The sequence below is a fragment of the Flavobacterium sp. HTF genome, assembly GCF_003105115.1.
In the GTDB taxonomy this organism is placed as follows: Bacteria; Bacteroidota; Bacteroidia; order Flavobacteriales; family Flavobacteriaceae; genus Flavobacterium.
This window is the reverse complement of sequence record NZ_QETH01000005.1, coordinates 57,672-115,342: the sequence shown is the minus strand read 5'-3', so window position 1 is coordinate 115,342 and position 57,671 is coordinate 57,672. Positions and strand designations below refer to the sequence as shown.

Genomic DNA, 57,671 nt, shown 5'->3' with positions numbered 1-57,671 from the left:
TCTGGTTACGGTGGCTCCCGGAACGTATCTGGAAAGATTTAAAATCACTTTTACAAATACGTCACTGGGCACATCTGATAATGTTAAGAAGCAATTTGTCATTTATGAGGATAATCTCAATAGTGTCCTAAAAGCTTCGAACCCGAATAACCTGTCCATACAATCGTTTAAATTATATGATATGCTCGGAAAAGTAGTCTTATCGAAAAAAGCTTTGGGTAATGATTCCGATTATGCTTTTTCTACAAGCGGACTTACCTATGGTATCTATATAGCTGAATTCCTTACTACTGATAACGAGAAACTTACTCAAAAAGTTTTTATATCTAATTCAGGTAAATAAAATCAAAAAAGAATAATATCAACAATTAATATTAGAAATCATGATGACTATCTCTACTCCGCAAAATCAAAAGAAATTATTGTTATTGTTTTTTGTTCTCTTCACTTTCATAACAAATGCTCAAATCGGAATTGGAACGGTTACGCCAAATGCCAGTTCGATACTTGATATAACTTCAACTACTCAGGGAATGCTGCCTCCGAGGATGACGACAGCACAGAGAATTGCAATTGCATCTCCGGCAGAAGGCTTAATGGTTTATGATCTAACCCTAAAATCAGTATTTTATTATGCAACAGGAAACGGCTGGCTGCCACTGGTGAATGGATCAAGTTCAAGATTAAATTATAAACTTATAAAATCTACAGATGTACTGGCAACCGTTCTGGCTACAGAAAAAACTGCCGGAGGCGGAACAAAATATCTGATGGATGCCAATACATTATACGAAATAAATGGAACGATAGCATTGGATTTACCAATAGAAATTAATAATTCATATATTGTTGGTCAGGATGCTAATGGAGATGTTCTAAGCCGTTCTGGAGGAATTTTTGTCGGTGCAACCGGGGGAAGCATTAAGACATTAACACTAAGTTCTTCTGCCGGAAGCGTTTTTAGCCTTAGTGGTGCGGCAACTCAGAGTTTATTAATGAGAGATTGTATAATCGCATCCAGTCAGTCAGTTGGTTCTATTTCCGGTTTTGGATTAACTTTTTTTAGTGTTATTCAGTTTCTTTCCAATGCAAATGGAATAACTTTCGACAATATCAATTATGCATTACTTAGTAATCTCGCATGGTTTTCCAGTAATGCCGGGACTTTTGAAAAATATACCGGAACTTTTACTCTTATAGAAAAACAAGGAGGGTTTAGTCAGGTCACAGGTACAGCAGTAGGTATTGATGTATCTAATAATCCTGTCATTAACGGAGATGCCGTTTTAGAATCAGTAGTCTTTACCGGTACTACAACGGGGGCAGGAGCCTATGTAAAAGGATATACAGCAGGAAGTTACACCGGATATAGTTTTAATAATAACTGGAATGTAAGATCTGCGGGAATCCCTACCGAATCGGACACAAACGCTACGGGCGATTTTTCTGTTGATTATGCTGTTGGTAGTGGTATTAACGTAACTTTTAATAGTTCGAACCCAAGTAATATTGTAAAGATTGGTGGAGTAGGAACTACTTATACTACATCTAATTTATTCAGATTTTCAGCACCATCTTCAGATCCGGCGAGATTACTTTATCAGGGTAAAAAGAAAAGAGTCTTTCAGATTGCAGGTTCCGTTTCTTTTCAGGTTCCGTTTGCCGGGACTTATATCATATACATTGCCAAAAATGGAACGGTGCTAACCCAATACAAAATCTATGGACGTGGAACAGCAACCAGTGATATAGTGGTACTGCCAGTAAATGGTACAGCCGAATTGGCAAATGGCGATTATATTGAAATATATGCGCAACGTTATAGCGGTTTGACGGGTCCTATCGTTGTACCAAATATGACAATCACACTCAAGTAATTCACATCAGCATAACAGATTTAATTCTGTTATGCTGACATTTCAACCGGAGTTCTAATCGTAGTTAATGAAAGTGTAAGCGGATCTAAATCACCTGCAAAAAATCTATTCAATAATTCTGTAAAAATAGGATCTGCATTTTCAACCTGGCTAAAAAGCGTTAAGGAAGATCGCAATTTTCGGGCATCCAAATCACCTAAAATTGTTTCGGCAGATTTATTTTTGGCACTTACTAATAGTTGTTTACATATTTCAACAAGATGTCTTGATAAAATAGGATGCTGAAGATAAGCAGTGGCTTCATTGATATCAGCAATAGAATAATAATCAGCAATACTGCTTTTGCCCAAACCTTTTATCTGCGGAAAAATGAACCACATCCAGTGGCTTTCTTTTTTTCCTTTTTTTATTTCCGAAAAAGCAGTTAAGTAAAGTTTGTTCTGAGCATCTAAAAAACGAGTTAAATCAGTATTTCCGTAAGTCATCGCAGTATATTTTAAAAGGTTGTATTAGTGTTTGTTTTGGTCATTCAAAAATACATGCGAGTCTAAAGTATTTGTTATATAATTATTTCTGTTTGTTATATAATTACAGGCTGATTCATTTTTGACTATCAATTTCTATCCAGACAGGAGCATGGTCGCTGGTCTTTTCCCATCCGCGGACATGTCGGTCAACGCTGGCGGAAAGAAGGTATTTGGCTATCTGGGGACTAAGTAAAAAGTGGTCAATTCGAAGCCCGGCATCACGCTGGTACGCATTTCTGAAATAATCCCAAAAGGTATAAATCTTTTCATCCGGATGTAATTTCCGAATAGCATCTGTCCATCCTTGTGCGGCTAAATCCTTAAACGCCTTGCGGACTTCAGGCCTGAATAAGGCATCATCCACCCAGCGTTCTGGTTTGTATACATCGAGTTCGGTTGGCATTACATTATAATCGCCCACAAGGATCACCGGAATTTTCAATTTTAAAAGTGTTTCTGCACGATCTGCCAGTCTCTCAAACCACTTCAGTTTATATTCTAATTTTGGACCGGGCGCCGGATTACCATTTGGAAGATATAAACACCCAATTACGATTCCGTTTATCAGTGCTTCTATATACCTGCTTTGCAAATCATCATCATCTCCGGGAAGGATGCGTGTGACTTCTTCAATTTCCATATTTTTTGCCAGAATCGCAACGCCGTTCCATTGTTTTTGTCCATGCCAGATGGCGTTATAACCAGCATCATTTATAGCTTTTACCGGAAATTTGTCCTGAGGTGCTTTTAATTCCTGAAGGCAGACAATATCCGGAGCGGATTCTTCCAGCCATCGAAGTAAAACATTCAGTCGTCCGTTGACTCCGTTGACATTATAGGTGGCAATTTTCATAATACATTACATTAGTTCATATCCTAAGTTACGAATATTAAATGCATTATATTATTCCTAAGAGGTTTACTTTACTTTTTTGGAGGTATTAGAAAACACTTTACCAGGATATTTTGCAGCATATGAAGAAATCAGCTGCATGATATAATTACTGCTTCTGTACTGTGTTACATAATCCTTAATTTCAGAAGGTTCTGTAATTGTAATGTCTGTTGTAATATAACCCATTCCATAAAAGTGACCGTTTTCAACCCAGATACAGCTGCGTTCCTCCGGGGTGCGGCCTTTATCGATGATACCAAAACTCGGGCGGCCTTTTATTAGAAAATCAATGGCATTTTTGATTCGTTCGTTATGGGAATCCACATCAGGCAGTTCAGATAAATCTTTTTTCTGAATAAATTCTCCTTCTTCCGGTTTTGAATATTTACAAAAACGGTAATCAATATCAAATTGTTCCGTAAGATTCCGCAAGAGATTAATCGCATCAAATTCGCTGTTAAAGACTTCCGTACAGGCCTGGAATTTATTTAATTTTCCGATTGCCAGGTATTTATATCCATTACGCGCTTCATACTGATACAGTCCAAATTTAGCTTCAAAACGTTTTAAAGCCCTGTTATACGCCGGCCATAAATTCTTGATTTCACTGCATTCGAGCAATAAAGCCATCAATTCAGTGCCACAAACTTCATAAGAAATGGAATGAATATCACGGAGAAAATTTTGTCTTTGCGGGGTAATTTTATGCCCGCTAAAATGAGAAGCAACACGTTTTTTTATGTTAATAGCCTTACCGACATAAATAACTTTTTTTACCTCATTATAAAAATAATACACTCCCGGTTTTTCGGGTAACTGTTCAAAATCAGCAGGAGGAAGGTTAGGAGGCAGCCGTTGATCCTGGGCTGTTTTTTTGATCATTTTGGTCATTTCTCCTTCTTCATCCCAAACCAATAAACGGGAGAATAAAATAGCAGTCGCATCAGCATCGCCACCCGCGCGGTGTCTTCCGTTAACGGGAATATCCAGTGTATTACAAAGATTCCCCAAACTGTAGGAACTCAAACCGGGGCGGATTTTTCTTGTCGCGCGTACCGTACATAGTTTTTTTGCGGTCCATTTAAATCCGGCCTGTTCCAGCTGGTGGCGTACAAACGAATAATCAAAGTTGACATTGTGTGCGACAAAAATACGGTCGGTAAGCATCTCCAGCACTTTTTCTGAAATATCATCAAAAATGGGTGCATTCTGTACCATTTCATTATTAATACCTGTCAGGGCAAAAATAGGAAGCGGTATATCTTTTTGGGGATTGACGAGGCTTTCCCAACGATCAATTATCTGGGTACCATCATGGATAATAATGGCAATTTCCGTAATACGGCTCCCACTGGCATTTCCGCCTGTGGTTTCAATATCTACTATGGCATATTCCTGCTTTTTCATTTAATTCCTTTCGACAAACCAGTGCGTTTTTTTGATGTAATTTATAATTGACATTCAGGGAAATAACCTGAAATAACAAAACTACAAAACTTTTTTATCCGACTTTATTTTCAGGAACGAATTGGGCTTAGAAAAGAGCATTTTGTTACAGTCTGTAACAATAAGTTGTTCTTAACAGGGATATTCTTAGATTAGTACATAACGGTAACATTTAGCCTCAAATGTTAATAATATGTTTAGTAAACCTGCTGTTTTATTAATGTAAACGTAACCTTTTCGACCTACCCTAAGGGCTAATTTTGAAGACATATTATAAGAACCCAATACTTGTATATATGTCATTCTTTAATTTAAGGACACATCACAAAAACACAATCGAATACGCTTTTCCGGTACATTTTTTTTATTGCGTAATATCTCTAAAAGTGACCAATCATGTATAAAAAATATACTGACGAAGAACTTGTTGCATTATTAAAACAAGGAAAAGACAGGGCTTTTGATGAATTGTATTTTCGGTATAGGGATTTACTTGTGCGTTTTGTCTATCAGCGAATGAAATCTGTTCCTGTTTCAGAAGAAATTGTTCAGGAAGTTTTTACCAACATATGGGAACGACGCAATGATTTAACGATTCAGAAATTTTCGGCTTATGTATATACTTCTGTGAGATACACCACTTTAGATTATATTAAATCAAACACTATTACAGATCAGTATATAAAAGAAGTGATCGACAGAAACCTAAGCGATTCGCTTGATCACAATGCAACCGAAGAATCTATCTATCATGATGAACTTCAGGAGGCACTGGATAAGGCGACTTCTTTGCTTCCCAAAAAATCAAAAGAAGTTTTTATTCTCAGCAGGTTCAAGCAATATACCAATAAGGAAATTGCCGAAGAATTAAACGTTTCTCATGAAACCGTAAAATATCATATTTCCTATGCTTTGAAATTTATGCGGACTTACCTCGGAGAATTCAACTGACAAAAATCTGCAATGTAAATACGGCTTTTATTTCTTAACAAAAGCGTAACCTTTTGCACCTACCCAAAAAATACAGTTTCAAGACATACTATTAGAAAGATAAATAAATTATAATGCCTGATAAATTATATAATAATATAAAACATTTCTTAGCAGACAAGCCTTCCTTAAAAGGAGAAGAGATGTGGAATAACTGGTACGATAATCCGGAAAATAATCCCGAAAACGAATTGTTTATTTCCTCTTCAAAATCAAAACTGAGAAGAGAAGTTAATGCAATAAAAAAAACAGATTCCGTTTTTTCTTTGCATCCTAAAAAATGGATGATGGCGGCTTCCATTTTATTTGTACTGGGATTGTCGGGGTTTTTATATAAAGCTTCGACAGCAGTTTCTCAAAAACAATATGCTGCAAAATTAGGTCAGCACGGCAAAATCACTTTAGCAGACGGTACTCAGGTCTGGCTTAATGCCGGAAGCGTACTAAAATATCCAAAAACTTTTAAAGGAGATACACGGGAAGTGACTTTAACCGGAGAAGCTTTTTTTGATGTTGCGAAAGATGCCAAACATCCTTTTATCATTCATACCGATAAAATGGATACTAAGGTGTTGGGAACCAGTTTTAATATTCAGGCCTATCCCGACAAACACATTCAGGAAGTTTCTGTAGTGACAGGAAAAGTAAATGTAAAATCGATTGTTACAGACGAAAATGTAAATGTAACACCGGGACAAAAAGCGGTTTTTAAATCTAAAACCAACAAACTCCATGCTTTTACAGATGTGCCTATAAATTCCATTTCGCTATGGCGGAAAAACATCATTGTTTTTGAAGATACTCCGCTTTCGGAAGTAATTGCCACGATCAGCCGTGATTATAATGTTGCGGTAGAACTCAGAAACAAGAACCTGGGTAATCTCAGGATCAGTGCTTACTTTAAGGAACTTCCGGCAGATCAGGTCGTTGGATTGGTATGCAATATTATCAATGCCAGTTATAATCAGCAGGCCGGGATTTATGTAATCGAATAATTTAAATAAAACTACACAACAAACTTTATACAATCAAAACAATTAAAAACTCCACAATTATGACTGAAAAACAAATGCGGGACACCGCAACTTTTCAAAAGATCAAAAAAGCGTTATCGCCCAAACTGCTCTTTCTTACGGCTTTACTTTCTATGGGAATGTCGCTAAAAGCAGCAAATGTTGACATTAACAAAAGAGTAACCTTAAAGGTAGAAAATGAAGGAATAAAAAATATTTTTCAGGAAATCGAAAAGCAGGCTGATGTGCATTTTATGTACGAAAGCAGCCAGATTAACAGCAATCAGAAAATTAGCCTGAAATTAAATAACGTAACATTAGAACAGGCACTTGATAAAGTTTGTTCGAGTTTTTTATTGAAATACGAAATTGTAAAAGACAATATTGTAATCCGAAAAAACCAAAAAGTTGCGAGTGCTGATCAGAATAAAATTACGATAAGCGGAACTGTTTTTGGAGGAGATGACGGAATGCCTCTTCCGGGTGTCGGAATTAAGGACAAAACATCAAATGCCGCTACAGCTACCGATTTTGACGGAACTTTTAAACTGGAAGTCAATGCTTCTGAAGCGACGCTTATGTTTTCTTACGTAGGATATGTGACGCAGGAAATTAAAATAACAAAATCAGAAATCAATCTAAGCATAAAATTAGCCGCCGACATGAAACAGCTTCAGGAAGTTGTGGTAATGGGATACGGAAGTGTTAAGAAAAGCGAAGTTTTGGGCGCTGTTGGTTCGGTTTCTATGAAAGAAACTTCAAGCAGAACGTATAATAATGCTGCTGAATTGCTTCAGGGAACCGTTGCCGGAGTTACTGTAATTAATAACGGTGGTGACCCAACAAGCGAACCTACTATTAATATTCGTGGTATCGGATCTTTAAACAAAGAAACTCCTTTAATTGTACTGGATGGAATTATCTACAGCGGTTCCTTAAATACCATAAATCCTAATGATATTGGTTCGATAAGTGTCCTGAAAGATGCTGCTTCTGCTGCTATTTATGGTGCTAGAGCTTCCGGGGGAGTTATTTTAATTACTTCTAAAAAAGGAGTTTCAGAACGTATTAATGTGAATGTAAACTATCAGGGAGGTTTTCAGAATGTGGCTAAAAAACTGGGTGTCCTGAATGCTGCCGAATATGCAGATGCAATGAACACGGCAAGAGATAATGCGGGAATGCCAAGAATTCCGGGTTTTGATCCTGCGTTTGAACCAACAGCCAGAACGACAAAAACAAACTGGATGGATGAAATTTTCCAGACAGGAGAAATTCAGGATTTGTCAATTTCGATCAACGGAAAAACAGAAAAATCTAATTTTTTCATTTCAGGAAGTTACAGAAAAAATGAAGGTATTTTATTAAATACTTTCGGAAGCCGTTATACAGCAAGAGCCAATTCTTCTTTTAAACTGGCACCAAATTTTACTATCGGCGAAAACATGAGTTATTCCTTAACCGACGGACAGACTGCCAATACAGCTAATGCTTACACAGGAGCTATTTTGGGAGCCATTTTTTACCCTCCAAATGCAACGATTTACAGAGAAGATGGTTCAGGGCAATTTGGCGGTGTACCGGAAAAATATATTGGTTCTTATGGTGACGTAATAAATCCGGTTGCTTATTTAAAAAGGCTGGACAACCGAAATCCTATTTCTACTATATTATTAAATCCGTATGCAGAATGGGAAGTGATTTCGGGATTGAAATTAAAATCAAACTGGGGTTATACCAGAATTCAAAGTGACTATAAAGAGTTTGATGTAAAAATTACGGAGCCGGGAAAAATTTTCGATTTTAACCGATTAACACAACGTACTGCAACTACTACCGATATCTTGAGTGAGCAGACGATTTCTTACGAAAAATCATTAGGGAACCACAACTTTTCTGCTTTGGGAGGATATACTTTTCAGCAGACCAAAAGAGAATTTTATGATGTAGAAGGAACTGGTTTTGACAGTGAAGATCCGTCACAGCGTTATTTGCTAAATGCCAAATTGATTCAGCAATTGGGTGCAGGATTAAATGAAGAAATTATTTCTTCTTACGTAGGAAGGCTGAATTACGATTACAATCAGAAATATTTACTTTCGGGAATTGTTCGTCGTGACGGAACATCAAAACTTTTGTCGCAAAATCGCTGGAAAGTGTATCCGTCTGTTTCTGCGGGCTGGCTGATTTCTGAAGAAGGTTTCATGAAAGGACTTAATCCAATAATCAGCAGCTTAAAACTTCGCGGAAGCTGGGGACAAATCGGAAACTTAGGAAACTTAGGACCATACCAGTTTAGTGTACCATTGTCTCAGACTTCTGGTTTAATTGGTGCTACACCGGTTATTAATTATGGCTATTCTGAAAGAGAACTTTCGAACCCAAATTTAAAATGGGAAAGTTCAGAACAAGCCAACATTGGTTTGGATTTCAGTTTATTAAATAATGCTTTGACAGGATCTTTGGATGCTTACGTAAAAACAAACAAGGATATGTTGGTGCGTGACCAGCTTCCGGGTGTGGCAGGAACTCCTGACGGAAGAATTGTAAACTCCGGAGATGTTGAAAACAGAGGTATTGAAGCAAGTCTGACGTACCAGAAAACTCGTGGTGAATTTAAATTTGATGTGACGGCAAATGCGGCATTTTTGACAAACAAAATTGTTTCTATTAAAGACGATTTAACTTCTCTGGAGCCTCTTAACCTGAGCAGAGTAAGAAGTTTGCCATTGGCCAATATTTATCAGGTCGGAAGTCCGGTAGGAGCCTTTTACGGATATTCTACAGACGGATTATTTCAAAGTACTGCAGAAGCAAAAGCGTATGTAAATTCTAATGGAGATATCTACCAGCCAAATGCTGTTGCCGGAGATATCAAATTCAAAGACGTAAATGGAGATGGAGTGATCAATAACGGCGACAGAGTGGTATTAGGAAGCCCTTTTCCAAAAGCGACTTACAGCTTAAATGCGAATTTCAGATACAAAGGATTTGATATGAATATCTTTTTGAATGCGGTAACAGGAAACAGTGTTTTCAATGCTGTTAAACATACAGGCTTAAACGCTTCGTTCCCGGGATATAATTTATTGGCCGATTCTAAAGATGCATGGTCTCCAACCAATACGGATACTAGTGTGCCGGTACTTTCGTCAACAGATAACAATAACAACTTCGGACGTATTTCTGATTTTTATATTGAAGATGCTTCTTTCTTACGATTAAGAAACCTTTCTATCGGTTATACCGTAAAAGAAAGCTGGCTGAACGGAAAAGCAAAATTGAGATTTTTTATCTCAGGTCAGAACCTGTTTACCATTACCAAATATTCAGGAATGGATCCTGAGGTTGGTTTAGACAATTTCGGAATGGATTTGGGGCGTTACCCGCTATCAAGAATATACATGACCGGTATAAATGCAACTTTTTAAAAAAAATAAAACACATAAGATGAAAAAATTAAGTATTGTATTATTGAGTTTTGCACTGCTGCTGGGAACAGTATCTTGCGAAAGCGAACTTGATGTAGTGCCTCAGGGAGCTCCGTCAAGCGGAAATTTCTGGAAAACTCCGGCTGATGCAAAAGCAGGAGTAAATGCCATTTATGCACTGTATTCGGATGATAATATGTATGGGCGTGGTTTTTTCTGGCTGAATAATGCCAGTGACGATATCGGGACCAAACCAAGACAAAATGCAGAACGTATCAAGAATTTTATTGTTGACGGATCAGAATCAGATACCAAAGATATCTGGAGACTGCATTATGAGGTAATGAAACGCTGTAATGATGTCCTGCGTAATATTCCGAATATTCCATTAGACGAAAAAACAAGGAATATGATGTTGGGAGAAGCTTATTTTAATCATGCTGTAATGCATTTGGAACTGGCGTATCACTATGGAGATGATCGTGCCGGAATTCCGATTCAGGACAGAAACGACCCGACCAATGTATATGTACCGCGTACTAAAAACGTAGGGGAGAATTACGCTTATATCGCTGCCGATTTAATTAAAGCGGCCGAATTATTACCTTATTTTAACGAACTGACACCGGATAATTATGGGCGTGCGCACAAAACAGCTGCATGGGGATATCTTGTTCGTACTTATTTGTATGCAAAGGATTGGGATAATGCTATTAAATATGCCAGCCTGATTGTTGGAAGCGGAAAACACAAACTGCTTGACAATTTTGAAGATGTTTTTAAAATTAAGAACAACTGGTCAACAGAATACATCTGGTCGGTAACTTCAAGTGCAGAAAATACTTCTTTGGGTTCTATTTTTCCGGGAGTTTGCCTGGAAGATAAAGGCTGGGGAGTTTACAACGGCTGGGGAAATTTTTATCCGACCAAAGAATTATTCGATTCTTATGATCCGACAGATGAAAGACGTAGTGCTACGATTTTACAAAAAGGAGATCAGTTTATGTATTTTGGTGAATTGGTTACTTTCAATGAAGGAAAATATGTAGTGAGTTCAAGTAACAGAACAGGATACCAGTTTAAAAAATATATGGAGCCATTCGGTTATGCAAAAACTACTTCAGGCGGAATAGACATTCGTTATGTAAATGCAAACGGAGATAAGCCTTCAACAGCTTTAAATGTACCGCTTTTGCGCTATGCAGATGTTCTTTTGATGTTAGCGGAAGCGAAATTGATGAAAGGTCAGAATGCTGATACCGAAATCAATATGATTCGTCACCGTGCCAATCTTGGAGACCTTTCGGGAGCAACACTTGCAGATTTGAAAAGAGAAAGAAGATGTGAATTGGCAGGAGAATGGACAGACCGCCATTTTGATTTGGTACGCTGGGGAGATGCAAAGGCAACTTATGCAAAACCGCTGCACCATTACAACGGAACAGAAATTTATCCGGCGCGTAATTTTAATCCTTTAATTCACCATGTTTGGCCAATTCCACCGGACGAAATTGCAGTAAGCAAAGGAGCTTTATGGCAAAATGAAGGCTGGAAATAAAGAGTTTCATTTAGTTTGTGTTTTTTATCTGCTGCAGGCTTTCGGGCCTGTGGTTGTATAAAATAGACGGACTGGATACCAATACTTCATAAACCAGTTTTTTAAATAAGACTGGTTTGTGTTATTAAATAATATTCGATTCTTAAAGTTACCTACGGCTTATAAGATTGAAAAAAAACAGATTTCAAATGAAAAAAATAATAGCCCTTTTTTGCCTCCATTTCTGCCTTTTCGCGCAAGCACAGGAATACAGTTCTGCCAATATTCATTCGCATAATGACTATGCCGGTAAACTTCCTTTTTATGAGGCTTATTCTAACGAAACAGGAGTTATTGAAGCAGATGTTTTTTTAGTAAAAAACGATTTGATCGTGGCGCATACTTCCGGAGAAATTAATCCTGATAATTCACTTCGAAACCTTTATCTGGAACCACTTAGGCTAAAATTCAAAACCTTAGGCGGTAAAGCATATAAAAGTGACAAGCCATTAATTTTAATGATTGATATTAAATCTGATGCAGATGCGACCCTGAAACTGATTGCTGAACAGCTAAAATTGTATCCGGATCTAATTTCAAATAAAAACCTGAAAGTGGTTATTTCCGGAAACAGGCCTTTAGCATCAAAATGGAATGACTATCCGAATTTTATTTATTTTGACGGAAGACTAAACGAAACGTATTCTCCGCAGGAATTATCCCGTGTAGAAATGATTAGTGAAGATTTACACGAAATTACGGTTTGGAACGGAAAAGGTGTTTTGACACAACCGGACTCAGAAAAAATACAGGCGATCATTAAAAAAGTACACGATCAAAACAAAAAAATAAGATTCTGGGCCACACAGGACAATGTAAATACCTGGATGACCCTGATGAATCTGCATGTTGATTTTATAGGTACAGATAATGTTCCGGCGTTGACGCAGTTTATCAAAAACCTGAAAACAACCTTTTATCAGAATACCCAGTTTTATGACACTTATACGCCTAAAAATGTTTCAGGTTTCAAAAATAAAAAGCCTAAGAATGTAATACTTCTTATTGGTGACGGAATGGGGCTGGCTCAGATTTATGCGGGTTATACGGCCAATAAAGGCAAGCTGAACATGTTTAATATTCCGACTCAGGGATTTTCTATAACTGCAGCTTCAGATAGTTATATTACAGATTCTGCTGCGGGAGCAACTGCCATGGCAACCGGTCACAAAACCAATAACCGCTTTATCAGCGTTGACGAAAAAGGAAAACCTCTTGAATCGATTACAGAGCAATTGACCAAAAAGAATTATAAAACCGCTATTATTTCGGCAGGAAGTATTACAGATGCAACTCCGGCAGCTTTTTATGCCCATCAGCCGGAGAGAAGTTACAATGAAGCTATTGCAGCAGATTTTTTATCACATCCTTCTGATATTTTAATAGGAGGAGGAACAAATGAATTTAAATCCAGAAAAGACGGAAAAAACCTTGCGGAACTGTTGCAAAAGAAAGGCTATACTTTTTCGGATAAATTCAGCTCTCTGGATACGATCAATAATAGCCGTTTTGTTGTATTAGAAAATGCGGCTGTAGTTTCGATGAAAGACGGAAGAGGAGATTTCTTAGCCAAATCGCTGTCAAAAGCCACTACGACTTTTTCAAAATCAAAAAATCCATTTTTTATAATGGCAGAAGGAGCACAGATTGATTACGGCGGTCACAGCAATAACGTAGAATATGTGGTTCGTGAATTATTAGATTTTGACAGAGTAGTGGGGCAGGCAATGGAATTTGTAGATAAAAACCCCGAAACATTGCTGATTATTACAGCAGACCACGAAACTGGCGGACTTTCTCTTATTGACGGAAGTATAGAAAAAGGCTATGTTCACGGAAGCTTTAGTACAAATGATCATACTTCGATTACGGTTCCGGTTTTTGCTTACGGCCCGGGAGCTCAGAATTTTACGGGAGTTTATCAGAATACTGCGATTTATACTAAAATTATGGAGCTTTTGTCTTCAAAGTAAACGTTGCTTTAAAGCTAAATTTCAAAGCACAATCCCAACTAAAGATTGTGCTTTGTTTTTATATAATATCTTTCTCTTTGCCCATCCAGCCTAAGTTGGTGTGCTTGAAATTATCCGGAAACTTTAATCCGTAACCCAGCATTCTGTCAAACGAAGAATGACCTAAAAGGACAAATGCTGCAGCGGTAAGTATTTCAGAATGATTCAAAAATCCAAATGCAAGAACTGCTAATGCAGTTGCACGATGATGAAACAAATTGTATGTAAAAGCTCCAAATTTTGTGTTCACGAGATAACCCAGCATAGAAATATCCGGACTAAAAAACAATAATATCCAGAGCCAGACAGAGATGCCTAAATTATTTTGGGATAAAAAATAAATAGAAATTGCTGTTATTGCTGCTTCTTCAATTCTGATGGAAAAATCCATTACTTTTTGTGGTTTCATTTTGACTTTTTTTGTTGAGTCAAAAGTAGAAGCAATTACAATTTGAATCTCTTGACAAAAATCAAGAAATCATTTTTCTGCGTATTCTGCTAAAAGTTTCCGGTGTCATCCCCAGCATGGAGGCCAGATATTGCAATGGTACCAGATTAAAAAGTTCCCGATTGGTATCAAATAATTTTTTGTAACGCTCTTCTGCAGTTAGTGAGATAAAATCAAAAACGCGGTTTTCCAGCATGATAAAACATTTAGAAATAAACATTTTTTCAAAATCATTCCATTTAGGAACCAGTTTTCCTATCGTCAGATAATCTTCATAATCGATTGTGTATAAACGTGTATCTGTCAGGGCCTGAATAGTAAAACGACATGGATTGCGGTATATAAAAGATTGTAAATCAGTCAGGAAATAGCCCGGTGTTGCGATCCATTGTGTGATTTCACGATCAGGTAAAGAGGTGTATATCCTTAAGATGCCTTCATCAATAAAACTTAATTTATTACAGCTTTTCTCTTCTTTCGAAAAATAACCGCCCTTTTCGAGAGTTTCCATTTTAAACAATTTGGAGATTTTTTGGCAATCGTCTAAACTGATGTCAAAATGCTGATGAATATGAATTTCAAGTTCGTTCATTTATATTTTCTGCTAATAGAGCCACTAAATTAGCCATAAAATTGTTCAAACATTATAGTCCTTTAGAAGTTTTTTCAATTTTTATAAAACGAATAAATAGCCTTCATTCCTTCATATCCCGCGCTTTCATGAAAGTTTATTTTAGCCGTAAATCGTCGTAAAATGCATTTCATCGGATTATTTGAACATTTAATCGATATTTTTTAGTGTTCGTATTAAATTAATACATATATTCGCTAAAAAAATAGAGTTGTTTAATTCACCACTTTATTTAAGTTATTGTTTTGGAATAGTTAGTTGAAACTGCAGTTGTGTACTTCATAAACATAGCTGCAGTTTTTTTACAGTCATGTCTGCAACTTTGTACGGCAGGTAAAATTCAATAAATCTTCCATCTTCTCAAGTGGTTTTCGACTCAATATTAATAAATCATTAAATGAGTCAGACTGCAAAATAATGACACTCTCTTTAAGGTAATTTTGTAAGGATTCTTTTCCAATTTAAAATTACATTATGAGCACTATTTTGATCACAAAATTGAGGAACGGAGATGATTCTTGTTTTAAGGAAATCTACGAACTCTATCATTTTAAAGTATTTTGTTTTGTAAAAAAATATGCTCAGCCCGCAGATGCGGAAGATATAACCCAAAATGTGTTTATACATCTCTGGAAATACCGCACTAAAATTGACCCCAATATCGAACTGGATTCTGTTTTATTTAAAAGCTGTAAACAGGAAATTTCAAGATGGTATAAAAAACAAAACAAGATTCTCTCGATAGAGTATATGCAGCTGGTTAAAGAACTGGACAGCACGGAAGAAGCTGAACCCAGTATTTCTTTGAAACTTGAGAAAATTGAATATTTACTACAGCAAATCCCTGAAAAGAGAAGAAAGATCTTTACGCTCCATAAATTTGACGAAATGAGCTACAAAGAAATCGCAGCAGAAATGGGAATGTCCCAGAGTGCCGTTGCCAATCAGATTTCGAAAACACTGCAATACCTCAAGAAAAATTCTGTAAAAAGCCATGAATTGTATTGGTTTGCGTTGGTTTTTATTAATCATTACCAGCATTCATAAGTTTTTTTGTTTGAGGTTTCGGGTTTCAGGTTTCAGGTTTTCCAAAAGCGTAAAATCTTTGTCGCTCTGTACCTTTGCATCTTTGTACCTTGCATCTTTGCATCTTTGTCCCTTTTTTATTTCAGGTTTCTTTTGAACACAAAAAGACGCACAGCAGTGCGTCTCTATCACACCTTTGTCCCTTTATTTATAAAACGTATCCAATATGTAAATTAAATGTAATCTGTTTTTTGAAATAAAATATTAAAACACTGTATTTCATTTGTTTATAAATAACTATCCTGATTTGATATTAAAAAATCATTAAGAGTTGAATTGCCCGTGATTTTTTGAGGTTACCATATCTAATGTGTGTAGAAAGAATATTTGAGGATTTTCCTTAGATATTAATTTTTACTCAAATAAGATGAAATTGAACAGATTCAAAGAAGAATGGGATGAATTACCACAGAAGGGACTATTTCCTGATGAAATAAAATTCAGAATGTGGAAAAACATTTCGGCAGCCACAATAAACAAACGCAGAAATAACTTCAGAAGAGCGATTGCGGCCTGCGCTGCACTTTTAATCTCTATGGCAGGATATCAGTTTTATTTTGCATTAAAATCAAAAACCCCTGAAATTATCACACAGACTTTTCCGCAGGATATCCGCCTGCTCCGTTTGTCTGACGGAACACGTGTATGGGTAAACGAAAACACCCAAATCGAATATCCCGAACATTTTGCTGCTAACGAGAGAATCGTAAAATTAAAAGGAGAAGCTTTTTTTGAAGTGGCAAGAGATACGACACGCCCTTTTATAATTAGCTCCGGAAATATAAAAACTACCGTTTTAGGAACTTCTTTTGATGTCAAGGCGTATGGTAATATTGCAGAAGTAAATGTGAGAACCGGAAAAGTAAAAGTTGAAAGCACACAAAATGCTGTTTTTATAGAAAGAGGGTACGCTGCCATATTTGTTGCACACAATAAAACGGTCAAAAAACAGAAAACAGCAATTCTTGAACCTGAATGGAAAAAAGCACTTATTGATGTCGATGGTATGACGCTGGCAGCGGTTATTGAGCAGTTGAGTACCGATCATCATTTTACGCTTCAATATAGTACCGAAGATTTGAAAATGCTTCAGGTAAAAGGAACTCTTGACACCAGACAAGCCGTTCCGGAGATATTGCAGACCATTGCATTTGCTTTGGAAATTACCATTAAGCCAACTGGCAATGATAGCTATATAGTGAGTAAATAAGCTTGTAAGACCCAAAAAAATCAACATTATCCATAAACAAAACCAAAACAAATTATTTAATTATGAATGATTATTTAAGGCAATTTCCTGTTGCCGTACAAATTCTGTTTTTTAGCCTTTTCTTAGGTCTGACGAATGCCTATTCTCAAACGGGGAGTGTATCGGTAGATTTTAAAAATGCCTCTCCAAAAGAAATTTTCGAAAATTTAGAATCCAGAACTCCTTATCGTTTTATTTATCAAAAAGATATCGATTTTAGCAAACCGCTTATTACCCTAAAAAAGGATAATGTTTCTATTGATGCTGTTTTAAACGAACTTCAGACTCTTACCAATTTGAATTTCAGAAGAAACAATACCAATATTGCGGTCAACAAAAAAATGGCTTCCGGCAAAAAACTCGGAAATATTTCAGGAAAAGTTGTCGATAAAAATGGTCTTGCATTACCTGGCGCTACTGTAAAAATTGTAGAAACCAATACTGCTACCGTTTCTGACTTTGACGGAAATTATGAGTTCAGTTTAGAACTTGGGGTTTATTCACTTGAAGTAAGTTTTGTATCCTTTCAGACACAAAAAATAACCGATATAAAACTTTCCGGAGCCAGTAACATTGTACTAAATGTTGTACTGAATGATGACGCAGAATCCCTGGATGAAGTGGTCGTTACCCAAACATTTCAAAAGGCGACTGCTTCTACAGAAGGAATGCTTTTACAGCAAAAAAGAGCGGCTCAGTTTTCTGACGGAATTTCTGCCGCCCAAATTGCCAGAACACCGGATAAAGATGTTGGAAGTACACTAAAACGTATTACGGGCGTAACCACAATCGACGACAAATATGTAGTTGTTCGCTCGATGGGAGAACGCTGGAACCAGGCTGTGATGGACGGGGTTAATTTGCCAAGTACAGATCCGAGCCAAAACCAGTTTAATTTTGATATTATCCCTACTGCAATGGTAGAAAGCGTTATCGTGAGTAAAAATGCTACTCCGGATATGAATGCCAATTTTGCCGGAGGATATGTAGAGGTAAAAACCAAAGATATTCCCAGAAAAAATTTCATGGCATTTTCTATAGGAACTTCTTATAACAGCAGGGCTACATTTGAAGACCGTCTTACCAAAGAAGAAGGTTCGAATGATTATCTGGGCTTTGATGATGGTACAAGAAAATATCCTTCCGGTCTGGTAAATATCGAAGTTCCGGCTACAGAAGCAGAATCCGCACCATTTCTGGAGCAGTCCAAAAGATTTACTCAGGATAATTTCACCACTTATAAAACGTATGCAGCTCCGGGAACTTCACTGCAGTTTTCCATAGGAAAAGTATATGAGCTAAAGAATGATAACCGATTTGGATTTGTTGGTTCGGCAATTTTCAAAAACACCCAGGATAAATTAGAAATAGACCATACAGAAAGAGGGAGTTATAAACCGAATACGGAGTTTCTGCCTGAAACAGAAAACGGGTATTCGACTTTTGCAAAATACGGCTATAAAAATTCCGGTGCTTCCTACAGCTTCAATTCGACTTTAGGCGGAATGTTAAATGCCGGTTTTCAGTTCGGAAAACATAAAATTACCATTCGTAATACTTACATGCATATGTATGACAACCAGTTAACCCAAATTACGGGCTGGAGAATGGAAGACGCAACCAGTGATATTTTAAACGGAACAAAGTTGCCTGATACCAGAGAAACAGATTATCCGGTTTACCAGACTTTTATTCAAAACAAAATAGAAGGGAATCATAAGCTTGGGAATTTAGAAATCAATTGGTTTGGTGCTTATTCGGGTACTACAAAAGATACTAAGGATGCCACTTTTATGACCAGCCTTAGGAGAAAAGTGGGAGATGATGTTCTTCTTTATCAGCAGATATATAATAGTGCTCCGGACTTATTTAAAAGATCCAATTTTAACAATACTGAGAAAGATTACAACGTTGGGGTCAATTTTAATTATGCTTTTGAGTTAAGCGAATCTTTCAAGAACAACATCAAGGCAGGTTATTTCGGAACCTATAAAAAAGCCACCAACCAGCAGGAATCAGCCGCTTTAACGGTTATTGGTCAGGGAACAGACAGGGCAAATGTCGATATTCCAATTTCTCAATTACTGGACGGTTCCTATTACCGTTGGGGAGGCTTTGGCTGGAACAGGATTGCTACCTATGGTAATGAATATATAGGAGATGTAAAAGTACACTCCCCATTTTTAATGCTCGATAATAAGCTCGGTCAATATGTGCGATTGGTGTGGGGAGTTCGTGCAGAAAGTTATGTTTACACACAGATTGCCAGCCAGTCTGATAATGCCGGAAATTTTGAAACCGTGCAAAAAGATGATGACGTATGGCAATATCTTCCGTCTGTAAACCTGACGGTAAGTCCTGTTTCTAAAACAAATCTTAGGCTGGGGTATAACAAATCAGTACTGCGTCCTCAGTTTTCAGAACGTTTAAACATGCCTTATTACGACCCGATCCGAAATGCAATGGTTCTGAATTATACGGGTGGAATTGTTTCTACGATAGTAGAGAATTTTGATTTTAAGGCTGAGTGGTTTCCGTCTCAGGGTGAAATTATCTCTTTTGGTATTTATCACAAAGACATTAAAGATCCAATTGAAGGTGTAACGCAAATTGGGGAAGACGGCGCGACGCGTACTATTTACAATATGAACTCACACAGCGCGAAGCTTTTTGGGGTAGAATTTGAAATCTACAAAAATCTGTCATTTCTGGGTGAAGGAGATCTTCTGAAGAAAATCTTCTTATGCGGTAACGCAGCATTCAACGATACTAAAGTGACGGGTTATACCAAAATTGATGGTACGGGAGGACTTTATGAAGCCAACCGCCCTTTGTACGGACAGGCACCTTATAATTACAATTTAGGTTTGGATTATATAGGAGACCGTGCAGGATTTAGTATCAGGCACAATGCTATCGGTGACCAATATATTTTAGTAGGGTTTGATTATGATGCAGAAGAAATACGTATGCCTTATTCAGTTACAGATGCCCAGATGAGTTATAAACTTGGGAAAGAAAAAAATATAGAATTGAAATTCGGGATTAAAAATCTTTTTGATACTGCTATCGAAACCTACAACAACAAGAACAGTTATTCCAAATTGGTTCCTTTTGATATAAATGGTAATCCAAGAGACCAAAGAGTGTTGGGAGCGGGAGCCACAGATAAATACGACCCGGATATTGACAGAAAATTATTCAAAGCCTGGAGCGGAAGAAGCTTCAATTTCTCTATAAATTATTCTTTTTAATTAACATAGAGAGGCCCTTTTTAAACATAAGTGCGAATTAAAATTAAGAAAACGTTAAGGATAATTTCAGGAGTGATTTTTCTTCCTTTTGTAGTCTAATGTTTATAAAAGAAAGAAGTTTAAATCTTAACAGCTGTTTTTAAAAATAATTTCTTTGAAGAATTGCAACAGATAATAAAGTAAGATTCACACGATAGAAATCTGCAAAAAAAATCCAGGTCACAAGAGTAGGCTATTATGGTAAAAATTGGTTTTCACGTTCAGATAAGACTATTGTTTGTTTTGATTTTAAAAGAAAATAAACCTTTCATTAATCCCCAAAGATGAAAGATGAATATGGGATAAGTCTCCGGCAGGTAAACGGAAAACTTATTAAAAATTTACCTAAAAAAAGGAAAGGTCAGAGGGAAGAAAATTTGCTGCTCTCCCCAACGACCTCAGATGTAAAATCAGCAGCAAAGGTAATCAAAATTAGTAATCATGAAAAAAGTTTTTTTGTTAGCAATTGCAACTATGTTCTTCACCTCATGTCAAAACGATGACGCAGCTACTGACTCGTCGTTTTCAATGAAATCTGCCAACGCAGATTATTCAGGTTACCCAACAACAGTACAGACTGTAAGCGGAAACATTACTACAAACACTACATGGACAAACGACAGAGTTTGGGAAATTGATGGAGTTGTTCGTGTAATCGGGGCTAAATTAACCATACAGCCAGGTACTTATATCAAAGCTAAACCATTGGCAGCCGGAGTTGCCGCAGGAGTTTTGGTAATTACAAAAACAGGACAGATAGACGCACAAGGTACTGCTGCTGCTCCGGTTATCTTTACTAGTTACAAATTGTTAGACGGAAACGCTACTACAGTTGCTACACCTGGAGATTTTGGCGGAATTGTTGTTTTAGGAGACGCACAAGTTAATACTGGTGTAACTACAAATGTTATAGAAGGTTTGGGAGATCAGCCAAATGTGTCTGATTTTTACTATGGCGGATCAAATAATGCTCACAATGGTGGTGCAATAAACTATGTTCGTATCGAGTATGCAGGACGTATATTAAATGCTTTAACAGGTGTTGAAATCAATGGTTTAACTTTAGGTGGTGTAGGTAGCGGAACAGTTATCGATCACGTACAGGTTTCATACGGAAGAGACGATTCATTCGAATTTTTCGGAGGAGTTGTAAATGCTAGCCATTTAGTTTCTTTTGCACCGGATGATGACAACTTCGATTTCGATTTTGGTTACAGAGGTACAATTACAAAAGCAATTGCTATTGCTGATAAAAACTCTACTCACAGTGCTAGCGGCGGAAGCCCTGACTCAAACGGTATCGAGTTGGATAACAATGCAACAGGAACATCTACTGCACTTATCACAAGACCTACAATCTCTCAGTTGTCTATCATTGGTGTAGCTTCTGCTACAGACGGAGCACTTTACGAAAATGCAATACACGTTCGCAGATTAGGAGAAATCAGTCTTACTGACGCTACAGTTACAGGATATGTTACTGGTATCAGATGGGAATCTCCTTCATTGCCTGCAAATTCTTTATGGAGTGGTATTTCAGTTCACGGGTTTACCAATATTACATTGCCTTCTGGCGTACTGGCAATTGGTACACCTACATCTACTGCTAATCCTGCAACTCCATGGGCTTTAACACAACCATTCTTTAATGCTGGTACGTTAAACTTAACTGGTGCGACAGGTGCATTTAAAACAGAAGCTAACTGGACAAATACCTGGACTAAGTTTACAGGTTTTTAATTAGCATATAATTATTAAATAATATTAGGGGGCTGTCTGAAGAGTGTTTATGTTTTTTTTTTAAGAGTAGGATAGGTCAGTGTATTTCTGTTGGTATTTGCTCATCATATAGCAATAGGGTACACTTCTGTTCTCACTCTTCAGGCAGCCTCTTTTTAAATATCAAAAAATGAAAAAAAAATTACTTGTATTACTTTGTATGTTTGTTTATGGAGTTGCCTCGGCGCAATTTACAATTTGGGAAGATGATTTTGATGATTCAGAGGCATCAGACTGGACTTTTATCGATGAAGACGGAGATGGCAATGGCTGGAGAACGCGCAACAATATTCAGGTAGATGAGAATGGTGTTATAGTTGGCGGTACTTACAAGATATTAGGAGATTACAGTATCGACTTAGCATCCGGTTCAAATCTTCCGGGCGCACAAAAAAACTGGGCAATTGCTCCCGCAATAGATTTGTCTTATTATGCAGGAAGTATGGAGCTAAACCTGACTGTTCAGAAAGCTATATATGGCCCACAAAATGAAGATTTGTATGTATATGTCTCGACAACAGATACTAACCCGGCCTCTTTTACCCTCGTAAAAAATGTGACTGTTACAAGAGGGACTATGCTAGATGTCGAATTTAATGATTATCTGGTTGATATTTCTCCTTATGTGGGTCTGTCCCAGGTTTATATCGCTTTCCTGACTCCACCGGGTTTTGCGATAGGATATGAAATAGACAAAATGTGGATTACAGCTCAAAAACTGGGCTTAGATGATGTAGAAGCAAAAGGAGGTACACTCTTAAAACAAAATCCTGTGAAGGATTATTTGCAGTTATACCTGTCTGAGACTTTTAATAAAGAAGAAACAAAATTAAAAATATATAACACCGCCGGCAGTTTTGTTCAGGAATCAAAATATGATGAGTCGGGTGTTTCGGTTGGTACCTTATCAAAAGGAATTTATTTTCTGGTTATTGAAGAAGGTTCAACGGTTCAGAAATTAAAATTTATAAAAGAATAAGTCATCATATTCAATTAAAACAAAACCATTTTAAATATTATACAAGTACAACTCATGGATAATTTAGTCAAAGTAGTAATTCTTTTTTTTATCGCCACTTTTTTGCTTACATCGTGTGCCAATGAAGAATTAATACCATTTTACCAGGAACAAAAAGCAGGAAAGATAGTGATCAGAGGCTATAATGCTTTGCAGGATTCCATACAAATAACCGTAAATAATAAGCTGCTGACAGCCGACAAAAAGCATGATGCTTTTATAAAAAAAGTAGAAAAAGATTTTGAGTTTGTATTTTATGATAATGAAATTAAAACCGTTCAGGTTACTAATAAAAAAACGAAAGAACTTATATATTCCCAAAATTTCACCACTCAAAAAGCGGTTGATACCCTTTCTTTTTATATGAAAGAAAATCTACTGGTAACCGATTTTATGTCAGATAAACCCGGGACTCTGAGCGCAGCAGGACTGACAGGGTACAGATTTATTTTTCCAAATATCAACAAATATTCTAAAAGCGGCTATACGGGTCCGATTGACGCTGTAATAAGAAAAATAAACGGACAGATTGTGGGTGTATCCGAAAATATTAATAAAAATAAAGCAGGTTCTTTTGTAGAATTTACCTTTAGCCTGCCTCCAATTATTGAGGTGGAACTGGTAAAACACGGAACTTCCGAATCGTATGTTTCCAGTCAGAGAATTGCCTTTCGTACCGTAATGCAAAAAAACAAGTCCGGTATCGTTGTTTTAGAAGAAACAGCAAATGCAGACAATAGTTTTGCCCGTGTAGAAGGTATGATCAATTTAGCAGATTACTTTTCCTTTTAAGTTTTCAATCACGAAACCTCTATTTTTAGTATAATTTATTTTTAATGCCTGAATTCATAAATCAATATCGTTCTGTTCTAAAAAGTATTTTACTTATTGTTTTTTCCTTTTTTGTATCCTGCCAAAATGATGACCCGGTCGTATATGATAAAGGAACCAATGAGTATGTAAATAACTGGATGTACGAACAGATGAAAAAATATTATTTGTGGAATGAAAGTATACCTCAAAATACGAATTTGGCTTTAAATCCAAAAACATATTTTAACCAGTTACTGTACAAAGAAGACCGTTTTTCTTATGCGGTACACCCGTCATTACATGAAACTTCTCCCAAAAGTATCAGAAACAATTACGGATTTGATATTTCTTTTATCGAATTTGAGAAACAGACATACGCTCTTATTTTGTATGTATTGAATGATTCTCCTGCAGAACGCTCAGGCTTAAAAAGAGGGCAGTTTATAAAATCCGTAAATGGAGTTTTGGTCACGAATCAGAATTTTGAGAATCTATATGCTGATTTGGCTTCTTCAGACAAAACAGTTTTAGAAGTACAGGAATATTCTTCATCATCAGGTTTTTCAGCAGTAAAACCAATAGAAATAAACCGTGGGTTTACTTTTTTGCAACCTGTAAAATACAATGTTATCATTCAGAATGGCCAAAAAACAGGTTATATGGAAATTCCGCATTTTGATATAGGAATGGCAGGAACTTTTCTGCAGATTTTCAGGGAATTTCAAAGTCAGTCTGTAAACAAAATTGTAGTTGATTTAAGATATAACGGCGGCGGAGATGTTTCGTCGGCTGCTGCTTTGAGTATTATTCTCGCCCCGGCTATCCAATCAAATGATTTGTTTATTGTATTTAAAGGAAATAAAAATGGCGGTTTGGTTCGTAAAACTTTTGCAGAGGCTTTGGAAATGAATGAACTTCAGGTCGGTTTTGACCAGTTAAGGGCAGTCCATCCGCCAATTCAGGAAGTATATGTTTTATGCGGAACCCGGACCGCATCTGCTTCAGAAATTATCCTGAATAATCTGAAACCTTATATGAATGTAATTTCCATAGGTGAAAAAACAACAGGGAAGGATGCTGCCGGTTTCGAGATCAAAGATGACAGACTTTCTGATCAGTCCGGATGGATTTTATACCCGGTTATTTATAAGTTATTTAATGCTAACGAAGAAGGCAATTACGCCTTGGGAATACATCCTTCTGTTGAACTAAATGAGCTTCAGGAAATGGAAATTTATCCAATGGGAAATCCAAAAGAAGTTTTATTGAGCAATGCTTTAAACGGTACTGCATATTCAAGAAAGAATCAGAAATCATTAATAACAATCTCTTTGAGGTCGGTTAATAATGATGCTGATCCTTTTGTGAAATTGAAAATGTAAGCATAGATCAATTTCCTAGTATCGAAGTCAAAATATAGTCTTTTACAATCGTATCTGCCTGTGGATGTCCATAAGGTTTATTATAAGCTTTTGAAGTGATTATTATGACAATCGGTAAATCTTTAAAAATTATAAATTGATTTCCACCGTTTCCTGCGCAATAAAAAGTTTCGTAGCTTTTACCTTTATACAGAACAGTTTTATTCCAGAACAAATAACCATAAAACTGATTCTCTCTTTCGGGAATTTGAATTTGGCGTGTTAACGTTTTATTTATCCATTCGGGTGATAAAATTTGTTTGCCATTCCAGATTCCGTTGTTTTTGTAAAGCTGTGCATATTTAGCATATTCTAATGAAGTCATTTGTAAACTTCCGGCCGTATTTACGACTTGTTGTGGCGTGTATTGCCATTTGTACTGCGTAATATTTAATGGCTTAAAAAGACGTTCATCAGCATATTTTTCTAAACCCTGAGTAACAGATTTGTTGAGAATATCTCCCAATAATACCACTCCGGCAGTAAAATAATCCCATTGTTTGCCGTTACTTTTGGTTTTATCCATCGGCAGATCCAGAGTGAATTTTACCCAATTCTCTGTCGGATACATGTTTTCTTCATTTCCGGGAGATTCACTTTGTTTATCTGAACCATTAAAGGCAGAGCTCATTGTGAGTAAATCTTTTATTTTTACGCTGTCTTTTGAGACATTATAATTATCAAATTTCTTTAAATCATAAAAATTATCCAGCGTAAGGTTTTCATTTTTAAGATAGCCGTCTTGTATTGCAATTCCAGTTAAGGTTGAGGTAAATGATTTTCCGGCAGATCGTGTATCGTGAAGCGTATTTCTGTTGGCATCATTAAAATATTCCTCAAGCATCAGTTTTCCTTCCCGAATAACAATTACACTTGTAATTTCTTTCAGAGTATAATCTGCGATGGCAGTATTTAGTGCTTTAATTTTTACTTTATCAAAAGGCAAATCCGAAATTTCCCAATCACTCCCTGGCCTTATCTTCTGAATTTCAATTTGTTTGGCGGTTATTTTTGGTTTTTTAATGATAAGTTTTATTTCACCGTGCGCTATTAAATCGCCTGTTTTGATATTTTCTTCAGTAAATTTAATATAAGGTCTGATTTCGATTCTGAGCAGGTGAGCACCCACCGTTAATGCTTTTTCGCCACAATTATTTCTAAAACGGTCCCACATATACATTGCCCACCAGTCTTCTCCTTTTGTACTCGTAAGCGGAACTCTAAAAACGGTTGAAGTTGTTTTGTTTCCGCCAGATCCAAAGTTACAACCGTGATGAATGTTCTCTTTATAAATTAAGTTATTATCAACAAAAAAGCTGAATTGCAGATTTCCCATTTTCAGAAGTTGATCTTCCTGAAGATCCGAATCCAGCTGATGCAGGTAATTGATCACAGAATTATTCATAAAAACCCTGATGTTCAAATCAGATCGGTATTTCAACTCAAAAGATTTTAGAAAGTCAGACTGCTTAAATTGATTTAGCGGAACATTTCCGTTCATAAAAGCAATTCTGCCAACATTATTTTTATGAATAACATTTGTGATTCCGTCAGTTTTATGCAAATCAGAAATTTGTGCATTTGTCACTATTACAAAAAAAGAAAACAGCAGGATTAAAATAATTCGGGTCATAGTCCGGGTTATAAAGTTTATGCCAAAATTAGAGCATAGTAGTTTTTGAAAATAGGATGAAATTAACATCATTCTTATTTTTCGAAAAATATTTGGGCATGCTGTGTAGCATTTATATTGTTTATTTCCTTAAAGCAGCGATTAAAATGACTCTGATCATAAAAGCCACACTGATAAGCAATTTCAGTCAGAGAATAATTTTGTTTCGCGATTAAAGACAACGCTTTTTCAACTCTCAGCTTTCGAATATATTCACTTAAATTACAATCAAAATATTTTGAAAAATCTCTGGATAAATGCACCGGATGAATATCTATGGTTTTGGATAAATAATCAAGACTAAGATTTTCTGAATACAAGTCATGTAGTATTTCATCGAGCTGAATTACCCATTTTGGTTTTTTATCTACACTTCTCAAATTGTCTTTTTTCAGTTTAGATAAAATTTCCAATAATAGAGTTTGCGTGGCGAGATCACAATTGTTTTCTTCAATTTTAGAGACTCTGAATATTTTGTACATCAGCAGTTTTATCGTAGGATTTGCTATTTTAAGACTTCCTTCCAGAGTATCTGTATTTAAATCCAGTTCATCAAGCCAGTTCTTTTCTATTTCAAGATGAAAACCTCTTGTAAACCCGTCAGGTTTGATGTTATAATGCGCTTCCTGCCAATTATGAAAAAGCAGATTTCCTTCAGAACAATTGTAGATTTCTTTTTTATTTCCTTCGATAACATTTCCCTGAAGGATAAAAGTAAAATAAGCATTTTCATGAAAATGCCAATCTACTTTAGGATGCGTATATACAGTGTCTGTCAGCGTGAGACCTTCAAGACAAATGGTTTTATTTGTTTCACCGTAAAATTCTCCTTTTTGTGAATATTTCATAATTGGAAAAATATGCTTATCGAAATACTAGTTTGATAATTAAATATTTAAGTCTATAAATATAGTCTGATTTACTCAAACTTCAACGGTGAAATTTTTAGTTTTAAAAGTAGTAAATACCGAATTCAAAATTCTCTTTATAAACAGTTTCTAAATTTACTCAGTCCCCAATCTTATCTTTTTAGATAATTTGCAAATGAGGACGAATCTGCATACTTACAATATCACATCTTTTGGGTTGTGCGAGACAAAATAAAACACTTAGTGCAATATCTTCTGCTTCCAGCATTTCCATTTTTTGTATTTTTTGTTTCTGTTTTTCTTTTGGATCTGTCTGCATATCGCTCGTAACGGCTCCGGGTTCTATAAGTGAGACTTTGATTCCCAAAGGATTTATTTCCTTGCGTAATGAGGTTGTAAATCCTCTGATAGCTGATTTTGTAGCTACATAAATAGTACTTTTAGCACTTTTAGATTCGGCACTCATTGATCCGATATTGATAATATGCCCTGATTTTTGTTCTGTCATTCTCTTAACGGCTTCTTGTGCAAAAACAATATACCCGGTTATGTTCGTTTCAATGACATATTTCCATTCTTCCAATTTATATGTGGTGATTCCATCGGCAGCTAAAGCAGCATTATTAATTAGAATATCTATTCCGCCAAGCTTTTTATCTATCAGATCAAGAATCATATCAACATCTTCTTTTTTAGTGACATCTGCAGGTGCACCATAAATTTCTGCATCAGGAAAATTTGATTTTATATCGTTTACGGCATTATTAAAATCTTCATGATCTCTTCCAAAAATAACTACACGTCCTCCCAGAGAAACAAGCAAATCTGCTATAGATTTACCAATTCCGGTTGTACCACCAGTGATGACGATACGTTTTTGTTTTATATTTAGTTGTAATAAGTCTGATAAATTTTTCATGTTGATTTGTTTTAATTATTTAATATGAATTTTGGCTAAATCTGTTTTTGCCGGTCCGTTTACAACAGTTCCGTCGTTGGCAAATCGTGAGCCATGACACGGACAGTCAAAAGATTTTTCATCCGGATTCCATTTTACAATGCATCCCAAATGCGGACAGATGGCAGAAAAAGCACTTAACGAATTATCATAATCACGGTAAACTGCAATTTTTCTAAGCCCGGATGAAAGTACTCCGCCTTCGCCAGCAGGCAAATCTGCAGTGTTTTGTAAATTCTGAGACCCAATCCAGTCCAAATATTGAGAAGCCATATTTCCGGCTTCTTTTAAGAAATCGCCAGTTGCATTCAAAGTAATTCGGGAAGGGCTGTAGATTTCTTCCCATTTGTTTTTAACACCTGTTATCATGTCACTGATAATCATAGCACCAATGGTCGCATGGGTCATTCCGTTTCCTGAGTCACCCGTAATAATATAAATATTGTCATCACCCGGATTTTTCCCCATAAATCCAAGACAATCTACAGGTTCCATAACCTGACCAGACCATCTGTATGAGATTTCGTCAAGTTGCGGAAAATAGTTACGGGTCCATGCTTCCAGTTTATCGTATCTGCTGGATTCAGAAATTTCTTCTTCATCTGCCTGCCCAGTTTTATGGTCTTCACCGCCGGAAATCAGAAGGTCATATTTGTCATCAAAATTTTCAAGGCGAACATAATGATAAGGCTGAGAAACCCATTTTGACTCCATATCTCCGGAATCCCACCAAAGTGAATAAGGTAGTGACCCTTTCGGAATTTTACCGGCAATGACATAGGTTCTGTAAGCATGCTGCTTAGTGTGCATCGTAAGTACATCATTAACTGGCGTATTGGTAGCCACAACAATATGCTGAGCTAAGAAATCAAAACCGTTAACTTTAGCTCCTTTTTTTGAAATATTTTCGGCATGAGCTTCTGTATAAATTATACCACCCAAAGAAACAATTGCATCTGCTAAACCTTTCATATAGCGAAGAATATGAAACTGTGCCTGATTGCTAAATTCGAGACTTCGCATATTTTCACCTCCGGCTGTAAAGGGAGTATTATTTAAAAGATTCGTTTGCAGACCAGCTTTCAAAGTAGCCGTATATTCTTTATCCAAATTTTCTTCTTTGTCTGTAGGATGCAGAAACAAATAACCATTTAGTCTTTTAAAAGAACAATCGATATTAAGCGTGGTAACATTTTTTTCAATTTCGTCGATTGCAGCACTGTGGCTTTCTGCTGCAAGTTTTGCCGCTTTTTCACCCAGCATATTTTCAATATAATAATACCTGTCATCAAGAGCGCTGGCAAGATGTGCGGTGGTTCTTCCTGTTTCGCCGCTGGCAATAAAGCCATCTTCTGCAACAACCACTTTTTTACCTTTTTGTAACAAATTATAAGCAGTAGAAAGACCTGCGATTCCACCGCCTATTATCAGAACTTCTGTTTCTATATTCTTATCGGGTTTTTGATAAGCTAAAATTGAGGAGGAATCTATCCAAAAAGAAACATTATCTCCGGAAGTTATGGCTCCGCTATTTAATTCATTATGTAAATTATCCATAAAGCATTTTTTTATGTTGATGTAATAATAAAAGGATCATTAAACTTTTCTTTCAAAGCTAATAATCAACAAAATAAATGGCTTACATGTTTAGTTTTTAATATTATAGCATTGCCAGTTGTACGATATTTCCAGATTTTTAGAGCAGGAAAAATTCTATAATAATCAATTGCAATGATGTAAAAAATATACTACAGCATATTCTACATTTGAAAAACAACAACATTTAAAAAATATTAATATGAAATCACTAATTAATAAAATGGTTATAATTATGATTATTATGACAGGAGTTTTGTTTTCCTGCAAAAATAATCAGGACGGTTACAGCGATGAACTAAATACAAACATTAACCCGTCTGATAGTTTAAATGCCGTGTCAGATACTACAAATGCTGTAAATAGTAATGGAGCAGTGACCAATGATACCGGCACAATTGATACCAATGCAAAAAGTTCTGACACAAGTTCCGGCGGGCCGGGACCAAGCCCAAAAGATGGTGCCGCTTATACAAACTACAGCGAAGCCCAGAACGATACCAGTTATACCAATAAGAAGAAAATTAAAAAGACTGATACCAGAAAATAGATTCGTCTCTCTTATATAAATTGCAAATGCGTTTATCTGATTTCAGGAAACGCATTTGCATATTTTTTTATAATTATTTTTTAGTGAAACCTTTCCTGGTCATTTCGCCCCAGCCTTTGGTTCCCATTATCTTTTCTTTATAGCCTAACAGAGCAGCATATACTGCTAAAGGATGAAAATATACAGGCTCAATAAAAGCAGCCAGTAAAAGCTTAAAAAAATCGACTTGTTTGGGATATTTGTGAAAAGTCCTTTCTTCGCTATATAAAGCGATTACGGAGAACAAAATCGCAAAAAAGTATACAAACATCAAAAGCAGTAAAAAGAAATGCCAGTTAAGTAACCCAAAGGCAAAAAACAGGATTGTAATGATAAGGCCCAAAGCTTCTATACCGGGAGCCAGGAATTCAAATAATATCCAATAAGGTATGCTAAGCATTCCGAGCAGTTTGTATCGGGGATTAAGAAACATTCTTTTGTGCATACTTAAAGTTTCTATTGTTCCTCTCATCCAGCGGCTGCGTTGCTTTTTGAATATTTTGGAATCTTCCGGTGCTTCTGTCCAGCAAAGCGGATCGGGTATGTAATTGACAGTGTAAGGTAGTTTGTTTTCAAGCATATAACGGCGCATTCTTACCACAAGTTCCATATCTTCACCCACTGTTTTTGTACTGTAACCGCCGGCCAGCAAAGCAATTTCTTTGTCAAAAGCGCCAAACGCACCACTGATAAGCAGCAGTCCGTCGAGTCTGCCCCAGGCCATTCTTCCCAAAAGAAACGCTCTTAAATATTCTAAAACCTGAATTCTCGGCAGCATGACATCAGGTATGTTTACTTCGACAAGACGGCCATTTTTTATAATGCACTGATTTGCAATCCGTACTACGCCACCAGTCGCAATAATGCGTTTTCCGTGTGATTCTAAAAAGGGTTTAGCAAGTTTAAGTAAAGAATCCTTATCAAGAATACAATCTACATCAATACATACTACATATGGATTCTGTGCAATGTTCAGTCCCACATTTAAGGCATCGGCTTTGCCGCCATTTTCCTTGTCTACGACAATAAGTTTTTTGTAGGCAGCATTTCTTGACGTATAGATGCCTCTGATTTTTTTTGTTTCAATTTTTGAATGAATGCTTAAATCCGTCAGGACAAGATCATAAGTGCTGGTCAGGATTTCCATCGAATTATCTTTACTGCCGTCATTCACTACGATCACTTCATAATTGTTGTAATTTAATGAAAGCAAAGATTTTACATTTTCCTGAATAGTAAAACCTTCATTGTATGCAGGTGCAATTAGCGAGAGTTTGGGAGCAAATTCACTTGTAAGAAGTACATTGTAATCTACAAAACTATTTTTTTTGAGGTATTCCCTAAGTTCTTTTGTAGAAAGATAGGCCAATATAAGATAAGACGACATAATCAATATCGCATAACCCAGAATAAGGAGAAGATATAAATCGAAGAAGACAGTTATTTCAGTATTAAAAAAAGTCATTTTTTATATCGTTTAACTGTTAAAAGACTGAAGCACATTTTGAGCTTCATATTGTATTAAACTATTGGGAGCCCTGGCAGCTAATTCTGCTACATAAGGCACTTTTTGCGAAAGCTTTAATTCTTTAATAAGCTTTAGTCCAAGTGTTATGACAGTTGTATTTTGTGATTCCAGTAAAAGTTCGACACCTTTTGTATCCCCAATATCATGTTTTTTAAATGCATTTATAATGTTAATCTGAGTCCAGTCATCGATAGGATAGGGATGCCCGGTCAGATGTACGATTCCTTTTGTTCCTGCCAGTTTTATGCAGGCATTCAGGGCCGTAATTTTCAGTGTTTTATTTCTTCCTTTTGAGACGTTTAATATACTTTCAAAAGCTTCCGTAACATTCATTTCTGCAAGTTCGGTAATGCCTTTGCATTTTACTTCCCATTTTAGGTTTTTCAGCTTTTTAAGGGATTTATTGATCAATCCGGATTCCTTATAAAATTCTTCCAGTTTTCTTGCATAAACGCCTTCATAGTTTTTATGAAGATCAATAATTGATTCCGTTAAAACGGCCCTGAAAAACGGTTTCTGATGTAAAACGGCATAGTCCTTATCTTCTTTAATTTCAGAAAAAGAAAGATCCTGAAAAATCATCGAAAACATTAATCTTTCAATAATTACAGTATATCCGGCACTAAGCCTTTCTTTTTTAATTTTTTTATTACGGCTTCTGATAATCAGTAAGTACAGAACAAATGACACTACAATAAAGATATCTATTGAAGTGGTTAGAAAAGGCTCTACCCAAATTTTGCTTTTATAAAGTTCCCAAAGCTCTGTCATAATTAAAAACGTTTGGTAATAATTATCTGGGCATTTAGTTTATGACGGTATTCATCAGGAATATATTCTTCATATTCATAAAGCAGGATTGGCCTGATAAAAAAAGAATTGCCAATGCGTTGCTGATACTGAATTCCGGCTCTGTACGCTTTTAGCGGAGCAACAAAGTTGTTATACAGGTATAGATAAGGTACATTTCCATACTGAAGCTCTAACCGGATCAGGTTTTCTTTTTCATCATTTGTTTTCTGAACGCTTAAAAGATGTGAAAATAAGTCGTTTGAAGTGTCATAATAAGGTCTGTAGGCAAGGGTATATTCTCCCGTACGATACGCCAATTGTCCGGTCAGCAATGTGACATCGTCAGTTTCAAAATGAAGATATCGGAATCCCAGGGAGTAATCAAATCTTTTTTGTGGGGTAAAATAATACTCTGCACCGGCTTTGGCAACAGGAAATACTGTTTCACCAGTTGACAGTCCGGCATTTACATACAGATAATCCCTTTTTTTAAAAGTTTGATAATAATCGGCTTCAAATAACATCTGTGTATCATTATACACATGTCCTACGTTGGCACGGCCCACTATGGAAGATTTGGTAAATTTATGTGCATATTCTACATATCCATAATGAAATGGTGATTGCCCGGGATCATATGTTGACACGTTCAGATAAGAAACAGCCACAGCATTTTTTGCCTTTCGCCCGATTAACGTGCGTAGTGACGAAATTTTCTGGGAACTATTGTCTGCCGCATATACTTTTTCTATAAGTTCAGAAGCCTCTTTATCACGATTCAGTTCTGTGAGACAATTTATTTTAATCAGCAGGACATCAGAAGAGTTGGGATCGGTTGTTAGGTATTTGTCACAATAAAGAATACATTTTTCAAATTGTTCAGACCAGTAATAAGTATTGATAATGGCCAGTAATGCATCCGGGTTTGCATTAGGTCTGTCTGCCAAAGGACTGAGTATTTCTAATGCTTTATTGTACTCTTTTTTCCAGCTGTAGATTCTTCCGGCGAAAATTTGTATATCCTCATCCTGAGGGAATTTTTCACGCAATGGAGCAATTAGAGAAAGAGCATTATCATAATGTCCGTTTTCGGCTTCCGTTTTAGCCTTTTTCATAATTGCATCTACATCAGTTTCCTGTGCTGATACAGCAGATGAAATAAATAAAAACACGAGTGAATAATATATAAATTTCATCTAAAAGCGGGTATTTAATAATTTATTGATTCTGACCAAAAGCACAGCCGGACTTACAGGTTTGGCAATAAACTCATTAGCCCCTATATCGAAGCAATCCAGCTCGGTCTGTTCTACGCCCGAAGAAGTAAATATAATAATCGGAATATCAGACCCAAGGCTTTTTCGGATATATTGCGTAATTTCCATTCCGCTCACACCAGGCATATTTATATCTGTCAGGATCAGGTTATAACTATTGTTTTCAATAGCATTCATTGCGTCCTTTCCGTCAGCAAACTGATCAACGGTAAATCCTTTAGATTCTAAGAAGAAAGATAGTGATCTTCTTAAGATATCATTATCTTCAGCTAAAACTATTCTCATTTTTTAATTCTTTTTGGCAAACTAAATTTGCAATTTCAGGAGGCGGTTAAAAGCTATATTTCTGTTTTATCACACTTCCTTTAAATTTTTAACTACTTCAATGATTCCGCAATGTAGTATGTCTAAGCTATTTACTGTTTCTGAGGTAAAGTGCCCGCTACCGGCTTCTTCTTCAATAACAGACAAACATTTACTAAGATCTTTGAGCATAAACATATCCAGGCTGGATCTCATTTTATGAGCCATTTTCCATACAGTATCGGTATCGTTATTTTTGAAAGCTTCGTCAAGCTGACCCATTTCGATTGGAATTTTTTCTATAAACAGACCAATCATCTCTTTCATGAAATTAGCGTCTCCAGAGGACATTTCTTCCAGAAAAGAAAGATCTATTTCTCTTTTTTCAGGTTGCTTTTTATCTTTTGTCATCACTATTTTTATAGCTTGCAAAAGCGCAGACTGCTTAAAGGGTTTTGGTACATAACCATCCATTCCCACATTATAACAGCGTTCCTGTTCGCCCACAAGTGAGTGTGCCGTCATGGCGATAATCGGGATGGCTGACTTCATCTCGTTTCGGATATACTCTGTAGTCTGGTAGCCGTCTTTAACCGGCATCTGCAGATCCATGAGTACCAAATCATATTCATTTTTAGACAATAGTTCTATTCCTGCTTCACCATTATCTGCAATATCCAGGTCAAAACCAAAATTAGTAATGACACTTTTTACCAGTTTTTGGTTTAATATATTATCTTCACAAAGCAGTATTTTGAGTTTTCCAAGACTGTCTTTTTTTATAGGCTGAGCTGCTTTTTCTGTACGGTCTGCTTTTTTATAGGAAAGAACAAAGAAAAACTCAGATCCGTGTCCTTCCTGACTTTTAACATGAATTTCTGCGTTGTGCAGCTCTACCAGCTGCTTGACAATATTAAGGCCAAGACCTGTGCCGCCAAACCTGCGTGTGGTACTGTCCTCGGCTTGCGTAAAGCGTTCAAAAATAGTTTTAAGCTTATTTTTTTTAATCCCTATTCCTGTATCTTTTACTGTGAATTTTAACGAGTAGGTATCAGCGGTTTCTTCTGTCTTTTTTACCGAAACCGTAACTTCACCTTCTTCTGTAAACTTCAGTGCATTTCCGGCAAGATTAACCAGAATCTGGTTTAATCTTCCCTGGTCACCAATTACTGTTTCGGGCATATCGGCATCAAGGAAAAGATTGAATTCTACATTTTTAGGCACTTTTACTTTTAATAAATTATAAACATGCTTAAGTGTCTTTTTTAGATTAAAAGGCTGCGCATCAATAGTAAGATTGCCGGAATCCATTTTAGAAAGATCCAGAATATCGTTCACAATCAAAAGCAGGTTTTCTCCTGCTATTTGCACACTGTCGATATAATCACGCTGTGCAGGATCCAGTTGCGTTTGTGTCAGCAGATCCGTAAATCCGATAATAGCGTTCAGGGGTGTACGAATTTCGTGGCTCATATTGGCCAGGAAACTGTCTTTTGCCAGTACAGCACGTTCTGCAATTTTTTTCTGTGCATCAAGTTCAATATGCTTAGTTCCAAGCTCTAATTGATTCATCACGTGTTTTGCCACAATCGAAAGGGCATTTCGCTGGTTATCATTCAGTTCTTTGGTAACATGATCTATAGCGCATAATGTTCCAATATTATGTCCGTCCGGTGTCCTGAGCGGAATACCTGCGTAGAATCGCACCTTGAAACCACCGGTAACATTAGGGTCATCTTTAAATGTATCGTTTAAATGGGTATCCGGAATTTCAATCATTTTGGAGTCCATAATGGTATACTTGCAAAATGAGATTTCTCTCGGAACCTCTGAAACGCCAATCCCAATTTCGGACTTAAACCACTGCCTGCTTTCATCTATAAACGAAATATGGGCAATGGGTACACCACATATATACGAAACTAGTTTTGTAGCATCATCAAAAGCATGTTCCGGTAATGTATCCAGAATGTTATAGCGTTTTAATGCCGCAAGGCGTTCAGATTCGTTGTGTGGTATTGGGAAATTATTCATGGGATTAAATCGTATGATATAAATTTAGGCAATTCATATAGAATGTGCAAAGATAAATATTACTAACGCAAACTCCCGGACTTATTGCATTTTTTAATTGTTTTTGAGCTTAATTATGCCTTTTTAATAATATAACATTGACAGGAAATCATATAATTTAATGATAACTGCCGGCTGTACTTTTATAAAAAAATTGAGGAGTATTAAATACCAATAATCCTTTGACCCTAATTTCTAAACATTAAAAAAATGGAAACCCTCACCAAACCTGGAGCATCATTCTACAGTTATCAGCAAAAGGATATTGAATCAGTTTTTGAAATTATACAAAATAAAGAGACCCAAAATCTCTTATATCAATTGCCAACGGGAGGAGGAAAAACAGTTATTTTCTCAGAAATTGCCAGAAGATATATGGAAGAATATGGTAAAACAGCGATGATTCTGACCCATCGTATGGAACTATGTATACAAACCTCTGCAACCCTGAAAAAATTAGGGATAAAGAACCGAAAAATTAACAGCGGGAGCGGAAATTTTAAGGCTGACTGCAGTTGCTACGTGGCAATGGTAGAGACACTTCGAAACAGAATCAAATCAAAGAAAATAAAAACAAATGATGTAGGTCTTGTCATTATTGATGAAGCACATCATAACTCGTTTCGTAAATTGTTGTCATACTTTAAAGGTGCATTTGTGATTGGCGTAACAGCAACACCTTTTAGCTCAGATACTTCAAAACCAATGAAACGTTACTACGATACTCTTATCACAGGAGAAAATATTGCCACACTGATTGAGGAAGGCTTTTTGGCAAAACCAAAATCCTACGTTTATGAAGTAGAACTTAATTCGCTTAAAACGGGTCTCCACGGTGATTATACAGTAGGTTCTTCGAATGAGCTTTACGGAACTCCGGCAATGCTGGATTTACTTTTAAAAGCCCACCAGGAAACCGCAAATAAAAAAAAGACGCTTATTTTTAATAATGGTATTGTAGTTTCCAGACAGGTAGAAGAATTTTTTTCAGCTGCCGGTATTTCCATCAGGCATCTGGACAATAAAACACCTGAAGATGAGCGCAACGAAATACTGAAATGGTTTAAAAAAACAAAAGGTGCAGTATTGACTTCAGTTTCAATACTTACGACAGGTTTTGATGAACCTTCCGTACAGCATATAATCCTAAATAGAGCTACGACTTCGATTACGCTTTACCATCAGATGATTGGACGCGGATCCCGCAGACTGCCTTCTAAGAAAACGTTTGGCATTACAGATCTTGGAAATAATATTGAGCGGTTTGGTGAATGGCAGGAAACAGTCGACTGGAAATTTGCTTTTGACAATCCCGATGAATTTGCCAGAAAGTTGTCTTTTCATTCCAGCGGAAATTCATCTGTACAATCTCACGCTTTGTCGGCTGAAATAAGAGCGAAGTTTCCTAAAACATTAGAAATGACTTTTGATATTGAAGGATATTACCAGGAAGCTATAGACAGGGATAAAAAACCTAAAACGGTGATACAGCAATCTATCAGACAGCAGGCTAAAATGTGCCTTGACAATGCAGAATCTCTCAGTGAAGCTGTTGCACTTGCAGAAGTGCTAACGCCTGAAACCGAATGGCGCGTTAAACAATATGTAAAGTGTCTGGAAAATGCCAGTAAAAATTACAAGGAATGGCTGTTGGAAGATTATCAAAACCGTCTTAAAGGGCTGATCATTAAGTTATATCCAAAACTTAAAACATAGACTTTTAATTGCATTTTAATACAGATTTTCTATTGAAAGAAATTGTTTTATGTTAAAGAAAATAGACTTTAAGAACAATTTAGGCAGATATAAAAAAGAATTATCGTATATTTAAAAAACAACACTATTGTATCGTTTCTGATTTTTAAGAAGTACAATACTATAAAACTATAAATTATGCCTGTGCTGTCAGTATATAACTGAAGTCTCGCCAGGCACAAATCCAAAAAAAATCATGCAAAAAAATGAGAACTCATAAAAGAGTAACATGAGTATGATTTGTAATTACAAAAATAATAAATGATGAAAAAATTACGAATTTCACTAATTAATATACACGGACTTTTAAAAGGTTCCGGTCTTGAAATAGGACGGGATGCCGATAACGGGGGCCAAACCAAATATGTTTACGAATTAGCAGAATTTTTATCACAACACAAAGATGTAGAACACGTTCATTTATTTACAAGATTAATTGATGATCCGGCACTTTCTCCTGAATATGCTGTTCCGGTTGAAGTTATTAATGATAAATTAGACATACGACGAATCCCTTTTCTTGGAAAAAAATACAAATCAAAAGAGCAGTTGTGGGAAGGGCTTGATATTTTTGTAGATGGCGTTATAAAGCACATAAAATCGTATAATATCTATCCCGACTGGATTCATTCGCATTATGGAGATGCCGGCTATGCTGCGGCAGAATTATCTTCAATTTTAAATATTCCTTTTGCACACACCGGGCATTCGCTTGGTATTTATAAAAAGAAAAAACTGCTCGAAAGCGGACAATCAGAAGAAGAACTTGAAAAAAAGTTTAAATTTAAAGCGAGGATTGCTGCCGAAGAAAAAACACTGGAACTTTCTGAATTTATTGTCACTTCTACAGAACAGGAAATCGAAACCTACAAAGTGTACAAAAACTTTGAATTAGCAAAATATCATGCGATTTCTCCCGGTATCGATACCAGAAAATTTGTTCCTTATTACCAAAACGAACCGGATGGTGATAAACAGATGGAGGAAACCCAAAGAAAATACTGGGTATCCGAAACAATTTCTAAATTTCTGACCAATCCGCATAAGCCTTTTATCCTGGCACTTTCGAGACCCGATCGCCATAAAAACCTTAATACTTTAATCGAAGTTTATGGTAAAGACAAAGAGCTTCAGAGCATTGCCAATCTGGTTATTTTTGCCGGTATCCGAAAAGATATCCAGAAGATGCCTGAATCTGAAAAAAATGTTTTGACAGATTTGCTGCTGCTTATGGACAAATATGATTTGTACGGAAAAATGGCGATTCCAAAAAAACATGATGTAGAAAATGAGGTTTCGATTATTTACCGTTATGCAGCAGAAAAACGAGGCGTATTTGTCAATCTGGCCCTGCACGAAAATTTCGGACTGACTGTTATAGAATCTGCAAGTTCGGGACTTCCGGTTGTGGTGACTAAAAATGGCGGACCGTCTGAAATTATCCCAACCTGCCAGAACGGGGAACTGGTGAATCCGCAGGATGAAACCCAGATCAAAAAAGCCCTGCTCAATATCCTGACCGATGAGAATAAGTGGAAATACTATTCGAATAACGGTGCGATCAATATTCAGAAACATTACAGTTGGCTAAGCCATGTAAATCAATATGTAGAAGCGGTAAATGAGAATTTATCTCTTTCTTCCGGCGCCGGAATCAAAAAACAACATTATGCCAATATCAACATTGATCGCTTAAAAAGAAAGATCGATCATTTACTGGTTTCAGATATTGACGGAACGCTGATTGAACCTAAATTAAACAATCCCGGTCTGGAAGAGCTAAAATCGCATTTGACCAACCGTACCGAAAAAATGGCTTTTGCCATGGCTTCGGGACGAAATCTCAGGCTTGTCAAAAAAATCATAGACGAAGAAAAATTTCCATTGCCTGATTTTATCATTTGCTCTGTGGGTACCGAAATTTATTATACCAACGGAACTGATTATATTTTAGACAAAGGCTGGGCTAAATTTCTCGCCGGCCGATGGAAAAGAGAGGATGTCGTAAACCGTTTAAAAACAATAAAATGGATTAAACTTCAGGAAGAAGAAGCACAAAATCCGTTTAAAATATCCTATTATTATGAAAAGGAACATTACAATCACGAACAGCTAATCAGGGCATTGGGAACCGGATGGTACAAAATAAATATCATTCCGAGTCATGGTCAGTATTTAGACATTATTCCAAAAAGGGCTTCCAAGGGAAATGCCATTAAATTTCTTTGCCGTAAGTGGGCAATCCCTTTATATAATGTGATTGCAGCAGGAGATTCAGGAAATGATATTGATATGTTCAGAGGTCCTGTAAAAGGGATTATTGTTGGGAACCGAAGTGCGGAATTAGCCAATTATGAAACGACAAAAAGTATTTATGTGGCCAAAAGTTCGGCTTCTGAAGGTATTTTAGAAGGCTTAAAACATTATAAAATCATAAAATAAGTAAAGATGTATTCAAGTTCAGGATTTAGCAATTGGGAAATAGGAGACGTTGATATATTTATAGATGAAGACGGAATTCACCATTTATTTCATTTAATAATTCCCAATCACGATTACATTGCGCATGCAATTTCCAAAGACGGACTTTCGTGGAAAAGAGTTAAAAATGCGCTTTGGGTAGGTGAACCCGGCGAATGGGATGATGATATGTTGTGGACCATGCACGTCAGTAAAATAGCTGAAGGTGAAGGCTACGAAATGTATTATACCGGACTTAAACGTCAGGATAAAGGAATTGAGCAAAAAGTAGGACGTGCAGTTTCCAAAGATTTGATTCATTGGACCAAAGAAAATAAATACGGAATGCCTTTTAAAAGTGAGGCCCCACATTATGAAAGTAATACGAATAACCCCAGGGAATGGATTAGTTTCAGAGATCCGTTTAAATACCGATACGAAGGAGAAGATTATTTGCTGATTTGCGCCCGAAGTGCTTCCGGTCCAACTTACAGAAGAGGTTGTATAGGAGTCGCAAAAAGAGAAGAGGAGGGATTTGTGTTGCAAAAACCTTTGCATATTCCGTATGTGTATGACGATGTAGAATGTCCGTGTGTGGTCGAAATTAAAGGAACGCATTATCTTTTGGGATCAATCCGTGAAGATGTAAAAGTCCGTTACTGGTCTGCACCGGAATTCAAAGGAGAGTATTGTGCCTTTCATAATAATGTTTTGCTCCCGCAGGGAAATTATGCTGCGCGTGTAGTAAAAGACGGCAATCATTTTCTGGTATATAATTTTTATTTTGCAGATGGCAATGTCAATACACATCGCGTAATTCCGCCGCCAAAAGAACTGGATATCGATCACAGCGGAAGGCTTTTATTAAAGAGCTATTATTTTTGGGAAAGGCTGTATCAAAAAACAATTTTTCAAAAAGATCTTCCTCAGCCATCGCCAGTCCTCGGAAATCCTACCGCAGATTTTTTGATGGAAAATGAAAGCAAATGGAGATTTGGCTGCAGAAGCGGTTACGAAATTTACTGTTTTGAAAAACCTTCAAACGATTTTGTCTGGGAAGGTACTTTGGCAGTAGAAGGAATGGGAAAAACTGGATTTGTAATTGAATGCGATAAGGAAGGAACAGCCTATTATATTTCTATAGATTTTGTAAATGGTTTTGTGCAGTTCAGAGCCTGGGGATTTAATGATAAGGACGTAAAAAATAATTTTATCTTCGAAAATATCCAAACCAATCAATTTGAAATACAGGAAAACAGGCAGATTTATTTTAAGATTATCCGTTACGGAAATTATTATGAACTTTCGATCAATGATGTTGTAAAACTGACATTACTGGACTTTAAGTACAGTGAAGGAAAAATAGGAATTTATGTTTGCTCGGCCGTCATATCGGTAAGTGATTCTAAAATTCATGTTATTCCTGAACCTGAAAATGAATATGCCGCTTCTGACCCTGATAAATACCAAAAAGATTACAGCAGGATAGTGCAGATATAGAAAACAGATGGGGTATAATTAATCCTTATAATATGTTGTAGTCAAAATCTTGTAAAAAATATTGTATAATTATTTCTTTTGTAAGTATTTGTATTTTAAAATATACTACCTTTAGAAAAATAAATATTTAAAAGATATAAAAATGCAAGAAGGTACAGTGAAATTCTTCAATGAAGAAAAAGGTTTTGGATTTATTACACCTAGTAACGGCGGAAGTGAAATTTTTGTTCATGCTTCAGGTCTTACTGATAATGTTCGTGAAAACGATGCAGTACGTTACGACGTGGCTGAAGGTCGTAAGGGGCCAAACGCAATAAACGTAGTTTTAGCTTAACATCCTATCATACAGTTTATTAAAGCACCTCTTGAAGGTGTTTTTTTATACTCAGAAAAAGCCCAATTCAGAATATGAATTGAGCTTTTTTTTTGTCCTGATTCCAAAGAATCGAGGGGTTTATTCGTATTTTAAGTATTTCAAAACATCTACTTTTGTTGCCTGATAAGCGCGGGAGAGCACAATAAGTAAGGTTAGGAAAATCAAAGCGACAAAACCAACAAGGAACGGATAAACAGAAATATCTATTCTGAATGCAAAATTCTCCAGCCATTTTGTCAATAAATAATAAACAGGGAAAAGGGCTGTTAAGAAACCAATTACGCAGTATAAAATATATTGCTTTGATAATTCTTTTAATAAAACATTCGTTTCTGCGCCCAGTGTTTTTCTGATCGCAATTTCTTTCATTCGTCTTTGTATCGAATAAGAAGCCAGCGCAAACAAACCAAAAAGAGCAATAAGGATGACGATAATATTAAGCAGCGAAAAAAGATTTTTTTGCTTTATGTATCCTTCGTAGGTTCGCGCATATTGCTTATCTACAAAGTCGTATTTAAAAGGATATTCTTTGTCAACATTTGCTGTCCAGAATTTCTGAATGTCTGCGATTGTATTTTCAATGTTTTGCGGTTTTAGTTTTACATATACGACATTCATATTTTCAGCCATATGCAGGGTTTCTATATGATAAAAAGTCATTGGCGGAACTTTGACTTCCGGGCTTAGTAAGTTGAAATCTTTTACGATTCCGACAATTTTCAGCTTTTGATTTCTAATCAGGATTTCTTCTCCAATCGGATTTTTCATATTCATCAGCTTTGCAGCGGTCTCATTTATCAGCACCGAATTTATCGTATCAGAAGCAAGTTTTTTATCGAGTCCTCTGCCTTTTACAATCTTCACTTTCAACATTTCAAGCAGTCCGAAATCTATTCCGATATGTTTTGCTTTAAAAAGCACATCGTGATATAAAAGCGGTGATAATGAGTTGTCTGCTCCGTCAAAAGACACAAGTCCCGTTGAAACGTTTTCGACTCCTTCAATTTTGCTTAATTCCTGCTTTATTGTATTGTACTTATTGAAAATGTTTTTATCAATATTTTCTCCCTCGTAATCAGAAGGAAGAAGATTTAAGTCTACGGCAATCAGTTGATTTCCCTTAAAACCAAGATCTTTATCGTTCAGGTATTTTACCTGCTGATATACAATGTTTGAGCCAATAATAAAGAATGCTGCAACAGCAAACTGAAAAATCAGCATTCCGTTGCGAAGCCAAATTCCGTTTTTGCTTCTTGCAAAATTGCCTTTCAGAACCTTTAATGTTTCAAAATTAGAAACATAAACCGCCGGAAATATCCCTGCAGCCAAAATGGTAATGACAAAAATTAAAATGATTTGCAAATAAAACTGGCCTCCAATAATCATCAAATTCTTGTTTAAGAAATTATTGTAATACGGCAAAGTCAATTCTACAATTACCAAAGCCAAAAAGATTGAAAACAGACTAATTAGTGTAGTTTCAAATATAAACTGAAATATAATATTGCTTTTTGATGCACCGATAATTTTGCGAACGCCAACTTCTTTAGCCCGTTTTATGGCATTGGCTGTGGCGAGATTTATATAGTTGACTATTGATAAAATGAGAATCAAAACCGATAGTCCCGCCATAATCAGCAAAAACTGATAATTGCCACGGCCTTCAGGATAACCATCTGTAATGGACTGCAATCTGGCTTTTGAAAGCGGCTCCATAAAAACACTAAAACGCCCCACTTTTTTGGTCATTTCTTCAGGAGTAAAACCGGCTTGTTTTGCCTCGTTTACGATGATTTCATCATAATATGCTTTTTCGAGCATCTTTCGGGTCAGTTCCACTTTTGACGGATCTTTTACTTTCAAAAGTATTTTTAAAGCAAACAGACTTCGGCTTTTAGTCGGATCAACAAGATCTTTCATTCGGTTTACTATAACATGCGGAGCAATCGAAGAATTACCCGGAATGTGATAAACTGCCCTGACTACAAACAAATTATCAAGACAATTAATTTGTTTGCCAATTGGGTTTTCATTTCCAAAAACGCGATTTGCAACCTCTTCAGAAATTGCAATACTTGTTCCGTCTTTTAAGGCACCGCTGCCATTTCCCTGAGTAATTTTAAAAGGAAAGAGGGAAAAGAAATCAGTTTCGACATTGATTATTTTATCAACGAATTCTTTCTTTCCTTTATAAATGATTTTACTTTTTTGATACCAGTTGTCGGCAAAAACAATATTTTCGACATTTGAATCTTTTTCTAAATAGGCTTTTAACCGCACTGAATGGTCGGTGCTAACCGGCATATCAGTTAATTGAACCAATACCTGATAAACCGAATCTTTTTCAGGATTCCAGGCATTGTAACTTTGTTCGTCGTTCCAATAAAGTAATGCAAATATTAATCCTGCAATTCCTATTGATAATCCTAAAACATTTAAAGCCGAAAAGAGCTTGTTGTTTTTTAAGTGATAGATAAATATGTTAGTCCAGTTTTTTAGCATTTTACTCGTATTTTAAATGTTTTAAAATGTCCACTTTTGTTACCTGATACGCTTTTGCCAAAACGATTGTCAGTGTCAGGAGTAACAAAGACACAAAGGCAATTAAGAATGGAAAAATGGTTATATCAATTCGGAAAACGAAATTGGTGAGCCATTTTTGTAATAATAAATAAGCAGGAATAATTCCGATTAGAAAACCAATTACGCAGTAAACGACATATTGCTTAGTGAGTTCTTTTAATAATGCATTTGTTTCGGCACCGAGCGTTTTTCTGATTGCAATTTCTTTTAATCTTCTTTGAATGGAATAGGATGCCAATGCAAACAAACCAAACAAAGCAATAAGAATTACTACAATATTCAGGAGTGAAAACAAATTCTTTTGCTTTACATAAGATTCATATGTTCGGGCGTATTCCTTATCTACAAAATCATATTTAAAGGGATATTCCGTATCCACTTTCGACCATAATTTTTCTATATCTTCAATGGTATTTCCTGAATCATCAAGTTTTAATTTTATAAAAACCTTGTTGATGTTATGTGCCATTGCTAAGGTTTTTAAATGATAGAATGAAATAGGAGGCACTTTCAGTTCCGGACTTAATAAATTAAAATCCTGAACAATACCAATGATTTTTAATTTTTGATCTCGTATTACTAATTCTGCCCCAATCGGATTCTTAATATTCATCAACTTTAAAGCACTTTCGTTTATAATCACCGAATTGATAGTGTCTGAAGCTATTTTTCTGTCAAAATTTCTTCCTTTTACAATTTTGATATTCAACATTTCAAACATGCCATAATCTAATGCGATTGTTCTTTCTTTAAAAAGCTCATCTTTATAAAGCACAGGACTAATAAAATTGTCAGAACCATCAAAAGCAATAAGACCGGTCGAAATTTCTTCAACGCCTTTAATTTTACTTAATTGATCTTTTATAACACTGTATTTGCTGTAGATGTTTTTTTCTGTATTTTTTCCTTCATATTCTGAAGAAGGAAAGTTTAATGCTACAGAAATTACCTGATTTCCTTTAAAACCAAGATCTTTGTTTTGTAGATACTGAATTTGTTCATAAACAATATAAGATCCGATTATAAAAAAAGCTGCAATTGCAAATTGAAAAATGAGCATCCCGTTTCGCAGCCAGATTCCGTTTTTACTTCTTCCAAAATTTCCTTTCAAAACTTTTAAAGTTTCAAAATTCGCTACATAAACTGCAGGAAATAGTCCGGCTGTAAATACAGTGATTATAAAAATTAAAAGCAATTGCCAGTAAAATTGATTTCCAGGAAGTATGAGATCTTTGTTTAAGAAATTATTGTAATAAGGCAAAGTCATTTCTACGATTACTAATGCCAGTAAAATTGAAAAAGAAGTGGTTAGAATAGTTTCAAAAATAAATTGACAGATAATATTTCTCTTAGAAGCCCCGGTAATTTTACGTATCCCAACTTCCTTGGCTCGTTTTACTGCATTTGCGGTAGCGAGATTGATGTAATTAATAATTGATAAAATGAGAATCAAAATTGATAAACCCATCATGATTACTAAAAATTGATAATTGCCTCTGCCTTCAGGATAACCATCTGTTATAGAATGCAATCGGGCTTGCGAAAGCGGTTCTATTACGACATTAAAATAACCTACTTTCTTTCCCATGTCCTCAAACGTAAAGCCTTCTTCTTTTGCTAAACGTTTAATGAAATCATAGTTATAGATCCGTTCCAGTTTTTTTCTTGTAATTTCAAGTTTTGATGGATCTTTAACTTTTAGTAATAATTTAAAAACAAACGGATTTATTATCGTGGAATTTACGAGTTGATCCATTTTATTAATTATAACATTTGGCGCAATGGATGAGTTTCCCGGAACCCGATAAACTGCCCGAACAGAAAATAGTTGATTAAAACATTTAATTTGCTTCCCAATCGGATTTTCATTGCCGAACACTCTTTTTGCAATATTCTCTGAAATCGCAATACCAGAATCGTCTTTAATTGACGAAATTGCATTTCCCTTTATGATTTCAAAAGGAAAAAAGGAAAAAAAGTTATGTTGTACATTAATGATTTTATCTACAAATTCTGTCTTTCCTTTGTAAATAATTTTATTTTTTTGATACCAATCGTCCCCATACATTATGGTTTCAATATTTGGATCTGCATCAAGGTCTGGTTTTAAAAATAAGGCACAACTTGACCAGGAAGTCATATCTTTCAATTGCACTAAAACTTGATATACCTTGTCTTTTTCAGGATTCCAGGCATTGTAACTTTGTTCGTCGTTCCAATATAGCAATGCGAAAATTAAACCTGAAATCCCAATTGATAATCCTAAAACGTTAAGTGCAGCAAATAATTTATTATTCCTGAGTTGGTAAATAAATATATTGATCCAGTTTTTTAGCATTTTACTCGTATTTTAAATATTTTAAAATGTCCACTTTTGTTACCTGGTACGCTTTTGCCAAAACGATTGTCAGTGTCAGGAATAACAAAGACACAAAAGCAAGAATAAATGGCAGGAATGGAATATCGATACGGAAAGCAAAATTTTCAAGCCATTTTTGCAATAAAATAAAAGCAGGAATAATTCCGATCAAAAATCCAATTACACAGAAAAGAATATACTGTTTTGATAATTCTTTTAGCAAAACATTGGTTTCTGCGCCAAGCGTTTTTCTGATGGCGATTTCGCGTAACCTTCTTTCCATAGAAAAAGAGGCCAGCGCAAACAATCCGAAAACAGCAATTAGAATAACAATCACATTTAATAAGGCAAACAGATTTCTCTGATTTTCATACTTTTCATACGTTCTGGCGAAGTTCTTATCAACAAAACTATATTCAAAAGGATACTCGGCATCTACTTTTTTAGACCAAAAATCCTTAAGAGAGGCAATAGTTTGCGACATATTTTTTGGCGAAAGTTTTACAGAAATATTCTGTATATTTTTCTCTGTCCATTTTTGAGTATTTATATGAAAGAAAATCATAGGACTAATTTCGCTTTCTAAACTAAAATAATGGAAATTATTAACGATTCCGACCACTTTGTATTTTTCGCCCTGCCAGTCGATTATCTTGTCCAGAGGATTTTTTTCATTCATCGTTTTAGCTGCTGTTTCATTCAGTAAAACATTAGAAATAGTATCCGAAGCAAGTTTATCCGTGAGCGGTCTTCCTTTTAGAACTTTTATTCCCAGCATTTCCAGCATTCCAAAATCATAACCAATTTGCTGGATTATAACCTCCGGATTGTTTTTATAATGCAAACCGGCCCATGTATTTTCTTCTCCGCCAATAGAAAATGCTCCGACAGAAACAGCTTCAACACCTTTCAGTTTCTGAATTTCCTGTTTGATGGATTGGTAGCGTTCAAATTGCCCTTTTCCGTTTTTTTCCTTAAAAACAATATTCATCACTTGTGATCCTTCAAAGCCCAAATCTTTTTCTGTCATGTAATTAACCTGCTGATAGACAATAAAAGAACCAATGATAAAAAAAGCAGCTATGGCAAATTGTAAAACCAGCATACTGTTTCTGACCCAGATTCCGCTTTTACTGCGTGAAAAATTACCTTTTAAAACCTTCAGCACTTCGAAATTGGCAATGTATGCCGCCGGAAAAACACCGGAAACAACAATCACGACAATAAAGATTAAAACTAACTGCACATAAAATTGTGATCCGATAAGAATCAGGTCTTTGTTTAAAAACTGATTGTAAAATGGTAAAGAAATTTCGACTATCACCAGCGCCAAAAGCATGGCAAAAAGTGTAATCAATACCGTTTCAAACACAAACTGAGCAATAATCTGAGATTTTGTAGCCCCGATAATTTTTCTAACCCCAACTTCTTTGGCCCGTTTTATGGCATTTGCCGTTGCTAAATTGATATAGTTTACAATTGACAAAACCAATATCAGGATCGACAATCCCATTAATATTTGCAAAAGCTGAAGATTTCCGGTACCATCAGGGAATGGGTAGTTTCCTTTGTAAAGTCTTGAATCCTCAAAAGGAAGCAATTGGGCTTTCATAGGTTCACCATATGTTTTGATAAACATTTCAAGCGTCATGCCTTCATTTCTGGCCTGCCTTTTATAGTTTTTTTCAATAAACATTTCATTCAGGCTTTTGACTACCAATGGGGCATCAGCCTGTTTTTTTAGTCTTAAGATCAAACCAAAATTAAAACCCCAGTGATCTTTATGTTTATCGATATTTTCCTGAACAATGTTCGAAATTGCATTTGGCATCACGGCCGATTTTTCGTTTAAGCGATAAACACCACGAACAACAAATGATTTTTCAGCAAATCGTACTTGTTTTCCAACAGGATTTTCGTTCTGAAATAAACGAAAAGCAGTTTCTTCAGAAAGCGTGATACTATTGGGTTCACGAAGAGCACTTTTTGGATCTCCATATTTGAATTCAAATGGAAAAAAAGAAAAGAAAGTACTCTGAGCAGAAAATATCTTATTAACCAATTCTGTTTTGCCTTTGTATTGTATCGTTTCTTTTGAGTAATCGGTATCGAAATAACAATAATCATCTAAATAAGAAGTAGTTGATTTTAACGTTGGAGCAGTAATAGCCGAGTTTGTTGCCCAGACATTTCCTTTTCCCAGATCGTTCATGACGATATACATTTTGTCCTTTCCGGGAACCCACTTGTTATATGAGTATTCGTCGTTCCAATACAGAATGGCAAAAATTAATCCCGCGATTCCGATACTCAAACCTAAAATATTCAAAGCCGTAAACAGCTTGTTATTTTTGATATGGTAAATAAATATATGTATCCAGTTTTTTAGCATTGTTCTAATTATTAGAAGTTACTAAAACGTCTACATTTCTGTGATTTATTTTTTCTGAAAGAATAGCGCCGTCTTTCATTAAAATTGTTTTTTGCGAAAATGAAGCATCATAATCAGAATGTGTTACCATCAGGATTGTTGCTCCGTTGGCGTGAAGATTGGTTAGTAATTCCATAACCTCATTACCGTTTTTACTGTCCAGATTTCCCGTAGGCTCATCGGCTAGGATTATTTTCGGATCATTGATCAAAGCTCTTGCGACAGCTACACGCTGCTGCTGTCCGCCCGAAAGCTGTTGCGGATAATGTTTTAACCGGTGTGCTATATTTAGTTTAGTGGCAATTTCATGCACTTTTGTTTTTCTTTCAGAAGAAGGGACATTGTTGTAAATCAGTGGCAATTCGATATTGTCATACACTGATAATTCATCAATCAGGTTGAAATTTTGAAAAATGAATCCGATGTTTTCTTTTCTTGCTTTTGATTTCAGTTTTTCTTTCAATCCGATCATTTCCTGATTCAGCAATAGATAACTTCCGTCAGACGCACTGTCGAGTAATCCGACAATATTTAATAAAGTCGATTTTCCGCTTCCTGATGGTCCCATGATCGATACGAAATCGCCCTGGTTAATTTTTAAAGAAATTTCACTTAATGCTCTGGTTTCTAATTCTTCAGTTCTAAATACTTTTGAAAGTTTTGTAATGGCAATCATAATGGATGTTTTTGTTTGGATTAAATGTTTTTTTTTAAAATTATTTTTCTTCTGAAGTAAAAGAATCACGCCTGAAAATTAAGATAATTAACCATGCAGATTAGATGTTTATTTTATTATTTTTACTTTCGAAAGAGGTTAATTATTAATGATTTACCAGTCTTAATGTGATTTTCATGCCAAAAATTTAAAAAAATGTAACTGCCTTATTCTTAAAATTTTATTTTTTAACAAAAAGCCAAACTGTCCATAATTGGACACCTTTCGTCCAAAACCGAACAAAAATGAAAAAGACAAACGCTTCAATATTAATCATAGACGATCAGGAAGACATCCTTTTTGCATCAAAATTGTACCTCAAAAAATACTTTGAGACGATTTATACGCTCAATAATCCAAAAAATATTGTCGATTTGCTGGCAAAAAATACCATTGATGTCGTTTTGCTCGATATGAATTACAGAATAGGTTTTGAGGACGGAAAAGAAGGATTGTACTTATTGAAAGAAATAAAAACGCTTTCACCCAAAACGGTTGTGATTTTAATGACGGCTTTTGGCAAAGTAGAAACTGCGGTAGAAGGTTTGAAAAATGGCGCTTTTGATTATATCTTAAAACCGTGGGAAAATACAAAACTGCTTGAATCTGTAAAACAGGCGGCTGATAAAAGCCGAAAAGAAAGGAGAAAATCTAAGGATATTGAAATTAAAACAGAGTTTTTTGCCGGTAATTCTGAGATTATCAAAAAGGCCTATTCCCTGGCCGATAAGGTAGCTAAAACCGATGCGAATGTTTTGATTCTGGGAGAAAATGGTACCGGAAAATTCGTTTTGGCACATCATATTTACCATGAGTCAGAAAGAAAAAACAAACCTTTTGTTGCTGTTGATCTGGGTTCGCTCAATGCCAATATTTTTGAAAGTGAATTGTTTGGTTATGCAAAAGGCGCTTTTACGGATGCCAAAACCGACACGCCCGGACGTTTTGAAATGGCGCAAAACGGAACTATTTTTTTGGATGAAATAGGAAATGTACCGCTGCACCTGCAATCGAAACTTTTGCAGGTTATCCAGAGTAAAACGGTGACAAGGCTGGGGGAGTCAAAGCCCAGACCTTTGGATGTTCGCATTATTACCGCAACCAATTTAAACCTGAAACTGGAAGTTGCCGATAAAAATTTCCGTGAGGATTTATATTACCGAATCAATACGATGGAAATCGTGCTGCCGCCGCTGCGTGAACGTAATGAAGATAAAATTCCGCTGGCAGAATATCTCCTTCAGAAAATGGTTGATAAATACGGCAGGGACACTATTATTTTTGATAAAAAAGTACTGGAACAAATTGAGAAACATGCCTGGAAAGGAAATATCCGCGAAATGGAAAACAAAATTGAACGGGCTGTAATTCTGTGTGAAAACAATATAATTACAGTTTCAGATTTAGATCTGGAACAGATTACCGAATATGAAGACAACCCGGATGAGATTCAGCTTTCTGCGGTAGAAAAAGCAACTGTTGAGAAAGCGTTATTAAAAAATAACAACAATATCAGCAAAACCGCCGAAGAACTCGGATTGTCAAGAGGTTCGTTGTACCGACGCTTAGAAAAATATAACATCAGCACCAATTAATATGCTTAAGTCCTTAAAAACATATCAATTGCTTTTTCTGAGATTGCTTTTGATCCTGGCAGGAATTGAATTTTCTGTTTACCTGCATAAAATCAAATTTGTTTTTGCACCTGTTTTTGGTCTTCTCATTGTTCTGTTCCTGATTGTTGAATTGTATTTTTATGTCAAAAGTATCATCCTATTGTATGATAAAACCATTTCTTCGATAATCCAGAATGATTTTTCTTCTGATTTTTCGAGGTACAAAACGAATCAGAATGACCTTTTTAAATTATATGATATTCTAAAAAGCAAGCAGAATGAACAGGTTTCGAGGGATATTATTTATACTTCTATTTTGAATAATATTGAAACCGGAATTATTATCCTCAAAAAAGAAAACAGCGAATGGAATGTTTTTTTGATGAATGATTATTTCTCAAAACATTTTGATGTTCCCAAAGTTTCAAACTGGAAATTATTAAAAAGCCAGCTTCCGTCTTTATGTGAAGTGATAGAAGAACAGGATTTTCAGGAAATCAAGACTTCATTGGAAATCCGTGTTAATGAGCAGAATAGCCAGACTTTTGTCATGCAGACTTCCCGAACCGAAATTTACGAACTCGATTATTTTATTGTTTTACTGGATTCTATTCAGAATGTGGTAGAGAAAAAAGAAAAAGAAGCCTGGGTCAATCTGATGAAAGTCATTTCGCATGAACTTCTGAATTCGATAACCCCAATACGGTCTATTTCTCAAAACCTGCAGGAATTGGTAGAACAGGATTCTATTTCAGCCGAGGATCTGGAAGATATTAAAAATGGTGTGGGAACGATGCTGAGGCGAAGCGATCTTTTGCAGAAATTTGTAGAAGGATACAGAAAACTGGCAATGCTGCCTTCTCCAAAAAAGGAAAAAATTGAATTGCAAAAAATGATTGACAACTGTTTTCAGGTCATGAATCCGTTATTCAAAAACAAACAAATTGAAGTGATAAACACGATTTCGTTTGATCATTGGCTTTTGGTAGATCATGAGCAAATCGAACAGGCCCTGATCAATCTGCTTACAAACAGCTTACACGCGCTGGAAAATGCAATAGAAAAACAAATTTCTATTGCTGCCGAAATCAAAGAAAACCGGATATTTATAAAAATCACTGATACCGGAAACGGAATAGACAAAGAAATAGAAAATAAAATATTTCTTCCGTTTTTTACTACCCGCAAAGAAGGCGCTGGAATTGGCTTAACACTTTCTAAAAGTATTATTGAAGCTCATGGCGGTTATCTCGATTTCAGGAATCAGGAAGGTAAAACTACTTTTGTGATTTGTCTGATTGAGTAGTTATTGGAATAAAAAAATGGCCAGTTAAGTTAACTGGCCATTTTTTTATTTTTTTTCTTCGTTATTTAATTGATCATCGAAGTCAGGTTCTTCACCTTTAAATTTATGAGTTTCAGAATCGTAATTCTCATCGTTTGTTAAAATTTCATCGTGATCTTTATATTGATGTTTTCTCATATCACTACGGTTATCAGAACCTTTTTGTGAATTGTTATTCGGATTTTGATTATTTGTTTTCATAACTGTAAAGTTTTAAATATTCATATTCAAAATTAATTGAAAAGCCCCGTTATACGCTTACATAATCCTGTAGGAATGTTATAAAATACAACGGTAAAAGGTTAATAATCAAATTCTTTTTTGGAAAAAAATTCAATTAGTCAATTTTGAGACTGTCATCAGTAAAGGTTTCTGGCTCAATTTCCTCAGAATCATCTGTTGATGAATTGTCTTCTTCTTCTTCTTCTTCTTCTTCTTCTTCCCAGTCATTCTCATCATATTCTGCTTCATCATCATCCTCAAGATCTTCTTCCAGTTCATTTTGGTCGAGGGCATTAGAAAATTTGCTGTCTACATAATTTTCATCGCTTAAGAACTGCTCTTCAAAGCTGTTTTCGTCACCAATCGGCTGTTGGTTCTGATCTGGATTTTCCGGCATTAAATTACGTTCGTCTGAATCGTAACTTTTGTAGTTATCTGCTATCATAATATTTTTTTTAAAGTGGTTATAATTCCATGAACTCATTAACCTAAATGGTGTTAGTATTAATACTATTCATAAAAAGCCTTATGGAGTGTAAGGCTTTCTGGTGGAATGTTTGTAGAATGTTTTAATATGAAATTAAAAACTATTAAGCATTATCTGGTTGAAGGTCCAAATGGCTTTCTAATTCTGATTTCAGAACATCCTTATATTTTGCAAGTCCGATTCCTATAATTGGAATTGATAATTTTCCGATTATCGAACCAGCCTGTTTTTTGCCAATCTTATTAAGATAGGATGATAAAAGTAAGGAACCAATTGCGCCAAATAATATATAATTGCCTGGTATATCAGCAATTTTGCTTTCAATAAGTTCTCTGATATCTTCCAGATTCTCCTGATTAATTAAATTTTCCATGATTTTTTATTTTTTAAATGTGATTTTTTGTCCTGATTACTATTTTTAAAATTACTGTCTTCGAATCATTTCATCTTATATAATTCAAAAGTGGAGTTATATAATTTATCTGTCAATAAATGTGATAGTTATGATACTGAAACAATGAAGTAATATCAGCTTTATCTGCTTAGAATCCCTGATCGGCTTTTTCAAGAATAGCAAAAAATTCGCTGTCCATATAATTGGATTCTTCGCCCCAGCACATGAGCTGATTTCCTGAAGATTTATAGAACTGCTCAAAATGAGTGCGTTCGAATGGTTCCATAAACATTGGTGAGTCATCTGACACGTTTAGCTGCTGCTGAAAGTTTGGATAATTTGCTGTTCTCATCGGTATATTTTTTTAATTAATTCCTTAGAAATATTTTGATTCCCTGATATGGAGTTAAAATGAATGCTTCTCTGTGGTCTTCTGTTTAATGATTTCACCTGCCTGAAAAAGTATTCGGTTATTTAACTTACAAATCAAATTTAGCCAGACTCTCGTCGAATCTTTTTATATAATTAAATGGAATAGTTGTTTAATTTTCAGTTACTTATTCTGAATGCTACAGAAAAATATGGAAGTAATAGATTGCCTTTATTTTTCGAAATCAAAAAGTACTTTGATTATTAATAAGTGAGGAAGATTTATCAGGCAGTCAAAATTTAAATCCTGAATTATAATCACAGCTTAATATAAAATGATATTTTTACGAATCAGATAGTAAATAAAACTATTCAACAGGAGTGAGTTTGGATATGGTTGCAGAGTACTGAACTTTGCTTACATTCAACAAAAGAAGGAGTTAGAATCTGTAAATCAATTTACTAATCTGAAATTTGTTTCAAAAACAGAAATACTATCTATAAACTATAATTTATGTCTTTACTGATTCTGATTGCAAGCATTCTTTTATTATTGGTTTTAATTTCGGGTGCCAAAATCAATGCTTTCCTTGCCTTATTGATTACTTCATTTTTTGTAGGGATTTTAAAAGGAATGCCGTTTACAGAATTAATAAATGCCATTCAAAACGGGGTTGGCAGTACTTTGGGATCTCTGATCTTGATTATTTCGTTTGGTGTTATTTTAGGAAACCTGCTTTCTGACAGTGGTGCAGCCCAGCGGATCAGTACGGTCATGATTAATCTTTTTGGAATTAAACATATCAAATGGGCAATGGTACTTACGGGTTTCTCTGTCGGAATTTCGATGTTTTACAACGCCGGTTTTATTATTTTGATTCCGATGGTTTTTGCTGTAGCAAAGAGTACCAAACAGTCTATAATTTATTTGGGAATTGCAATGGCTTCTGCACTTTCTATCACACATGGTTTTTTACCACCGCATCCGGGTCCGACTGCCATTGCGGTTGTTTTTAAAGCAAATATTGGTAAAACACTTCTGTACGGACTTATAGTGTCTATTCCGGCTCTTTTGGCAGCGGGAATTATCTTTCCGCAGTTTATAAAAAAGATCAATGCTTTTCCTCCAAATGGTTTATTCGAAAGCAAAACATTTACAGAAACCGAAATGCCTTCTTTCAGAATTAGTATTCTGACAGCACTGGTTCCCGTATTTTTGATGGCAACGGCGACCTTTAGTGAATTGGTATTGCCGGAAAACAGCGACCTGCGTTCGCTTTTACTTTTTATAGGAAACCCAACTACAGCGATGTTAATCTCGGTACTTTTTGCCTTGTTTACATTGGGGATTTTTCGTGGAAGGAAAATGCAGGATATTATGGATAAGTCAGGTACTGCGCTCAGTGCCGCCACAATGATTATTCTGATAATCGGTGCAGGAGGTGCTTTTAAACAAGTGTTGATTGACAGCGGAATAGGTACCGATTTAAGCAAAGTATTTGAGGAATCATCACTTTCGCCTTTGTTTTTAGGATGGCTCATTGCTACTATAATCCGTATTGCTCTCGGATCAGCGACTGTTGCCGGATTAACGGCTGCCGGAATTGTTCAGCCCTTAATAGCAGCTTCGGGGGTAAGTCCCGAATTAATGGTGCTTTCTATAGGCGCAGGAAGTCTGATGTGTTCTCATGTTAATGATACGGGATTCTGGATGTTTAAGGAGTATTTTGGAATCAGCGTTTCGGACACTTTTAAAACCTGGACGGTTATGGAAACTATTATTGGAGTTATGGGATTAATAGGAGTGTTGATATTAAACATATGGATCAAATAAAAACAGACAAATTTTATATAGGGATAGACATTGGAACGACGG

General features: G+C 35.8%; 46 protein-coding genes (2 of these 46 cut by a window edge). 23 read left to right on the top strand and 23 right to left on the bottom strand.

The annotated features are described in order from the left end of the window. Both DCO46_RS02740 and DCO46_RS02735 read left to right on the top strand, forming a co-directional pair. Positions 1–343, top strand: the end of a protein-coding gene (locus tag DCO46_RS02740; protein ID WP_116751065.1) for a T9SS type A sorting domain-containing protein. 1,502 nt of this gene lie to the left of the window's left edge; only the last 343 of its 1,845 coding nucleotides appear in the window; its start codon lies off the left edge, out of view; the stop codon is at positions 341–343. A 40-nt stretch (positions 344–383) separates the two neighbouring features. Beyond that, positions 384–1,877 carry a hypothetical protein gene (locus DCO46_RS02735; protein ID WP_243416236.1) on the top strand — a complete coding sequence of 498 codons (1,494 nt, stop codon included), beginning with the start codon at positions 384–386 and terminating at the stop codon, positions 1,875–1,877. Between the two features lie 29 nt (positions 1,878–1,906). Here DCO46_RS02735 and DCO46_RS02730 read toward each other — a convergent pair whose 3' ends face one another. The 4 genes from DCO46_RS02730 to DCO46_RS22605 all read right to left on the bottom strand — a co-directional run bounded on the left by DCO46_RS02730 (position 1,907) and on the right by DCO46_RS22605 (position 5,048). Next, positions 1,907–2,362, bottom strand: coding sequence for a DUF1810 domain-containing protein (locus tag DCO46_RS02730; protein ID WP_116751064.1), 456 nt, complete (start codon positions 2,360–2,362; stop codon positions 1,907–1,909). A 115-nt stretch (positions 2,363–2,477) separates the two neighbouring features. Beyond that, positions 2,478–3,257 carry an exodeoxyribonuclease III gene (gene xth, locus DCO46_RS02725; protein ID WP_116751063.1) on the bottom strand — a complete coding sequence of 260 codons (780 nt, stop codon included), beginning with the start codon at positions 3,255–3,257 and terminating at the stop codon, positions 2,478–2,480. Between the two features lie 66 nt (positions 3,258–3,323). Further along, entirely contained in the window at positions 3,324–4,706 is a 1,383-nt protein-coding gene (locus DCO46_RS02720; RefSeq protein ID WP_116751062.1) for an exonuclease domain-containing protein, read from the bottom strand. Positions 4,707–4,892: 186 nt separating this feature from the next. Beyond that, positions 4,893–5,048, bottom strand: a complete 156-nt coding sequence (locus DCO46_RS22605; protein WP_165828789.1) for a hypothetical protein — start codon at positions 5,046–5,048, stop codon at positions 4,893–4,895. A 93-nt stretch (positions 5,049–5,141) separates the two neighbouring features. On the opposite strand from DCO46_RS22605, the gene DCO46_RS02715 reads away from it, so the two are divergent. The 5 genes from DCO46_RS02715 to DCO46_RS02695 all read left to right on the top strand — a co-directional run bounded on the left by DCO46_RS02715 (position 5,142) and on the right by DCO46_RS02695 (position 13,749). Then, positions 5,142–5,696 (top strand): RNA polymerase sigma-70 factor, encoded by a 555-nt coding sequence (locus DCO46_RS02715; RefSeq protein WP_116751061.1) that lies wholly within the window; start codon positions 5,142–5,144, stop codon positions 5,694–5,696. A gap of 113 nt (positions 5,697–5,809) precedes the next feature. Beyond that, on the top strand, positions 5,810–6,730 hold the full coding sequence (locus DCO46_RS02710; RefSeq protein WP_116751060.1) for a FecR family protein: 921 nt from the start codon (positions 5,810–5,812) through the stop codon (positions 6,728–6,730). Positions 6,731–6,789: 59 nt separating this feature from the next. Continuing rightward, positions 6,790–10,179 carry a SusC/RagA family TonB-linked outer membrane protein gene (locus DCO46_RS02705; protein ID WP_116751059.1) on the top strand — a complete coding sequence of 1,130 codons (3,390 nt, stop codon included), beginning with the start codon at positions 6,790–6,792 and terminating at the stop codon, positions 10,177–10,179. Between the two features lie 19 nt (positions 10,180–10,198). Next, positions 10,199–11,737, top strand: coding sequence for a RagB/SusD family nutrient uptake outer membrane protein (locus DCO46_RS02700; protein WP_116751058.1), 1,539 nt, complete (start codon positions 10,199–10,201; stop codon positions 11,735–11,737). 188 nt (positions 11,738–11,925) lie between these two features. Further along, positions 11,926–13,749, top strand: coding sequence for an alkaline phosphatase (locus tag DCO46_RS02695; RefSeq protein WP_116751057.1), 1,824 nt, complete (start codon positions 11,926–11,928; stop codon positions 13,747–13,749). Positions 13,750–13,807: 58 nt separating this feature from the next. On the opposite strand, the gene DCO46_RS02690 is transcribed toward DCO46_RS02695, so the two are convergent. Together DCO46_RS02690 and DCO46_RS02685 are read right to left on the bottom strand one after the other, a co-directional pair. Continuing rightward, the gene (locus DCO46_RS02690; protein ID WP_116751056.1) at positions 13,808–14,197 is read right to left on the bottom strand and encodes a DUF4260 domain-containing protein; all 390 of its coding nucleotides are present in this window, start codon (positions 14,195–14,197) and stop codon (positions 13,808–13,810) included. A gap of 61 nt (positions 14,198–14,258) precedes the next feature. Beyond that, positions 14,259–14,828 carry a Crp/Fnr family transcriptional regulator gene (locus DCO46_RS02685; protein WP_116751055.1) on the bottom strand — a complete coding sequence of 190 codons (570 nt, stop codon included), beginning with the start codon at positions 14,826–14,828 and terminating at the stop codon, positions 14,259–14,261. A gap of 513 nt (positions 14,829–15,341) precedes the next feature. Between DCO46_RS02685 and DCO46_RS02680 the strand changes: the two genes are divergently transcribed. The 7 genes from DCO46_RS02680 (at position 15,342) to DCO46_RS02650 (ending at position 25,487) form a co-directional block, all read left to right on the top strand. Further along, positions 15,342–15,914, top strand: coding sequence for an RNA polymerase sigma factor (locus tag DCO46_RS02680; protein WP_116751054.1), 573 nt, complete (start codon positions 15,342–15,344; stop codon positions 15,912–15,914). A 406-nt stretch (positions 15,915–16,320) separates the two neighbouring features. After that, the gene (locus DCO46_RS02675; protein WP_116751053.1) at positions 16,321–17,163 is read left to right on the top strand and encodes a FecR family protein; all 843 of its coding nucleotides are present in this window, start codon (positions 16,321–16,323) and stop codon (positions 17,161–17,163) included. A 62-nt stretch (positions 17,164–17,225) separates the two neighbouring features. Continuing rightward, entirely contained in the window at positions 17,226–20,456 is a 3,231-nt protein-coding gene (locus DCO46_RS02670) for a TonB-dependent receptor (protein WP_116751052.1), read from the top strand. 480 nt (positions 20,457–20,936) lie between these two features. Beyond that, on the top strand, positions 20,937–22,235 hold the full coding sequence (locus DCO46_RS02665) for a hypothetical protein (RefSeq protein ID WP_116751051.1): 1,299 nt from the start codon (positions 20,937–20,939) through the stop codon (positions 22,233–22,235). A gap of 169 nt (positions 22,236–22,404) precedes the next feature. Further along, entirely contained in the window at positions 22,405–23,253 is an 849-nt protein-coding gene (locus DCO46_RS02660) for a T9SS-dependent choice-of-anchor J family protein (protein ID WP_116751050.1), read from the top strand. Between the two features lie 54 nt (positions 23,254–23,307). Continuing rightward, positions 23,308–24,084, top strand: coding sequence for a hypothetical protein (locus DCO46_RS02655; RefSeq protein ID WP_116751049.1), 777 nt, complete (start codon positions 23,308–23,310; stop codon positions 24,082–24,084). Between the two features lie 44 nt (positions 24,085–24,128). Then, a complete protein-coding gene (locus tag DCO46_RS02650; protein WP_116751048.1) occupies positions 24,129–25,487 on the top strand; it encodes a S41 family peptidase in 1,359 nt (452 codons plus the stop codon). A 7-nt stretch (positions 25,488–25,494) separates the two neighbouring features. Here the strand turns inward: DCO46_RS02650 and DCO46_RS02645 are convergent, their stop codons facing one another. The 4 genes from DCO46_RS02645 to DCO46_RS02630 form a co-directional block, all read right to left on the bottom strand. Next, on the bottom strand, positions 25,495–27,159 hold the full coding sequence (locus DCO46_RS02645; RefSeq protein ID WP_116751047.1) for a serine hydrolase domain-containing protein: 1,665 nt from the start codon (positions 27,157–27,159) through the stop codon (positions 25,495–25,497). 74 nt (positions 27,160–27,233) lie between these two features. Continuing rightward, positions 27,234–28,046: a helix-turn-helix domain-containing protein gene (locus DCO46_RS02640; protein WP_116751046.1), complete on the bottom strand. Its 813-nt coding sequence runs from the start codon at positions 28,044–28,046 to the stop codon at positions 27,234–27,236. 181 nt (positions 28,047–28,227) lie between these two features. Then, positions 28,228–28,986, bottom strand: coding sequence for an SDR family oxidoreductase (locus DCO46_RS02635; protein ID WP_116751045.1), 759 nt, complete (start codon positions 28,984–28,986; stop codon positions 28,228–28,230). Between the two features lie 15 nt (positions 28,987–29,001). After that, a complete protein-coding gene (locus DCO46_RS02630; protein WP_116751044.1) occupies positions 29,002–30,582 on the bottom strand; it encodes an FAD-dependent oxidoreductase in 1,581 nt (526 codons plus the stop codon). Positions 30,583–30,823: 241 nt separating this feature from the next. Here DCO46_RS02630 and DCO46_RS02625 point away from each other — a divergent pair, with 241 nt between their 5' ends. Next, complete coding sequence (locus DCO46_RS02625) at positions 30,824–31,171, top strand: hypothetical protein (RefSeq protein ID WP_116751043.1); 348 nt, start codon at positions 30,824–30,826, stop codon at positions 31,169–31,171. 73 nt (positions 31,172–31,244) lie between these two features. Here the strand turns inward: DCO46_RS02625 and DCO46_RS02620 are convergent, their stop codons facing one another. The 5 genes from DCO46_RS02620 to DCO46_RS02600 form a co-directional block, all read right to left on the bottom strand. Next, positions 31,245–32,675: a glycosyltransferase family 2 protein gene (locus DCO46_RS02620; RefSeq protein WP_116751042.1), complete on the bottom strand. Its 1,431-nt coding sequence runs from the start codon at positions 32,673–32,675 to the stop codon at positions 31,245–31,247. Between the two features lie 12 nt (positions 32,676–32,687). Beyond that, positions 32,688–33,509, bottom strand: a complete 822-nt coding sequence (locus DCO46_RS02615; protein ID WP_116751041.1) for a hypothetical protein — start codon at positions 33,507–33,509, stop codon at positions 32,688–32,690. A gap of 2 nt (positions 33,510–33,511) precedes the next feature. After that, the gene (locus DCO46_RS02610) at positions 33,512–34,726 is read right to left on the bottom strand and encodes a YaiO family outer membrane beta-barrel protein (protein ID WP_116751040.1); all 1,215 of its coding nucleotides are present in this window, start codon (positions 34,724–34,726) and stop codon (positions 33,512–33,514) included. Further along, positions 34,727–35,092: a response regulator transcription factor gene (locus DCO46_RS02605; protein WP_116751039.1), complete on the bottom strand. Its 366-nt coding sequence runs from the start codon at positions 35,090–35,092 to the stop codon at positions 34,727–34,729. Between the two features lie 69 nt (positions 35,093–35,161). After that, complete coding sequence (locus DCO46_RS02600; protein WP_116751038.1) at positions 35,162–37,144, bottom strand: GAF domain-containing hybrid sensor histidine kinase/response regulator; 1,983 nt, start codon at positions 37,142–37,144, stop codon at positions 35,162–35,164. 249 nt (positions 37,145–37,393) lie between these two features. On the opposite strand from DCO46_RS02600, the gene DCO46_RS02595 reads away from it, so the two are divergent. The 4 genes from DCO46_RS02595 (at position 37,394) to DCO46_RS02580 (ending at position 43,232) form a co-directional block, all read left to right on the top strand. Further along, positions 37,394–38,899, top strand: coding sequence for a DEAD/DEAH box helicase (locus DCO46_RS02595; protein WP_116751037.1), 1,506 nt, complete (start codon positions 37,394–37,396; stop codon positions 38,897–38,899). A gap of 300 nt (positions 38,900–39,199) precedes the next feature. Continuing rightward, complete coding sequence (locus DCO46_RS02590) at positions 39,200–41,380, top strand: HAD-IIB family hydrolase (protein WP_116751036.1); 2,181 nt, start codon at positions 39,200–39,202, stop codon at positions 41,378–41,380. Positions 41,381–41,386: 6 nt separating this feature from the next. Next, positions 41,387–42,898, top strand: coding sequence for a glycosyl hydrolase family 32 (locus tag DCO46_RS02585; protein WP_116751035.1), 1,512 nt, complete (start codon positions 41,387–41,389; stop codon positions 42,896–42,898). 142 nt (positions 42,899–43,040) lie between these two features. Then, positions 43,041–43,232: a cold-shock protein gene (locus tag DCO46_RS02580; RefSeq protein WP_116751034.1), complete on the top strand. Its 192-nt coding sequence runs from the start codon at positions 43,041–43,043 to the stop codon at positions 43,230–43,232. A gap of 120 nt (positions 43,233–43,352) precedes the next feature. On the opposite strand, the gene DCO46_RS02575 is transcribed toward DCO46_RS02580, so the two are convergent. From DCO46_RS02575 to DCO46_RS02560, 4 genes are read right to left on the bottom strand one after another with little or no spacing between them, the layout of a single operon-like run. Next, positions 43,353–45,776, bottom strand: coding sequence for an ABC transporter permease (locus DCO46_RS02575; RefSeq protein WP_116751033.1), 2,424 nt, complete (start codon positions 45,774–45,776; stop codon positions 43,353–43,355). Between the two features lies 1 nt (position 45,777). After that, positions 45,778–48,195, bottom strand: coding sequence for an ABC transporter permease (locus tag DCO46_RS02570; protein ID WP_116751032.1), 2,418 nt, complete (start codon positions 48,193–48,195; stop codon positions 45,778–45,780). A 1-nt stretch (position 48,196) separates the two neighbouring features. Next, positions 48,197–50,608: an ABC transporter permease gene (locus DCO46_RS02565; protein WP_116751031.1), complete on the bottom strand. Its 2,412-nt coding sequence runs from the start codon at positions 50,606–50,608 to the stop codon at positions 48,197–48,199. A 4-nt stretch (positions 50,609–50,612) separates the two neighbouring features. Further along, entirely contained in the window at positions 50,613–51,323 is a 711-nt protein-coding gene (locus DCO46_RS02560) for an ABC transporter ATP-binding protein (protein WP_116751067.1), read from the bottom strand. Positions 51,324–51,607: 284 nt separating this feature from the next. On the opposite strand from DCO46_RS02560, the gene DCO46_RS02555 reads away from it, so the two are divergent. Both DCO46_RS02555 and DCO46_RS02550 read left to right on the top strand, forming a co-directional pair. Further along, positions 51,608–52,957: a sigma-54-dependent transcriptional regulator gene (locus DCO46_RS02555; protein ID WP_116751030.1), complete on the top strand. Its 1,350-nt coding sequence runs from the start codon at positions 51,608–51,610 to the stop codon at positions 52,955–52,957. Between the two features lie 28 nt (positions 52,958–52,985). Further along, positions 52,986–54,284, top strand: a complete 1,299-nt coding sequence (locus DCO46_RS02550) for a HAMP domain-containing sensor histidine kinase (protein WP_317048029.1) — start codon at positions 52,986–52,988, stop codon at positions 54,282–54,284. 45 nt (positions 54,285–54,329) lie between these two features. Here DCO46_RS02550 and DCO46_RS02545 read toward each other — a convergent pair whose 3' ends face one another. From DCO46_RS02545 to DCO46_RS02530, 4 genes are all read right to left on the bottom strand, one after another. Further along, entirely contained in the window at positions 54,330–54,524 is a 195-nt protein-coding gene (locus DCO46_RS02545) for a hypothetical protein (RefSeq protein WP_116751028.1), read from the bottom strand. A 136-nt stretch (positions 54,525–54,660) separates the two neighbouring features. Further along, the gene (locus tag DCO46_RS22600; protein WP_165828787.1) at positions 54,661–54,990 is read right to left on the bottom strand and encodes a hypothetical protein; all 330 of its coding nucleotides are present in this window, start codon (positions 54,988–54,990) and stop codon (positions 54,661–54,663) included. A 145-nt stretch (positions 54,991–55,135) separates the two neighbouring features. Further along, positions 55,136–55,405, bottom strand: coding sequence for a hypothetical protein (locus DCO46_RS02535; RefSeq protein WP_116751026.1), 270 nt, complete (start codon positions 55,403–55,405; stop codon positions 55,136–55,138). A gap of 169 nt (positions 55,406–55,574) precedes the next feature. Next, positions 55,575–55,778 (bottom strand): hypothetical protein, encoded by a 204-nt coding sequence (locus tag DCO46_RS02530; RefSeq protein ID WP_116751025.1) that lies wholly within the window; start codon positions 55,776–55,778, stop codon positions 55,575–55,577. Between the two features lie 531 nt (positions 55,779–56,309). On the opposite strand from DCO46_RS02530, the gene DCO46_RS02525 reads away from it, so the two are divergent. Together DCO46_RS02525 and DCO46_RS02520 are read left to right on the top strand one after the other, a co-directional pair. After that, complete coding sequence (locus DCO46_RS02525; RefSeq protein WP_116751024.1) at positions 56,310–57,629, top strand: gluconate:H+ symporter; 1,320 nt, start codon at positions 56,310–56,312, stop codon at positions 57,627–57,629. After that, positions 57,617–57,671 carry the 5' end (the start) of a gluconokinase gene (locus tag DCO46_RS02520; RefSeq protein ID WP_116751023.1) on the top strand. 1,379 nt of this gene lie beyond the right edge of the window, so the window shows 55 of its 1,434 coding nt (coding positions 1–55); it begins with the start codon at positions 57,617–57,619; its stop codon lies off the right edge, out of view. Before DCO46_RS02525 ends, DCO46_RS02520 begins: the two co-directional genes overlap by 13 nt.

Excerpts from the sequence above, each read along its gene's own strand:
- DCO46_RS02735 (WP_243416236.1), top strand. The coding sequence starts at position 384 with ATGATGACTATCTCTACTCCGCAAAATCAAAAGAAATTATTGTTATTG.
- DCO46_RS02690 (WP_116751056.1), bottom strand. The coding sequence starts at position 14,197 with ATGAAACCACAAAAAGTAATGGATTTTTCCATCAGAATTGAAGAAGCA.
- DCO46_RS02620 (WP_116751042.1), bottom strand. The coding sequence starts at position 32,675 with ATGACTTTTTTTAATACTGAAATAACTGTCTTCTTCGATTTATATCTT.
- DCO46_RS02715 (WP_116751061.1), top strand. The coding sequence starts at position 5,142 with ATGTATAAAAAATATACTGACGAAGAACTTGTTGCATTATTAAAACAA.
- DCO46_RS02705 (WP_116751059.1), top strand. The coding sequence starts at position 6,790 with ATGACTGAAAAACAAATGCGGGACACCGCAACTTTTCAAAAGATCAAA.
- DCO46_RS02730 (WP_116751064.1), bottom strand. The coding sequence starts at position 2,362 with ATGACTTACGGAAATACTGATTTAACTCGTTTTTTAGATGCTCAGAAC.
- DCO46_RS02700 (WP_116751058.1), top strand. The coding sequence starts at position 10,199 with ATGAAAAAATTAAGTATTGTATTATTGAGTTTTGCACTGCTGCTGGGA.
- DCO46_RS02560 (WP_116751067.1), bottom strand. The coding sequence starts at position 51,323 with ATGATTGCCATTACAAAACTTTCAAAAGTATTTAGAACTGAAGAATTA.
- DCO46_RS02685 (WP_116751055.1), bottom strand. The coding sequence starts at position 14,828 with ATGAACGAACTTGAAATTCATATTCATCAGCATTTTGACATCAGTTTA.
- xth (WP_116751063.1), bottom strand. The coding sequence starts at position 3,257 with ATGAAAATTGCCACCTATAATGTCAACGGAGTCAACGGACGACTGAAT.
- DCO46_RS02525 (WP_116751024.1), top strand. The coding sequence starts at position 56,310 with ATGTCTTTACTGATTCTGATTGCAAGCATTCTTTTATTATTGGTTTTA.
- DCO46_RS02660 (WP_116751050.1), top strand. The coding sequence starts at position 22,405 with ATGAAAAAAAAATTACTTGTATTACTTTGTATGTTTGTTTATGGAGTT.
- DCO46_RS02575 (WP_116751033.1), bottom strand. The coding sequence starts at position 45,776 with ATGCTAAAAAACTGGACTAACATATTTATCTATCACTTAAAAAACAAC.
- DCO46_RS02655 (WP_116751049.1), top strand. The coding sequence starts at position 23,308 with ATGGATAATTTAGTCAAAGTAGTAATTCTTTTTTTTATCGCCACTTTT.
- DCO46_RS02590 (WP_116751036.1), top strand. The coding sequence starts at position 39,200 with ATGATGAAAAAATTACGAATTTCACTAATTAATATACACGGACTTTTA.
- DCO46_RS02600 (WP_116751038.1), bottom strand. The coding sequence starts at position 37,144 with ATGAATAATTTCCCAATACCACACAACGAATCTGAACGCCTTGCGGCA.
- DCO46_RS02585 (WP_116751035.1), top strand. The coding sequence starts at position 41,387 with ATGTATTCAAGTTCAGGATTTAGCAATTGGGAAATAGGAGACGTTGAT.
- DCO46_RS02710 (WP_116751060.1), top strand. The coding sequence starts at position 5,810 with ATGCCTGATAAATTATATAATAATATAAAACATTTCTTAGCAGACAAG.
- DCO46_RS02625 (WP_116751043.1), top strand. The coding sequence starts at position 30,824 with ATGAAATCACTAATTAATAAAATGGTTATAATTATGATTATTATGACA.
- DCO46_RS02595 (WP_116751037.1), top strand. The coding sequence starts at position 37,394 with ATGGAAACCCTCACCAAACCTGGAGCATCATTCTACAGTTATCAGCAA.
- DCO46_RS02640 (WP_116751046.1), bottom strand. The coding sequence starts at position 28,046 with ATGAAATATTCACAAAAAGGAGAATTTTACGGTGAAACAAATAAAACC.
- DCO46_RS02530 (WP_116751025.1), bottom strand. The coding sequence starts at position 55,778 with ATGAGAACAGCAAATTATCCAAACTTTCAGCAGCAGCTAAACGTGTCA.
- DCO46_RS02720 (WP_116751062.1), bottom strand. The coding sequence starts at position 4,706 with ATGAAAAAGCAGGAATATGCCATAGTAGATATTGAAACCACAGGCGGA.
- DCO46_RS02645 (WP_116751047.1), bottom strand. The coding sequence starts at position 27,159 with ATGACCCGAATTATTTTAATCCTGCTGTTTTCTTTTTTTGTAATAGTG.
- DCO46_RS02605 (WP_116751039.1), bottom strand. The coding sequence starts at position 35,092 with ATGAGAATAGTTTTAGCTGAAGATAATGATATCTTAAGAAGATCACTA.
- DCO46_RS02580 (WP_116751034.1), top strand. The coding sequence starts at position 43,041 with ATGCAAGAAGGTACAGTGAAATTCTTCAATGAAGAAAAAGGTTTTGGA.
- DCO46_RS02545 (WP_116751028.1), bottom strand. The coding sequence starts at position 54,524 with ATGAAAACAAATAATCAAAATCCGAATAACAATTCACAAAAAGGTTCT.
- DCO46_RS22600 (WP_165828787.1), bottom strand. The coding sequence starts at position 54,990 with ATGATAGCAGATAACTACAAAAGTTACGATTCAGACGAACGTAATTTA.
- DCO46_RS02675 (WP_116751053.1), top strand. The coding sequence starts at position 16,321 with ATGAAATTGAACAGATTCAAAGAAGAATGGGATGAATTACCACAGAAG.
- DCO46_RS02565 (WP_116751031.1), bottom strand. The coding sequence starts at position 50,608 with ATGCTAAAAAACTGGATACATATATTTATTTACCATATCAAAAATAAC.
- DCO46_RS02615 (WP_116751041.1), bottom strand. The coding sequence starts at position 33,509 with ATGACAGAGCTTTGGGAACTTTATAAAAGCAAAATTTGGGTAGAGCCT.
- DCO46_RS02635 (WP_116751045.1), bottom strand. The coding sequence starts at position 28,986 with ATGAAAAATTTATCAGACTTATTACAACTAAATATAAAACAAAAACGT.
- DCO46_RS02610 (WP_116751040.1), bottom strand. The coding sequence starts at position 34,726 with ATGAAATTTATATATTATTCACTCGTGTTTTTATTTATTTCATCTGCT.
- DCO46_RS02665 (WP_116751051.1), top strand. The coding sequence starts at position 20,937 with ATGAAAAAAGTTTTTTTGTTAGCAATTGCAACTATGTTCTTCACCTCA.
- DCO46_RS22605 (WP_165828789.1), bottom strand. The coding sequence starts at position 5,048 with ATGACATATATACAAGTATTGGGTTCTTATAATATGTCTTCAAAATTA.
- DCO46_RS02570 (WP_116751032.1), bottom strand. The coding sequence starts at position 48,195 with ATGCTAAAAAACTGGATCAATATATTTATTTACCAACTCAGGAATAAT.
- DCO46_RS02650 (WP_116751048.1), top strand. The coding sequence starts at position 24,129 with ATGCCTGAATTCATAAATCAATATCGTTCTGTTCTAAAAAGTATTTTA.
- DCO46_RS02555 (WP_116751030.1), top strand. The coding sequence starts at position 51,608 with ATGAAAAAGACAAACGCTTCAATATTAATCATAGACGATCAGGAAGAC.
- DCO46_RS02630 (WP_116751044.1), bottom strand. The coding sequence starts at position 30,582 with ATGGATAATTTACATAATGAATTAAATAGCGGAGCCATAACTTCCGGA.
- DCO46_RS02535 (WP_116751026.1), bottom strand. The coding sequence starts at position 55,405 with ATGGAAAATTTAATTAATCAGGAGAATCTGGAAGATATCAGAGAACTT.
- DCO46_RS02670 (WP_116751052.1), top strand. The coding sequence starts at position 17,226 with ATGAATGATTATTTAAGGCAATTTCCTGTTGCCGTACAAATTCTGTTT.
- DCO46_RS02680 (WP_116751054.1), top strand. The coding sequence starts at position 15,342 with ATGAGCACTATTTTGATCACAAAATTGAGGAACGGAGATGATTCTTGT.
- DCO46_RS02695 (WP_116751057.1), top strand. The coding sequence starts at position 11,926 with ATGAAAAAAATAATAGCCCTTTTTTGCCTCCATTTCTGCCTTTTCGCG.